Annotated in this window: 29 protein-coding genes; 14 read left to right on the plus strand and 15 right to left on the minus strand. The window is 40.5% G+C overall.

The annotated features are described in order from the left end of the window. The first annotated feature begins 26 nt into the window (after positions 1-26). From B9Y87_RS16870 to B9Y87_RS16880, 3 genes are all read left to right on the plus strand, one after another. Positions 27-1,619 carry an alpha-L-fucosidase gene (locus B9Y87_RS16870; protein WP_085500136.1) on the plus strand — a complete coding sequence of 531 codons (1,593 nt, stop codon included), beginning with the start codon at positions 27-29 and terminating at the stop codon, positions 1,617-1,619. Beyond that, positions 1,606-3,099 (plus strand): sulfatase, encoded by a 1,494-nt coding sequence (locus B9Y87_RS16875; RefSeq protein WP_085500137.1) that lies wholly within the window; start codon positions 1,606-1,608, stop codon positions 3,097-3,099. Before B9Y87_RS16870 ends, B9Y87_RS16875 begins: the two co-directional genes overlap by 14 nt. A gap of 70 nt (positions 3,100-3,169) precedes the next feature. After that, complete coding sequence (locus tag B9Y87_RS16880) at positions 3,170-4,165, plus strand: family 43 glycosylhydrolase (RefSeq protein WP_176225660.1); 996 nt, start codon at positions 3,170-3,172, stop codon at positions 4,163-4,165. 146 nt (positions 4,166-4,311) lie between these two features. Here B9Y87_RS16880 and B9Y87_RS16885 read toward each other — a convergent pair whose 3' ends face one another. Beyond that, a complete protein-coding gene (locus tag B9Y87_RS16885; RefSeq protein ID WP_085500178.1) occupies positions 4,312-6,696 on the minus strand; it encodes a TonB-dependent receptor in 2,385 nt (794 codons plus the stop codon). A 205-nt stretch (positions 6,697-6,901) separates the two neighbouring features. On the opposite strand from B9Y87_RS16885, the gene B9Y87_RS16890 reads away from it, so the two are divergent. The 7 genes from B9Y87_RS16890 to B9Y87_RS16915 all read left to right on the plus strand — a co-directional run bounded on the left by B9Y87_RS16890 (position 6,902) and on the right by B9Y87_RS16915 (position 14,134). After that, entirely contained in the window at positions 6,902-7,918 is a 1,017-nt protein-coding gene (locus B9Y87_RS16890; RefSeq protein ID WP_085500139.1) for a sensor histidine kinase, read from the plus strand. Then, on the plus strand, positions 7,915-8,622 hold the full coding sequence (locus tag B9Y87_RS16895) for a LytR/AlgR family response regulator transcription factor (RefSeq protein ID WP_085500140.1): 708 nt from the start codon (positions 7,915-7,917) through the stop codon (positions 8,620-8,622). The genes B9Y87_RS16890 and B9Y87_RS16895 overlap by 4 nt, the downstream gene beginning before the upstream one ends. Positions 8,623-8,753: 131 nt before the next feature. Then, positions 8,754-10,184 carry a glycoside hydrolase family 28 protein gene (locus B9Y87_RS16900; RefSeq protein ID WP_085500141.1) on the plus strand — a complete coding sequence of 477 codons (1,431 nt, stop codon included), beginning with the start codon at positions 8,754-8,756 and terminating at the stop codon, positions 10,182-10,184. Positions 10,185-10,211: 27 nt separating this feature from the next. After that, the gene (locus tag B9Y87_RS16905; protein WP_085500142.1) at positions 10,212-11,225 is read left to right on the plus strand and encodes a DUF4861 family protein; all 1,014 of its coding nucleotides are present in this window, start codon (positions 10,212-10,214) and stop codon (positions 11,223-11,225) included. A gap of 3 nt (positions 11,226-11,228) precedes the next feature. Then, positions 11,229-12,476: a glycoside hydrolase family 88/105 protein gene (locus tag B9Y87_RS16910; RefSeq protein ID WP_085500143.1), complete on the plus strand. Its 1,248-nt coding sequence runs from the start codon at positions 11,229-11,231 to the stop codon at positions 12,474-12,476. A gap of 392 nt (positions 12,477-12,868) precedes the next feature. Next, entirely contained in the window at positions 12,869-13,039 is a 171-nt protein-coding gene (locus tag B9Y87_RS22000; protein ID WP_176225661.1) for a hypothetical protein, read from the plus strand. 165 nt (positions 13,040-13,204) lie between these two features. Beyond that, on the plus strand, positions 13,205-14,134 hold the full coding sequence (locus B9Y87_RS16915; RefSeq protein ID WP_245808730.1) for an alpha/beta hydrolase: 930 nt from the start codon (positions 13,205-13,207) through the stop codon (positions 14,132-14,134). A gap of 17 nt (positions 14,135-14,151) precedes the next feature. On the opposite strand, the gene B9Y87_RS16920 is transcribed toward B9Y87_RS16915, so the two are convergent. From B9Y87_RS16920 to B9Y87_RS16940, 5 genes are all read right to left on the minus strand, one after another. Then, a complete protein-coding gene (locus B9Y87_RS16920; RefSeq protein ID WP_085500145.1) occupies positions 14,152-15,732 on the minus strand; it encodes an FG-GAP repeat domain-containing protein in 1,581 nt (526 codons plus the stop codon). A gap of 193 nt (positions 15,733-15,925) precedes the next feature. Further along, positions 15,926-17,488 (minus strand): RagB/SusD family nutrient uptake outer membrane protein, encoded by a 1,563-nt coding sequence (locus tag B9Y87_RS16925; RefSeq protein WP_085500146.1) that lies wholly within the window; start codon positions 17,486-17,488, stop codon positions 15,926-15,928. A gap of 16 nt (positions 17,489-17,504) precedes the next feature. Then, on the minus strand, positions 17,505-20,648 hold the full coding sequence (locus B9Y87_RS16930; protein ID WP_085500147.1) for a SusC/RagA family TonB-linked outer membrane protein: 3,144 nt from the start codon (positions 20,646-20,648) through the stop codon (positions 17,505-17,507). A gap of 779 nt (positions 20,649-21,427) precedes the next feature. Further along, positions 21,428-22,813 (minus strand): glycoside hydrolase family 88/105 protein, encoded by a 1,386-nt coding sequence (locus B9Y87_RS16935; RefSeq protein WP_245808731.1) that lies wholly within the window; start codon positions 22,811-22,813, stop codon positions 21,428-21,430. Next, positions 22,814-24,097 (minus strand): DUF4861 domain-containing protein, encoded by a 1,284-nt coding sequence (locus B9Y87_RS16940; protein WP_085500148.1) that lies wholly within the window; start codon positions 24,095-24,097, stop codon positions 22,814-22,816. A gap of 557 nt (positions 24,098-24,654) precedes the next feature. Between B9Y87_RS16940 and B9Y87_RS16945 the strand changes: the two genes are divergently transcribed. The 3 genes from B9Y87_RS16945 to B9Y87_RS16955 are packed head-to-tail and all read left to right on the plus strand — an operon-like array spanning position 24,655 to position 29,467. Next, the gene (locus B9Y87_RS16945; protein ID WP_245808732.1) at positions 24,655-27,390 is read left to right on the plus strand and encodes a glycosyl hydrolase; all 2,736 of its coding nucleotides are present in this window, start codon (positions 24,655-24,657) and stop codon (positions 27,388-27,390) included. 11 nt (positions 27,391-27,401) lie between these two features. Continuing rightward, positions 27,402-28,526 (plus strand): glycoside hydrolase family 88/105 protein, encoded by a 1,125-nt coding sequence (locus B9Y87_RS16950; RefSeq protein WP_085500149.1) that lies wholly within the window; start codon positions 27,402-27,404, stop codon positions 28,524-28,526. Next, positions 28,523-29,467 carry an alpha/beta hydrolase gene (locus B9Y87_RS16955; RefSeq protein WP_085500150.1) on the plus strand — a complete coding sequence of 315 codons (945 nt, stop codon included), beginning with the start codon at positions 28,523-28,525 and terminating at the stop codon, positions 29,465-29,467. Before B9Y87_RS16950 ends, B9Y87_RS16955 begins: the two co-directional genes overlap by 4 nt. A 43-nt stretch (positions 29,468-29,510) precedes the next feature. Here B9Y87_RS16955 and B9Y87_RS16960 read toward each other — a convergent pair whose 3' ends face one another. Both B9Y87_RS16960 and B9Y87_RS16965 read right to left on the minus strand, forming a co-directional pair. Further along, positions 29,511-30,296 (minus strand): rhamnogalacturonan acetylesterase, encoded by a 786-nt coding sequence (locus B9Y87_RS16960; protein ID WP_085500151.1) that lies wholly within the window; start codon positions 30,294-30,296, stop codon positions 29,511-29,513. A gap of 8 nt (positions 30,297-30,304) precedes the next feature. Beyond that, positions 30,305-31,324 carry a pectinesterase family protein gene (locus B9Y87_RS16965; RefSeq protein ID WP_085500152.1) on the minus strand — a complete coding sequence of 340 codons (1,020 nt, stop codon included), beginning with the start codon at positions 31,322-31,324 and terminating at the stop codon, positions 30,305-30,307. Positions 31,325-31,639: 315 nt separating this feature from the next. On the opposite strand from B9Y87_RS16965, the gene B9Y87_RS16970 reads away from it, so the two are divergent. Continuing rightward, positions 31,640-32,668, plus strand: coding sequence for a LacI family DNA-binding transcriptional regulator (locus tag B9Y87_RS16970; protein WP_085500153.1), 1,029 nt, complete (start codon positions 31,640-31,642; stop codon positions 32,666-32,668). 72 nt (positions 32,669-32,740) lie between these two features. Here B9Y87_RS16970 and B9Y87_RS16975 read toward each other — a convergent pair whose 3' ends face one another. The 7 genes from B9Y87_RS16975 to B9Y87_RS17005 form a co-directional block, all read right to left on the minus strand. After that, a complete protein-coding gene (locus B9Y87_RS16975) occupies positions 32,741-34,351 on the minus strand; it encodes a UxaA family hydrolase (RefSeq protein WP_085500154.1) in 1,611 nt (536 codons plus the stop codon). A 32-nt stretch (positions 34,352-34,383) separates the two neighbouring features. Then, on the minus strand, positions 34,384-35,829 hold the full coding sequence (locus B9Y87_RS16980) for a tagaturonate reductase (RefSeq protein ID WP_085500155.1): 1,446 nt from the start codon (positions 35,827-35,829) through the stop codon (positions 34,384-34,386). 378 nt (positions 35,830-36,207) lie between these two features. Next, positions 36,208-37,251, minus strand: coding sequence for a Gfo/Idh/MocA family oxidoreductase (locus B9Y87_RS16985; RefSeq protein ID WP_085500156.1), 1,044 nt, complete (start codon positions 37,249-37,251; stop codon positions 36,208-36,210). A gap of 90 nt (positions 37,252-37,341) precedes the next feature. Beyond that, positions 37,342-38,616 carry a TRAP transporter large permease gene (locus tag B9Y87_RS16990; RefSeq protein ID WP_085500157.1) on the minus strand — a complete coding sequence of 425 codons (1,275 nt, stop codon included), beginning with the start codon at positions 38,614-38,616 and terminating at the stop codon, positions 37,342-37,344. After that, a complete protein-coding gene (locus B9Y87_RS16995; protein ID WP_085500158.1) occupies positions 38,613-39,077 on the minus strand; it encodes a TRAP transporter small permease in 465 nt (154 codons plus the stop codon). The genes B9Y87_RS16990 and B9Y87_RS16995 overlap by 4 nt, the downstream gene beginning before the upstream one ends. 4 nt (positions 39,078-39,081) lie before the next feature. Then, on the minus strand, positions 39,082-40,080 hold the full coding sequence (locus B9Y87_RS17000) for a TRAP transporter substrate-binding protein (protein ID WP_217807533.1): 999 nt from the start codon (positions 40,078-40,080) through the stop codon (positions 39,082-39,084). 172 nt (positions 40,081-40,252) lie between these two features. After that, the gene (locus B9Y87_RS17005) at positions 40,253-40,882 is read right to left on the minus strand and encodes a phosphoribosyltransferase (RefSeq protein WP_085500160.1); all 630 of its coding nucleotides are present in this window, start codon (positions 40,880-40,882) and stop codon (positions 40,253-40,255) included. Between the last annotated feature and the right edge of the window lie 629 nt (positions 40,883-41,511).

Below are 41,511 nucleotides of genomic sequence, written 5' to 3' on the forward strand. Positions count from 1 at the left end.
TGACGTGGAATTAAATAGATAAAAAAATGGGTGTAACTAAATCAATCTTAATTTTTGCCATAGCTGTATTGTTTAGGGCCTGTAATTTAAATCAAAAGAAAGAAGCTACTGCAAAAGTACTTTATGACGGTAGTTGGGAATCCCTTCAAAAAATGCCGGTACCCGATTGGTTCAATGATGGGAAAATAGGAATCTTTATTCATTGGGGCCCTTATAGTGTTATAGGTCACCGCAAAGGGGGTAGGGGATATGCAGAACATGTTCCGAAACTGATCTATACGGATTCCTCTTATTACTATCCTTATTTGAGGGAACGTTGGGGAGCGGCCCCACCGGAATTTGGTTATAAGGACATTATCCCCGAATTCAAAGCTGAGAATTGGAATCCTGACGACTGGGCTAAACTGTTTGCTGGCGTAGGGGCAAAATATGTAGTGCTAACAGCAGAACATCATGACGGCTGGGCCAACTGGGATTCAGACCTAACTCCCTGGAATGCCATGGATAAAGGTCCTAAACGCGATTTGGTTGGTGATTTGGGCAAAGCGGTCAAAAATGAAGGTTTAAAGTATGCGCCATCATATCACAGGGAAAGACATACTAGTTTTTTTACAAAAAAGCAATATGTGGTAAATGCAGATCCTCATGATGATATTTTGGAGGAAATCAAAAGAAACCCTGAAGCAGAATCACTTTACGGACCTTTTGGGTTCAGTAAAGAAGCCGTTGATGAATTTGTAGCCCGTTGGAAGGAAATTCAAGATAAGTACCAACCAGACTTTTTATGGATAGACGATATTCCGATTTTTACAAGAGATGGTAATAATACACAGGTTGAACCAAAAGTATTTAAACCAGAAATACAATACCTGTATGATCAATGTAGACTGATGATCACCGATTTCATGAATAATGGAAAGGAAAAGGGCCAGGAAGTATATGTAAACAACAAGGGAGCCAATAGAAACTGGCCAGATGGGGTAGGCTGTTTGGAAAAGGACAACCTTAAACTAGAAGTAATTGGCCCAAAATGGCAGAGCTGTACCACCTTCGGTACCTCCTTTGGCTATTTGGAAAACGATACGTACAAATCAATAGAGGATATTATAAAGGAGATGGTAGAGGTAATCTCCAGAAATGGTAACTTTTTGGTGAATATCGGTCCCAAGGCAGATGGCGCCATTCCAGATGAGCAATTGGAGCGACTGCACGAAATGGGAAGGTGGCTGAAAATAAATGGGGAGGCCATTTATGGAACCCGCTATTGGAAAGAAAATTATCAGGAAAAGGGACATCTCGCTTTTACTACCAAGGGAACAAAGCTTTTTGCAATTGCATTGGAAAAACCAGTGAATTCTATAGTTATTGAAGCTACCAAAGGATGGGCAGAGAATGAAGTGGAGTCGGTTAAGATTCTAGGATCCGAGGCTGAGGTTAAGTGGAGCATGAAGCCTGAAGGCTTGAAAATAATCCCTCCGGCAGACTTGGGAAAAAGTGAATATGCCTGGTCCTTTGAAATAGCAACAAATAGTTTGCAACACGCTCCCAATGCCATACAAACAGATGCCAATAAAGCGTTGAAAGGGACCAAAAAGGTAGATTTGGATGGGAAACATTAAAAAGGCGATAGCGGTCGTTCTCTGTTGTTGGATGTTGTCTTCTTGTGAAAAAGAAAAGAAGCCAAACATTATTTTTATCATGGCCGATGACCTAGGGTGGCAAGATGTTGGCTTTATGGGGAGCAATTGGTTTGAAACCCCCAACCTGGATCAGCTGGCAGGGGAAAGCCTTGTCTTTAGCAATGCCTATATGTACCCCACCTGTTCCCCTTCACGAGCGGCTTTGTTAACAGGGAAACAGTCCTTTAGGACGGGAATATACAATGTGCCCGTGTTGGAAAAAGGGGATAACCAGAACAATATATTTTCGCGTTGGACGGTTGGCCTGGAACATACCATGTATGCAGAGCCATTAAAAAATGCGGGTTACCGATCCATCCACCTGGGAAAATGGCATGTGGTAGGTCCCAATCCAGAAGAGGAAACAGATTATCCGTTTCAAAATCCTTTAAAGCAACCTGCCAACGGAAACTTGGATTGGTTGGCAGACCACTTATCCATCGATATTCAAAAATACTATCCTTTGGGAAAGGGGTTTCATGAGAACGTAGGAGGCACCTGGTGGGGAGATCCTGCCCGTGGGTATACAGAAGGCTATAAATCTGAAAGCGGTGGCTATAAGGCCCCTTTCAAGAATCCTTTTATTGGGGATAAGGAAGATGATGAATGGTTAACGGACCGTTTGACGGATGATGCCATCGATTTTATTGAACGCAATAAGCAGCAACCCTTTTTGGTGAACCTTCATTATTATGCACCACATCGTCCTACAGTGCCAAGAGACAAGGATTCGTTTCAGAAATTTATGGGCAAAGCGGCTGATTCCATTACAGGTCAAGGAGAAAATAACCGTGAAGAAATTGCCGGCTATGCCACAATGATAGCCTCCATAGATGAAAATGTGAAGCGCATTTTTGATTATTTGGATCAGGAGGGGTTGAGGGAAAATACAATAGTGATATTCACTTCCGATAACGGATTTAACGGTTTGCAGAGCGGCACAAATATCTTGCGCGGGGCCAAGGGAACCATTTACGAAGGTGGCCTAAGGGTACCCGCTTTTGTAAATTGGAAGGGTCATGTTGCCCCTGGGGTTTCGGAAACGCCCATTTGCGGAATGGACTATTTCCCCACATTTTTAGAGTTGGCCCAGGTGAAGGATTATGACGGAAAACTTGATGGGAAAAGTTTGCTGCCTTTGTTCAAAAATAATGCATTTAAAGAGCGGGCGCTATTTTGGCATGTGGCAAGTACCTATAAAAATCCGCCCTGTTCCATAATTAGAAAGGACCAATGGAAGCTGATCCAGTATTTAAACGATGGTAAGGTAGAATTGTACAACTTGGAAAAAGATTTAAAAGAAGCTCATAATTTGGTGGAATATAATTCTGAAATAGCTTCCCAATTGTTGAATGAACTAATAACTTGGCGAAAAAACAATAAAGTGCCGCTTCCGCAGGCGTCCGTACTACCATTTTAAAGAAAAATTCATAGCAAGAAAGCTTATGCAAAAATCAGATAAAAAACCCCTGAATGTATTAAATGTTTGTATGGCATTATCAGTACTATTTTTGGCTTGCTGTAAGTCCAAAAGCGAGGAAAAACCGAAAGAAGTGGAGGAAGTTGCAAGTCAATCACAGGCAGCCACCACCACATTTACCTATCAAGAGATTCCAGGCATAGGAATAGATAGTCTATACAACAGGCGGGACAATAGTGATGTTATAAAAGTAGGGGACACCTATTATGTTTGGTATTCTAGAATGGATAGGCCAACAACGGCAGGGTATTGGGCAACCATTTGGTATGCCACCTCCAAAGATGAGGGGCACACTTGGGAGGAGCAGGGCATGGCCTTGGATGTAGGAAATCAGGGCGAATTTGACAGCCATTCTGTTTTCACCCCCAATATATTGGCTTATAATGGAAAATATTATTTGTACTATACGGGCGTACAACCCACTCCCGGTAATGCAAAAAAAGAGTTTGAAAATAATTCAACGAACGACTTTACCGCCATTGGTCTGGCCGTTGCCGGTAGCCCGGAAGCTCCTTTCGTTAGGGTCAAAAACAATCCGATTTTGGAAGTTAGTGAGGTACCCGAGGATTTTGATAGTTACCGAATAGATGATGCCAGTTTGTTAGTAAAGGATGATAAAATTTGGTTGTATTACAAGGGTCGCTCTATTGTTCATGGAAAAAAAGGCCCCGGGCTCACAAAAATGGGGGTCGCTTTGGCCGACCAACCAGAAGGACCATATAAAAAGCACCCAGAACCCTTGATAGATAGGGGACATGAAGTATTGATCTGGAGCCAAAATGGGGGAATTGCTTCCTTGGCGTCATTGAGCAAATCCATACATTGGTCCGAAGATGGAATTAACTTTTCCCCGGAAGAAGAAAATCTAAAGAAGATTCCAATAGCTCCTGGCCTTTATCGCCCACATTGGGAGGATGGGAACCAGGCCAAGGAAATTCCGGGATGGGGTATTTCCCTAAAGGGCAAAAAAGGAGTCGTTTACCTAGAACGTTTCGAAATGAAGTAAGAAGGCAGGGATCCTCACAAATATTGTTTGGAGCCCATTGTGACATGGAACATTATACTAAAACCGTTCTTGACGGTCCAAATAAAAAAATCCAACCTATTCCAATAGATTGGATTTTTTTGTTGGTGCAACAACTAGGACTTATATTATCTTCTACGCTGCTGCCCAGAGTACTGCATGGCCTCTCCCTTACCAAAGCCATAGCTAAAGCCGAGGGCGACAAATGTGCCTCTTTGACGGCGATTGTAAACCTCGTAATTGGCCTGGGCAATTTGACTCTCATCTATCCTGGAGGCGAATAGGTCCCTTACGCTTAAATTGAGAACGGCCTTGCCTTTCATTATATTTTTTCGTAATCCCATATCCATAAAAAGCATGTCACTAACGTCACTTTGTACTGTTTGGTAACTGGATTGATAGTTGCCAGTCATCTCCAAATCGAAATCGGATGGAAGTTTAATTTTTGTCATTAGTTTGGAAGTCCATTGCTCATTGCTAAAATCGAAAACCGTGGTCTGGAAGATGCCATCCCTTTGAAATTGATTATAATTAAAATCCCCGTTCAAGGTTAGCCATTTGGAAGGACTGTATTTTGCATTGAATTCTATTCCAGTGGCTCTATTGGTTCCAATATTGTCCGGCTTAGAGGTGCTAACATTGTTTTCGAAAGTGGTAATACGCTCTATGACGTCTGTGGTATAGCGGTAGTACACTCCAAAATTGATGCTTGCAGGGCCTAAAATATAGATACTGGTTACCTCATAGGAATCAGTAAATTCGGGCTGTAAATCGGGATTACCTTGTCGAACGCTATAATTGTTCCGGATATTAAAAAATGGGTTCAAATCCCACATTCTTGGCCTGTAAATACGCTTGGAGTAACCAGCTTGAATGGAAACCTTATCGCTAAACTTATAGGAGCTATGAAGACTGGGAAAAAAATTACTGTAGTTTTGATCGTTGGCCGAGCTTGTCGTTACAAGGAGGGTATTCTGATCGGTCTGCTCCAAGCGCAAGCCTCCCTTTATACCCCATTTTTTTCCTTCATAGGAACCGGTACCGTATAGCCCTAGCACCTTTTGATCGAATTCAAAGACATTGGTCAAACCAGGGTCGTTAACAAAGGTGCCGTTGGTGAAATTATTTACCTCGTAATCATTGCTTACGTCGTTCATGACATATTGGGCCCCTGTTTCCAACGTCCACTCGTCAGTAATAGGATTGGTATAATCCAGTTTAAAGGTGAATATAGCTTCTTTAAAATCGGTTCTAGTCTGCTGTCTGCTATCATTGTCATCCCCGGATATGGTGGTATTCAAGAATTCGGAGGATTGGTCCTTTCCAAAGAAATTTCCCAAGCCACTAAAAAGTAGGGTATGGTCCTCATGGTTCTCGAAATCCTTTTTGTATTGCAGTTCATATTGAAATTTTGGATTTTTTGCGTCTGTGACTTCGATTCGTTCCCATTCGGAACTAATGGTATTGTCGGAGTCCAAGGCCACAAAACTGGTGTTGGAGGGTTGATCCTCTATTTCCATGGCAAAGTTTCCCGAGAGGGTCAAGACGTTATTATCATTAATATGATAGTCTGTTCCCAGGACGAAATTATAGTAGGTTTCATTCCTGTACTCGGTGCCGTTACTAAGAATGGTAGTGTTGTTTATTAGATCTACGTTACGGGTTTCCAAGTCGTTGGGCATATCCCTTAGGCCTACCCCCAATTGGGTAAAAAGGTTGAAATTTTCTGTTCTTCTGTTTAAGCTCACTCCCACACTATGGCTGTCAGGAGCCCCAGTATTCACCGAGATGGAACCGTTGAGGCCTTTTCGTTCCTCCTTTTTCAGGACAATATTGATGATGCCCGATGTACCTTCGGCGTCATATTTGGCTGAAGGGTTGGTCATTACTTCAATCTTTTCAATCATATCTGCCGTAATGGTGCCCAAGGCATTTCCTTCTTCACTAGCAATGATAGATGGCTTGCCGTTGATGAGAATCTGTACTCCTTGACTCCCTCTAAGACTAATGCGCCCTTCTATGTTAACGTTAACGGACGGTACATTGTTTAAAACTTCCAAGGCACTTGCCCCAGTAGTACTTAGGTCTTTGCCTACGTTGAATACACGTTTGTCCAATTTAAACTCGGTACGTGAAACTTCTCCCTGTACCACTACCTCCTGTAGCTGTTCTGCATCTTCGGAAAGGGCAACCCTCCCTAAATCAATAGTTTGACTCTGAGTTGGAGGTGGTCCAAATGTTTTGGTCTTGAAACCTAAATAACTTACTTCTATGTAATAGTCGGAAGCATCGGTCTCCAAGCTAAAACTACCATCATCCATAGAGGTGGTCCCATCTATAGGTTTTTTGGTTTCGTTATCGCCTACCATTACCGTAGCATAAGCAATGGGTTGTCCACTGGATTCCTCTACTATAGTGCCCTTTATGGTTACCGTACCTTGTTGTCCAAAGGCAGCTGGACAATAGAGCATTATTGAACAGGCGATCAACACTTGTACCAAAATTTTTTTCATGGGTTTCATTATTAATTTTAATTGTAGGAATTACAAAGATTCATTTTTTTGTTGAGAAGGGGGGTTATTTTCTGTGAACGACAAAAGTATTCCATTGAACGACAGCCAGTAATTTTTAAGAAAGGCATGCGCTGTTTAGGGGTTTATTTATGCCGTTGGGATGCTTCTATTTTATGAAACCATGGTAATAGCTTAATTTTGAGGAATGAAAAAAGCCGTGATTTCCAGGAAGGAACTGTTCTTTCAAGTCGTACTCCATGTCTTGGTGCTGCTTTTCTATTCTTTTGACAAGTACAATCCTGGTATTACCTTCGCCCAATTGGTCTTCTTTTTGGTCTACACCGTTTTTGCTGCTTTCATAACCTACTTCCTCATGCCTAGATTACTATATCGAAAAAAATATTGGCGGTTTTTGGGAATGGTAGTTTTGGTATTATTCGGTGTTATATGGGCCGAAGAGCTTTTGGAACTGGTTTTTTATCCAGGAACCAAAAGAGCGAATATTGTCCCTGGAATCTATTACGCTGTATTCGACGTATTGCCGGTAATAGGAATTTTGTCGGGATTCAAGTTTGCATGGGATGCGATAAGTTCCCAAAGTGAAGTGGAAAAGTTGAAAATGTCCGCTCAGGAAAATGAACTACAATTTTTAAAATCACAGATCAATCCCCATTTTTTATTTAATAATTTGAATAATCTATACTCCTACGCCATAGATAATTCCCCTAAGACACCTACCATTATTTTGGAACTTTCTTCGGTATTGAGGTATATGTTGTACGACTGCAAGGAAAAGTATGTGCCACTCACCAAGGAGATAGAACACCTTAAAAACTATACCCAATTAAGTGAATTGCAGATTGAAAATAGGGGTAAGGTAGATTTTAAAGCGGATATTATAGGGTCGGGATACCGTATTGCACCCTTAATATTGACCGTATTTGTGGAAAATGCCTTTAAGCATAGTACCGCAAGCCAATCGGAGGATATATTTATTAATGTAAATATTAAGGTCTCGGAAAATGGTCTTTTACACTTTGAATGTACCAATTCCTTTCGTCGTGAAACCAATACCGACGATCTTTCCCATGGGATAGGTCTTCAGAACGTTAAAAAACGCTTAGGGTTGATTTATCCAGGGGCACATAGTTTATCTATTGAGGAATCTGAGACCACTTATTCCGTTATTTTGAACATTGATCTTAAAAGAGGTAGCACATGATTCGTTGCATCATTATAGAGGATCAGCCACCAGCACAGCGAGTACTTCAAAAGTATATTGGAGAAATGAATAGTTTGGAGCTAAAGGCTACTTTCGCGGATGCCCTTAAGGCCATGGATTATCTAAAAACCGAAGCGGTAGATTTAATTTTTTTGGATATCCACTTGCCCAAGATTTCTGGGATAGACTTTTTAAAAGCATTGAACAATAAGCCACATGTGATATTAACTACGGCTTTTTCGGAATATGCACTTGAAAGTTATGAATATCATGTAACGGACTATTTGTTAAAGCCGTTTTCCTTTGAACGATTTGTAATGGCCGTTTCCAAAGTTCCTGTTGGCAATGTACATACATCTTCAGTGGAAACGGATGTGGAAAGGAAGACAATTCCAGAGGTAATTTTTATAAAATCGGGCTATGAACACCTTAAAATAGCCGTAGCAGATATATTTTATATCCAATCCGAAGCGGACTACACCGAAATTTACACCGCTGATAAAAAGCATCTGACCTCACATTCCTTAAGGTATTGGTTGCAGCAATTGCCCTTGGGCCAGTTTGCCCAAGTGCATAAGTCCTATATTGTCAATACCCGGCAAATTGTGAAGGTATCGGGCAAGAGTATTGTTTTTAACAAGGAGACCTTTGTGCCCATTGGACGCGCCTTTAAAGAAGGATTTGTGGAAAAGTACCTTAAGTAATGGCTAACTTGTTTTGAGCCACTCGTACTTCGCACAAAATATTTCCCAAAAAGGTTAATTTGTGTATTAAATTATGTTGGAATAGATAACTTTATTATATTAGTGCAATCGATTGCACTAATCTTAATGTTATGAAATTCAGTATTCGTTTTATTGTAAGTACATCTCTCATTATGCTGCTGTTGGGACTTGTGTCCAATGCCTGCAAGGAAGCACCAAAAGAGCAAAATCAGGCCGCGGATTTATTTGCGGCGGCCGATAAGATTATTGAGGACATTGTGGTACCTCAATTTCCTGATCGTAGTTTTAGTATAATGGATTTTGGTGCGGTAGCCGATGGTGTATCAAACAGTACTGAGGCGTTTAAATTGGCTATTGATACTTGTCACAAGGAAGGTGGGGGTACGGTAATTGTTCCGATAGGAAGTTACCTAACAGGGCCTATACACTTAAAAAGTAATGTGAACTTGCATTTGGAGGAAGGCGCCGAAGTTTTTTTTACCAAAGAATTGAGTGCCTATCTCCCTGTTGTCCATACCTCTTATGAAGGTGTGGAACTCATGAATTATTCGCCCTTGATCTACGCCTATAAACAAAAAAATATCGCCGTGACCGGAAAGGGCGTTTTTAATGGACAGGCAAGTAATACTAATTGGTGGCCTTGGTGTGGAGCGGAAAGATATGGGCATATTGATGGGGAACCACAACAAAAGGATGGGCATAACTTGCCTCGTCTGCGTAAAATGAATGAAGAAGCTACGCCGGTTGCTGAACGTTTGTTTGGGGAAGGTTACCAATTGCGGCCTAGTTTTTTTCAACCTTTTGAATGCGAAAACATCCTAGTAAAAGGCGTAACCTTTACCAATGCTCCATTTTGGGTTATGCATCCCATTAAATGTAACAATGTTACCGTTGATGGGGTAACGGTAAAAAGCCATGGACCAAACAACGATGGATGTGACCCTGAGTATTCCAAAAATGTTCACATTACCAATTGTGTTTTCGATACAGGTGATGATTGTATTGCCATCAAATCTGGTAGAAACGATGAAGGAAGGAGGGTAAATATTTCAAGTGAGAATATTGTTGTGGAAAATTGTATAATGAAAGATGGTCATGGAGGTGTGGTCATGGGCAGTGAAATTTCGGCAGGGGTAAGGAATGTGTACGTTAGAAACTGTAATATGGATAGTCCTAACTTGGATAGGGCTATTCGAATAAAGACAAATACGCTAAGGGGAGGTTTTGTTGAAAATGTGTTTGTAAAAAATATTCAAGTTGGGCAGGTAAAAGAGGCAGTATTAAAAATTAATACATACTATGCAATTTATGACAATCAAGAGGGAAATTTTATTCCCACCATCAAGAATATCCATTTAGAGGATATTGAGGTGGAAAACGGGGGCGAATATGGAATATTGATAAAGGGTAGGGCCGAAAGCCCGGTTGAAAATGTAACCTTGACCAATGTGAATATAAAGGGCGCTAAAACTCCATTATCTGTTGAAAATTCGCAACCTATTATCTTCAAAAATACCACTATAAACGGAGTTGAATATTAATCTGTAAATAATCACAATGCAAAAATTATGAAAAAAGTCGCTGTACTATGTCTTACCTTTTTAGGTGTTTTGGCCTGTAGGGAGAAATCTGCCAAAAACGATAACATAACTGAAACCGGGCAAAGTGTTGGGATCACCGCCGATACACCGCTTAAAACCTATGCCGAAATATCCATAAAGGATGGCGGGGAGTGGGTTGGAAGAAAGTATGTAGGCGGAGATAGTTTTAGAAATGTACAAGAATTGGAGGTTCCTGAAAACCACACAGACCATTCTTTTTTTATTCGTTATGAGGGCCCGGGTTGGGAAAACAATCAAATTGGGTTTAGGTTATATTTGGATTGGAGGAACGCCATCGACATTTATGGTAAGAAGGTAGATTCTTTGGTCTTACCCTATGTAGGGCAGGATGGCTTTGATTCCTATCACGAACCTGCAGACTGGGGACAGGACATTTTAAAGGCGGGTAAATCCATGGGGTTGGGAGGATATGGTAGATTGGTAAATGATACGGTGGCCCATTTTAGGGATGTGGGCAATACCTTTGTTCAAATTGAAAACAAGGATAGTAACTCTACCGTGTATATTGACTACAAGGGTTGGGAAACGGGCAATGAAAGCATTGATTTGGAAGCCACTTTGACCATTTTTAAGGAAGACAGGTACACTCTTGCAACTTTGACCCCGTCCAAAGCCATTTCAGGTATATGTACTGGGATAGTGAAATTCAAGGATATCGTCCTTAGAAAAAAGGAAGGTATAAAGTGGGGATATATAGCGTCATATGGTGCCCAGACATTAGTGAGTGATACCGATAAATTAGGGATGGCTATTTTTTATAGGATTGACCAAGTGGCCGAACAAAAAGAGGGAATCAATGACCATCTTGTTGTATTTAAACCAACCACAGATAAAATTACCTACTATTTGCTTGGAGCATGGGAACAGGAACCTAATGGCATAAAAGATGAAGCATCGTTCATTTTGGATTTGGACAAAAAATTGGAAAGGCTAAACACTACTAATTCATTAAACTTATAAAACATGAAAAATTTAAGAACTTACATTTCTATTTGTGTATTGATTATTGGTTTATCCATTACTTCATGTAAGGAAGCCAAAGGGGAATCCAAAGTAGTACAAGAGGACCCTAAAGCATCAATAATAGTTCCCGAAAACTTGAAGTGGTCCGAAAGAATGCTAATGTCGGAAATTGAGCGTTTTCCGGATGCAACCAAACTGGACTTTGTGGACAAGCCTAGATGGAGCTATACCAATGGATTGGTCCTATCTGCCGCCATAAAAGTGTATGAGGAAACCAAGAAGCAAGAATATTACGATTATATCTATGCTTATGCGGATGATTTAATTGACAGCACCGGAACCATAAAAACCTATTCTTTGGAAGACCAGAATCTGGATATGATCAAGTCTGGTGATGTTTTATTATATCTATATGATAAAACCAAGGAAGAAAGGTTTTTGAAGGCCATGCAGATATTAAGTAGTCAAATGGATTCCCAGCCTAGAACATCGGACGGAGGTTTTTGGCACAAGAAGCGATATCCATATCAAATGTGGTTGGACGGATTGTATATGGCAGAGCCATTTCATGCACATTACACCAACATTTTCGAAAAAGATGCGCAGGAAGCCAAAAAAATCTATGATGACATTTTATTGCAATTCGATTTGATTCAAAAGCACAGCCATGATGAAAAAACGGGTCTTTTGTACCATGGTTGGGATGAAAGCAGGGAGCAAAAATGGGCAGATAAGAAAACGGGAACCTCACCCCATTTTTGGTCAAGGGCCATGGGCTGGTATGGCATGGCAATGGTAGATGTTTTGGATTTTTTACCAGAGGATCATCCGGGCCGTGAGAGAATTATTACCTATCTGAATCAATTCGCCGAGGCCGTAACAAAATATCAGGATTCAACGGGTTTGTGGTATCAAGTGTTGGATCAGGGTGACCGTGAAGGCAACTATTTGGAGGCTTCCGGTAGCTCCATGTTCACCTATACTTTTGCCAAGGGAGTCCATAAGGGATATTTGCCGGAAAAGTACATGGATATTGCGGAAAAGGCGTACTCTGGAATATTGGACAACTTAATATCCATTGAAGATAACGGAGTGGTGAACCTTAACAAAGTATGCGGGGTCGCCGGTTTGGGAGGTGATCCATATAGGGACGGGTCTTATGAGTATTATGTAAATGAAATTATTAGGCCCAACGACCCAAAGGGAACCGGTCCGTTTATATTGGCCAGTTTAGAGTTGAACAAATAGCCCCATACGGCAAGGAGGGACCTTCGCACGATAAAGTTCTAAGGAACTCCGTAGGCGTATCATTAAGAGGACCATAATGTGTTAATACAATATGGTCCCAACCAACACGGCCATAGAAATAGTGTTTTAGGGTAAGTGTTGGCATATAGGGAATTGAGGAGGAAATAGTCAACTTGGTTTTAGCTAGGTATGTACTTAATTGCAGTTATGGTTGGTATCTGGGAAGAATGGCTGCAAAAACCAAAGAAAGAGAGGACATATCCATTATTTTACCTCCAATCCCAGGGAATAAGAGATTGGTAGGCAAAGTTTCCTGAAATCAGGATTCCACGGATTATGGTCCATATAGATTACAGATCAGGTAAATCCGTTACATAGATTAAAATAGGGGAATGGCCCCAAATCAAGAGGTAAAGGTTGATTGGAATGCCACCGTGGCCCTAATGGGTGTTTTAGGTGGCAAACGTGTCAAAGTCCTTGGGTCCAATTTGATTGTATGGGGCTGTAACCGAATATTGGAAGCGGATTTAGAAACTTTGGAAGCGGCAATAATCTATAAATAGGCGACGGCTATGCGACACAAGGTTTTCAGCATTGTTCCTTATTTTTCAAAATGGAAATAGTTGAAAGGGGATCATACCATTTGATTTAAAGCCATCTAAATCAATAATTGCCGTTAACATTAAAACTGAAGTATTTTGATTGGGATAAAATTTTGGTCCTTTTTTGTGATATCCATAATTTTTGGTTCTTTGCTTTGGGCCCAACAACAACCTCATGGGGTTGAGCCCTATACCATTGCTTCTACCTATCAAAAGTTAAAAGCCCAATACCCCTTTGTTGAACCAATAAGACCTTTGAGATCCAATAAAGTTAAAGCAAAAAAAAATGTAGTATACAAGGTGGACGGGACCAAAAAATTAAGGGCCGATATGTATTTTCCCAAATCAGGGAAAGATAAAGTATTTCCAGCGGTTTTATTGATTCATGGTGGGGGATGGATTACCGGGAGTAAGGAAAATTTAGGAGTAATGGCTCAGCATTTGGCACTACACGGCTATGTAGCCATTACGCTATCCTATACCCTAAGCAGGGAAGCACCATATCCGGCCAGTGTTTTGGATATTAAAACGGCAATATCATGGATGCGCGCCAACGCAGAAAAGTATTATTTGGATCCTGATAAGATCGCAATTATGGGAACCTCGGCTGGAGCCCAATTGGCAACCCTTGTGGGACTTACCCCTAATTCTGCCATTTATGAAAGGAAATCGCCTTTTTCAGATGAAGTGCAGGCCATTATCAATATTGATGGCATTGTATCCTTTGTTCATCCTGAAGCACATGAGGAAGGCAAATCGGCCGGAATATGGCTTGGAGGGTCTAGAACTGAAAATTGGAAAAATTGGAATGAAGCCTCCCCCTTGGGCTATGTAAACGGGAACTCGCCCCCAATACTTTTTGTCAATAGTGCACAAGCCCGTTTTCATGCGGGAAGAGATGATTTGGTGTCACTTTATAATGGCTATGGCATTTATAGCGAGGTGCATACCATTTTGGATAGTCCACATTCATTTTGGTTACTGCATCCTTGGTTCGGATCAACGCTGGGTTACACCCTTGGGTTTTTGGAGAGGGTCTTTGGTCCAGGTCAATGAAGGACGCTTTTAATGGATCAGTCAAAATCCAACAACATTATAGTTGGGGACTTTTGGGCAAATTGCTGTGCCATTTCGCCTTTTGGGTCACCGTTGATGGCCATACCGGTAAAAGACCCTAAGAGCAATTCGGGAAAATTGTTTTGGTCAAAATCCGTTGGCTCCATGATGAGCCATCTTCCTGAAGAAGCTTGTTCAAAAGTGCGAATATTGCACGTAATGGAATCGCCAACGCTTATGTTTTCAAGGTATATAAATCCCTCCTTGGGATTGCGTAATAGATCCGGAAAGAAAGATATCATTGCAATGTCCTGGTCACCGTCTTTGTCAAAATCGTGATTAATGGCCTTGTAGGCACCATTTTGATGTTGAAAAAAAGCTTCTTTAAAATTGTTTTTGCCATCGTTGAGGTATATCCTTAGCCCATGATAGGGTTTTAAAAATCTTGAGAAATCGGCATTGTCGCCATTAACATATACAATATCGTCATGGCCATCCAGATTCCAATCTACCAGAGAAAAAGAGACTGAACCATAAGAGGGGGGGAATCTTAATAGCGTACTGGTGTTAAAATTACCTTCGCCCAAATTATAGTGTACGTCTATTCTTTCATTGCCCTGAGACATTAAAACAACAATATCCGGCTGGCCGTCTTGGTTTAAATCCCTAATCTCCACCGCAGCGGCACCGGGGTCCGAGGATAGTATTCTTTTTGAATATTCACCATTGGCTAGTTTTACAAAAAGGCTCAGTTTACCAGTGTGATTGCCATATTCACAAACAATAATATCCTCTAAATGGTCTCCTGTTAAGTCCGCAAAGGTAGTTTGAACAGGCCTTTGCAGGTTTTTTAAGATACTCATAAAGCCACGGTATTCTTTTTCTCCCGGCCTTTTAAATATCTTTACAACACTTCCGGAGGGATTGTCAGTAGGCATAAATCCACCCATTAAAGTAGCAATAATGGTGTCGGATTTACAATCCAAATATGAAATTGGGGAAGGCAGTGCCAGGGTGCTAACAGATTCTAGATTATGGTCCAAAATATTTATAGCGCTATAATCTGTTTTGGTATCCGCTACATATACCTCATTTAATTCGGGATTGTATTTAATTGCGGTGACCATTGGGGGCGAAACATGAAACTCAGGTACTTTTATTTTTAGTCCTTTGATTCCCATTCGTATTTTCTTATTTGGAACAATTAGGCTATCCGGGGCATTATTTTTATAATAATCTTGTATTAGGTTCCATTGACTTGGTGATAGGATAGGTTTTGGGGGAAATATATTTTGCCCCTCTACCAATATGCCTCCTTGATTGGTTTCAATTAGGCTTTGTCTACTTACGTCAGCATATATTCCCATTCTATGCCCCATTTGGGGCATCACCCCTAATTGCCACGTCTTTTTATCCAATAATTCCGGCTCTGGAAAAACATGACAGCCTGCGCAATGGTTCTTTGCCAAGGTTTCTGCACTAATCCCTTCTGCCCCATTATGATTTAAGACCTCATTGGGGGTAGCCTCCGGTTTTCCTTTGCAGGAGAAGAGTAGTATTTGAAGGCAGCCCAGTATAACATAGAAGGTATATCGCATAGGAGGTATCAGTGAGAATGTATTTCATATAAAAATGCAACAATTTCGGTACTTTTAAAAGATTTTTTTCAAAAGTTGAACATCTTTTTCATTAATGATGGGAGTATATTATGTTCATATATTTTACAAATAAAAAAGGGGAGAATTTTATCTCCCCTTTAACAACTTTATTATGCCATAGATTCAAAATAAGTTAATATCCAGGGTTTTGTACTAGCTTGGGATTCTTGTCCAAGGCTGTTTGCGGTAATGGGAAAATGGTATTATGGGCATCGAGCTCATAAAACGTAAGATTGGGCGAATATTGTGCAATCCTGTCCAACAAGGCCTGATCTGGTGTAAATACATCTCCATTATCGTCGTACATGGTAGGGACCGTATACGTGGCATATGCCGTTTTATTAGTGATTAATTTGCCCTGTCTTACCAATTCTTCATAGTCCTGTCCTTCAAAACATAGTTCTTTTCTAAATTCGAGATAAATAGCTTCTCTTAGTTCTTCCTTGGTCAATCCTGATAAGTCGTCCAAACCTGCCCTTTCACGTACCCTGTTTACATATTGATAGGCATTTCCAGGGCCCTCATCTTCGTTGGTAGCTTCGGCTGCGGTCAATAGAACATCTGCAAATCGCAAAACTTTTATGTTATAGGCCATTCCGTCTCCAACTTTGTTATCAGGATCCCTGTATTTGTTTATATGGGGTAGTGGGTAGGTGTTTTCCTGCCATTGTACCAGTTCCCCTCCACCGTTCAATTTAGGAAATTCGGTCAGCCAAGTAGCGGCCTTTCTTTTATCGTTTTCCTCAAATTGATTGAACCACCAAAGGCTACCGATTATAGTACCCCACTGTCCTGGGCCATAACCATTGTTATTGGGTTCATAATTGTTGCCCAAGGCATGACCTTGGGGAGCAATACCGTTGTATTGGACTTCAAATACACTTTCCACGTTGTTGTCCACGTCGCCATTGCCCATCCACCAATTGTCTTTTGGATCTTCCATAAGATCAAGACCACTGGGAGAATTTATAACCGCAATAGCATTGGTTTTGGCATTGCCCCAATCTTTTAAATAAAGTTGGACTTTGGCCAAGAGTCCCTGTGCGGCTTCTTTGGATGCCCTTCCAATGTTGTTGCCGGAATATGAAGATAGAATGGGTAAAGCGTCCATGGCCTCAGTAAGGTCTTTAACAATTTGGGCATATACTTCTGCCTCAGTATTTCTTGCAACTTGTAGCTCTGTAATGTCAGATGACTTGGTTTCTGTTAAAATTAAGGGCACGCCTCCCCATCTTCTTACCATATTAAAATAGGTCAGTGCCCGTAAAAATTTGGCCTCCCCTATAATTCTTGATTTAAGGGTTTCGTCCATTTCAATATCCGGCACGTGGTCAATTACGGCATTGGCGCGGTTAACGGCTTGCCAGACTGCTCCCCAAATCGCAATATTATAGCGTGGGCTTTTTACCATACCGGCATCATTGAGTTGAATTATTTCAGCCCTGTCCGAAGTAGTACCAAGGCGTGTAAAGACCCCATCGGAAGCCAATGCGCTCGATGTCATCCAATACCTGGAATAGTAATCGTTTACCCTCAAAGCCGCATAGGCTCCGTTTACTGCGGATTCGGCATCTTGAGCCGTTTGATAAAAGTTTACCGGCGAAATGGAATCCTTAGGAATCTCATCTAGATAATCAGAGCATGCGCCTGCAAGTATTGCAATGCCTAATAGTATTAAGAATTTTAAATTTTTCATATCGTTAATTTTTTTATTAGAAGTCGAGTTTCAGTCCCATTAAAACGGTCTTGGCCAATGGGTAAGAGCTTATATCCCATCCAAAGGATCCCCTTACATTGGCACGCCCGTTGGTGTCCGGGTTATAGCCTTTATAATCCGTTATCGTGAACAAGTTTTGACCGGTAACATATATAGAGGCATTTGCGTTGCCCAATAGGCCTTTGGGCAACTCATAATTAAGTGTAATTTCCCTCATTCTTAGATAGCTAGCGTCTTCTAGGAAAAAGTCAGAATCCCCAATACTGGCAGAACCTCCTATGGAAGGCGGAGTTTGGATGGGTGTAGGCCATAGGGCATCCGGGTTGCTAGGAGTCCAATAATCCCCAACTTCCGCCAAAACGTTTTGGCCTCGGGTAACACTAGAATTAAACCTTCTCATGGAGTTGTATACAAGTCCACCCTTCTGGCCTTGCAAAAAGAATCTTAGTTCTAGATTCTTATAGGATATGGTGGAATTGATCCCATAGGTAAAATCGGCATGTGGACTACCAAGTACAGTTCGGTCGTCTGTATTTATCTGACCGTCGTTGTTCACATCCACATATCTGGTCATCCCAGGTATAACACCTGGTCTTAGGGATTGTTCCGCGTCGGCCTCTGCCTGGGAACGATAAAGCCCATCTGTTTTGTAGCCAAAGAAAACGCCCACTGGTTCTCCAACGGTTACATAAGACCGTGGGGTAGCACCGGCAAATGTAGGTTGGGCTATTTCATAGGATTGATCTCCCTCTCCTACTTCTGAGGCGGATCCCAAGGAAGTAATCTCATTTTTGTTTTGGGAAATGTTAAATCCAAGATCCCACTTAAAGTCATCATTTTGAACAACAGCTCCATTTAGGGTGAGTTCCCAGCCAATATTTTCCATCTCCCCTAGATTCTGAACGGAAGGATCTAGGATTCCGGATGTTTCTGGAAGATTAACCTCTAGCAATAGGTCTTCGGTCTTTTTAATATAGTAATCAAATGAGGCATTAAACCTGCCGCGTAGCAGGGAGGCATCCAGACCCATATTGGTTTGGCTTGTTATTTCCCATGTTAGGCCTGGCACTGCAACACGTAAGGGAGCAAATCCACTAACAATGGTACCATCCCCAAAATTATAAGGGTCGGCTTGTAAAAGGGCCAAGGATCTATAAGTGGGCAATTCCTGATTACCAACCTGGCCCCATCCTACCCTTACTTTTAAATTATCAAAGAAATCCGATTCGGCCATGAAATTTTCGTTGGAAATCCTCCATGCCCCAGCCACAGATGGGAAAAAGGCCCATTTGTTTCCTTCTGCAAATTTAGATGACCCATCCCTACGTCCTGTTACGGTAAGTAGGTAACGGTCCTTGTAATTATAGTTTATCCTTCCTAGAAAGGACATAATACTAAATTCGGCATATTGAGAATCAACTGCGGGTGCCACCGATCCCGCACCCAAGTCATAAGGCCCTGTTATGTCCGTTGCAAATCCACTAGCCGTTATCAACCTGTATTCTTCGGTTTCCTGTTGTACCGTAAAACCAGCCAATGCCTGTAAATTGTGATCTCCAAAATCTTTATTGTAATTTAAGGTGTTCTCGTTTAATAGTGACGTTCTATTCACCGAGCTAACATTGGCAGTATTGATGGGGTTAACAGCATCGAATAGGGAAGTTCTATAGACATGTCTGTCTCGGTTCTCCAAGTCGGCCCCAATGCTAACCCTAAATTTTAAATCGTCCAATAATTCATATTCCCCAAATAAGGAGCCTAGGATTCTGGTGTTAACACTTTCATCGGAAAATTCATTGATGAATGCGAGAGGGTTTCGTGTTCCCTGTGCATCCGGAACCGTGGAGGGCATATCGTTAAGTACAGAGTAGGTGCCATCGGGCTGATAAACAGGTAGTATTGGCGCCATCTGTAAGGCAGTGGCCGTTATACTGTTGGTGGCTTCACCTTCTGTCTCGGCGGCATTATTAATAGATCGGGATACATTTAAAGAATTGCCAAATTTTAGTCGGTCACTGGCATTGATGTCCAAGTTGACCCTTAAGGAATACCGAGTAAAATCCGATCCTTTTATAATACCTTCCTGATCAAAAACAGCCCCGGATAAACTATATTGTATGGCTTCAGAACCTCCGTTTATCCCAATTTGGTGATTCTGGATCAAGGCACTCCTGAAGATTAGATCTTGCCAATCCGTATCGTTGGCCGGAGCACTGCTAAAAACAACAGGATCTGGAGTAGGACTATTGGCCGCCGCTTCATTGTATATATTTTGATATTGCTCGGCGTTCATCATATCAATTTTATTACTTATGGTCTGTATACCGGCATAACCATTATAAGAGATTCTAGGGAGGCCTTTTTTTCCTCTTTTTGTGGTGATAAGAATAACGCCATTGGCTCCCCTTACCCCATATATGGCGGCAGCAGAAGCATCCTTAAGCACTTCTATCGATTCAATGTCGGATGGATTTAGTGCTGCAAGCGGGTTTTGGTTTACCGTATAGTCCGTTCCTGTACTACTATCCAACCCCCTGCCGGCACTGGTAGCGAATTGGGATTGTCCGGTTACTGGAAAACCATCAATTACGTATAAGGGTTCGCTACCATTTAAAATAGAAGTAGTACCCCTAATCTTTACACTTATGCCACCTCCAGGGGCACCAGAATTGTTGGTAATGTTTACACCGGCTACCCTTCCTTGTAAACCTTGTTCCATGGAGGTTATGGGTGCTGCGTTTAGCTCTTCTGAGGAGAGGGATCCTACCGAACCTGTAAGATCACTTTTTTTCTGAGTACCATAACCAACAACAACAACCTCCTCGAGTTGGCTGGCATCTTCCAATAAACTTATGTTAATTTTAGATTGCCCGCCAACCGCTATTTCTTGGGTCTTGAAACCAATATACCTAAATACCAGAATGTCCGAGCTTTTGGCATCAATGGTATAGTTTCCATCGAAATCCGTTGCGGTTCCCGTCGTGGTATTTTTTATTATTACCGATACTCCTGGTAAGGGGGTGCCGGTTTCATCGGAAACGGTCCCTGTTACGGTGGTGGCGTCCTGCGCAAATATGGGCAGGCATAATATTACCCCAAATAGAAGGAAATAATATTTCATTTTCTTTTTTGTTTTCATACGAATGTGTTTAGTTGAAGTTATGTTTAAATTAATTTCCAATTGTTCTGATAGTAGTAGTTTTTAGCCGTCATTTTTTCTTTTTTTTAGTTTTGAATAATTTATACAATCGATTGTATTTTTACTGTCGTTTACTCTTTTGGGGCATAATTTCAACTATGAAAAAATATACAAATAGTCCGTCGAACTTTTGTAATCGATTACACTAAAGTAATTAAAATATGATATTATACAAAGAATTTGAAAAAAAATGAGCAATAATTTTGATGATTAGATAATAATCATCCATTAAAAATAGGATTATAGCAGGCCAGAAGCCTTGTTTTTAAAGGGATTTTACGATTTTACTAGGCTAAGCCTTTTACAAAGTCCAATATTTTTTTTGGGGGGACATATTTAAAGAAAAATTCCAATTTTTTTTACAAAAGTCATGGCAATCCATATATGGGAAACTTATAGCTCCTAGAAGCTAGTGTCTTTGCCAATGGCTTTACAAGAAGCAACATGAATGGTGAAGTAGCCTTAAAGCCAATGGAGAAAATACAAGAAAATGACTCTAGGATTTTTCATTATCAAAGTAATCCTTCAAATGCAACCATGGTAGAGGGCATTTTTTATATCCCCCTAGGAAACTAGGGTTTACTTTGATCCAATTCAATCATTTCTGCTAGGTATATTATTTAGTATTCTATTTTTTTGAGGTCGTTTTTAGATGTTTTGCATCTATTAAAACCACTGGTCCTTAAGGATAAAAAATAAAAATAGGTATTTAGTGATATTTAGTTTTTTACTTTCAATTGCAGGGAACTGTCGTTTATCTCAAAGTCATTATTTTTCAACAATTGGATTATTTCAGCTCCCGCCAACATTACTGGACCATAACCATGTGCTGCGAACACATTGATGGGTCTGAAATAATAGAATGCAGGATCAAAACCCATTCCTGTACCTACACAAGTCCCTTCAACCTGTCCTTTGGCGTTTACCTTTGTGGCAACCGCATTCCATCCCAACAATGCCACTGGGGAATAAGCCAAACTGTCAATATACCCTCTATTGATTGCCCTTGCTATGGCATAGGTGTAGATTGCCGTTGCGGAGGTTTCCAAATACGTATCGTTCCGGTCTATCAGTTGGTGCCAAAACCCTGTTCCATTTTGATAGCGGGCCAATCCTTTGATATGATCCTGCAGTTGTGTTAATACCAAGGTATAACCAGGATGGCTCTTAGGCAATACTTCCAGCAATTCAACCATGGTCATTACGGCCCAACCGTTGGCTCTTGCCCAATGATATTGTGGGTGATCTTCCATAGCCATTACCCAGCCGTGCATGTATAATCCATTCGCTTTATTAAACATTCTTTCGGAAAATTGGGCAACTTGCTTTACTGCATCATCAAAATATTTCACCTCTCCGGTAAGTTTCCCCATTTGGGCCAATGCCGGAACACTCATAAAAAGATCATCTAGCCATAAAGTGTTGGGTTGGGGTCTGTTCCTGGCTAGTGTTCCGTCGGAAAACCTAAATTCCCTATGGCTTATATAATCTATAAAATTATCGATCAACGGTCTTAGGTCGGCTTTAAGGCCTGCCCTTTCCACTTTTATCATGGCTGCACAAATTGCACCGGCATCATCCAAAGCATGGGGATCAAGAACGGATGATATGGGAGAAGGGAAATCTTTGTTTTTCCTAAGCTGTTCTTTATAAAAGGGGGCAATATCCGCTATGAGCTTAATTCTCTTGTTGGTATAGTTGGCATATTTTGGGTTGCCGGTAGCTTCCGTGGCCAAAAGCATTCCAGCATAGGTAACTCCCCATTCGTAACTGGTAAGTCGGAATGCACCAGGTGCAAAAATGGTGTTTTCGTCCAGTTTTTTTAGATTGGATATTTCTTGATTGGATTTACTGTCAACCAATTTGGCAGGGGTTGATGCATCCAGAAAATTATAGACCCTGTCTAGGGTCACTGTGATTTCCTCTATGGTTTTGGCTCCGTAGGGCGTGGGATAATCGGGCTGCAGCAAATGCAATGGGGTTGTTACATCATTGGCAGGCTCTTGTGCCATTATTGCTGTTTGAACAGTTACTGCCAATAACACTATTGCCAATTTTTTGAGATTTGTATATTTAGATATATCCATTTCTTTTTCGGGCTTCAATTAATTTTTTATTTCTATATTGATTTCAGCTGAAAGTTGACGGGCCAGCTTTTTCAAATAATCTGTAAAATAGGTTTCGTCCGCAAACCTTTCGTTACTTAGCTCCCAGCCGGCAATGGCATAGTAGCTTGTAGGCTGGTTGTTACTTATTTTAAGTTTGGCCAAATAACTGTTGGAAAGATTACCAATTTTGGGGGCTTCCGTATGCCCTATAAATTTATCCTTGGGTACAATAAGTGCCATTCCCAGCCACCATTCCTTATCGTAGGTCTGCCGGTCATGAGTGTACAAAATCACATATTTACTATTATCATCAAAAATGCCCAATTCTTTATCCGTATTAATGTTTACAAGACCAACCGCCAAATATTCGTCTCCCTTTAGGCCAGATACCGCAACCTTATTTTTAAAGCCATACATCCCTGGCCAAATAGTAGTGGTTTCGTGGACCGAATAAGTCCTGTCATTGGGCATCCAATGGTCATATGTATAAGATAGCACAGATTTTACCGGTCCTTCTGCAACAATTTGAAACGATGTTTTTTCTACATTGTTTATAGAATCTTCTACGGTTACCCCCAATCTCATAAATTCATTCTCGGTCATAAGGGCATAGCCACCCAAGCCAACAGAATTGCCAACGGCAAGAATATCCCTGCCCCAATCTTCCATTACGTGATAGTTATCCACAACGGCACCATTCGCGTCAAGGCCAACATCCTCGGGAGATATCCCTGAGGTCTTTTTTCCAAAAAGGTCTTTTGCATTTCTGCCGTCCAAATAATGCCTAAACCCCACCTTGTCATTTTCCCAAGAAGGCCCATCCGTCTGGTATTGTTGGTAGCCTAGACTTTTGGGAAGTTCATTGGCCATCATGGTTTCACTTGTGGCAGGTTCTACAGGGGTATCTGCAGAGGTCCTTTTGCCAAACCTTACACTGGTTCTCATTTTGTATAATGGTTTTTGGTCTGTCCATAAAAGCCTCACTTCCTTTGATTCTTTTGGGTTAAAATTGGTTACAAAAAAAAGCTCGTCCCACTGCCCATCATTGTCCGTATCATTTAGTTGGGACGGAAGGGTGTCCTTATTAAAAAGAACCAGGGGATATAGGGCAAGGCCGTCTTTCGGTCTCAGTAATTTTTTATCTACGGAAATGGGCTTGTCTACAAGATCCACCTCTGATGTATTGGTCAATTCAATTACTTGGCCCCTCTCCACATCCTTTTTACAGGATGTGAATGCAGTCAACAAAACAAATGATAGGGTATAAACTGATGTTTTCATATGGTTGTCTTTTTGTTATAAAAGTGCTGTTATAAGGTGGTCCCCATTATTTAAAATAGAGGACTGTTTAATTCATTATAAACATCCTAATGGTCCAACTCGGCAATTAATCTAAATTGGTTCCCATGGGAGGTAATGATATTCGATAATAGTCAAGTTTATTGTTAGCAGGGGAACTACCTTGAATGGAAAGAAAGACATAAAAAAAGAACGTAATATAGAGTTGTCAAAAAACTAAAGATAATGGATTGGTTATGTACCAGTATCCTGTACTATACTGTATCCTAAATGTAACTCAATTTAGCGCACAATCTCCATTTTCAATCCATTTTATTTTGAAGAATACAGGATGGGACAGGTTGCCAAATGGTAAATAAGTTGTTATTTTTAGTATTTAAAGCGAATTATAAATCCTAAATCCCGGCACCAAGGTAATCGATTACAACCTAAAGTTGTGACTAGTAGGGGATTTTTGGGCAAATAAAGTTAAAAAAGGGCTTAAGTTAAATGATAGTATTACCTTAAGCTTAAAATGTGAATTGAAAAGATATTTACTAGTGAATAATGTATTAACTAAAAATATTGGATTAACCCTTCTTTTATTTTACATCGCTACGGTCTTTGTCAGTGCTCAGGAAAGCAACGTCTTATTTCCCGAGAAAACAAATAAGACCCAACCATGGACGCGTTGGTGGTGGATGGGTAGTGCAGTGGATACTTTAAATTTAAAACAGAATTTGATTCACTTGCACAAGGTGGGGATTGGAGGTGTGGAAATTGCACCTATATATGGGGTGAAAGGGGAAGAAAACAATTTTTTGGATCATTTGTCCCCTAAATGGATGCAAATGCTCGATTATACTATTAGGACAGCGGATAGTTTGGGCATGCAGGTGGACTTAACACTGGGAACAGGATGGCCCTATGGTGGTCCACAGGTAACTCAGGAATTTGCGGCCACAAAATTAATAACGCAAACCTATGAGGTACCTAAGGGGGAGAAATTTTCGAGGCATATCCTTGTCATGGATGATAAAGAAAAACAAACTGCCCATTTACAATATTTGTTGGCCTATGGAAACAAGGGCACATATATTGACTTGACACCACAACTTAGTGGGAACTGGATAGATTGGAAGGCACAAAAGGAAGATTTCACTGTTTATGCAGTATTTGTTGGTAAAACCGGACAAAAAGTAAAGCGGGCCGCTCCAGGTGGAAGTGGTTTTACCCTCGATCATTATTCCACCCACGCACTAAATGCATATGTACAACCTTTTAATAAAGCATTATCTGGTTTTGAAGGTAGAATTCGCTCCGTTTTTAATGATAGTTATGAAGTTTATGGAACCGATTTCACACCTAATTTTTTTAAGGCATTTGAAAAGTATCGCGGGTATGACCTGAAACCCTTTCTACCGTTATTATTGAGTAAGGATAATAATGAGGAAGGCAATAGGGTTAAAAGTGATTACCGGGAAACCTTGTCCGACTTATTATTGCTGGATTTTGATCATCCATGGACGGATTGGGCCCACGGCAAAGGTTTTAAATCACGACTACAAGCACATGGTTCACCAGGGAATTTGATTGATCTATACGCTTCCGCGGATATTCCCGAGTGTGAAACATTTGGTTCTATGCCTTATGAAATTCCAGGGTTTCGTAGGGAAAAAGAAGATATTCGAGAAGGTGATGCAGATCCCGTAATGTTAAAATTCTCATCCTCGTCAGCGCATATTGCAGGTAAACCTCTAACATCATCGGAAACTTTTACTTGGTTGCGGGATCATTTTAAGACGGCCCTTTCCCAATGTAAACCCGAAGTTGAGGATCTTTTTTTGAGCGGGGTAAATCATGTTTTTTTACATGGCACTACCTATTCCCCCAATCGCGCCCCCTGGCCGGGATGGAAATTCTATGCTTCGGTAAATTTTAACCCCAATCTTACTTTAGGAGCGGACGCAGCACAATTATTTTCCTATATTACCAATTGTCAATCTTATTTACAAGCTGGCAAACCGGATAACGAAACTTTACTCTATTGGCCGGTACACGATGTGTGGAACAGCTACTTGGACGGTGCACTCTTTTTTCAGTTTAAAATACATTCCTTGGAGGAATGGCTTCACAATCAGCCGTTTTATGAAACGACTAGAAGTCTAATGCAAAAAGGATACGGCGTAGACTTTGTTTCGGATAATTTTATAGAAAGGGCAACCTTTGCAAATGGTGAAATACAATTGCCAGGAGGAAGTTATAAAAGTATGATCGTACCTAGTTGTAAGTATTTGCCATTGGGTACCTTAAAAAAATTGATATCACTAAAAAAACAGGGTGCAAATATCATTTTTCAAAATCTCCCAGAAACCGTACCAGGGTTTAAGGACTATAAATTGCAACATAGTAAAATGCAGCAATTGCTATTGGATAATAAATCACTGGTTAATCCGTCGGAAAATATATTCATCGATTTGGAAAATGCACAGGTTGAGCCAGAGCTATTGGTTGAAACTGGTTTAAAATATTTACGAAGGGACCATGATGGCAATAAAATTTATTATCTAGTAAATCATACTTCGAAAAGTGTGGATCAATTTATTCCAATAAATGGTAGTTACAAGGAGGTGGAAATATTTGACCCCAATACGGATAAAGTTGGGAGGGCCAAAATTGTAAATAAAGGAGATAATACACTGGTTAAAGTCCAGATTCAAGCAGGAGAAACATTATTTTTAATAACAGCTGAAAATTCAAGCAATAAGGACTGGGAATATTTTGAAGTCAAAGGCGAATCCCATGAGATCAAAGGGGATTGGAAAATATCTTTTTTACGGGGCGGGCCAAGTATACCTGAAAATATTACCATTTCAAAATTGGAATCTTGGACAGCCTTGAGCAAAGCAGCTGGGGAATTTTCCGGTACTGCCAAGTATGAATTGGAATTTCAGAATTCAGATACTAAAACAGGGGCCTGGTTGTTAAAATTGGGAGATGTAAGGGAAAGTGCAAAAGTGTGGGTAAACGAAGTCTTTGTAGGAACCTTATGGTCCAACCCTTTTCAAATTACTATTGGATCCCTAAAAAAAGGGAATAACAAAATATCCCTCGAGGTTACAAACCTGTCCGCCAACAGGATTCGGGCAAAGGAATTAAGAGGGGAAGAATGGAAAATTTTCCACGAAATAAACATGGTGGACAAAGACTACAAAAAGTTTGACGCAACGTTATGGGAGCCCATGCCCTCCGGCATTTTAGGGCCTGTTACCTTAACTCCATTGGAATTGAATTAAAAAATGAAATTATGAAAAACCAACTCTTGTTTTTATGCATTACGGCTATTTCTATGCAATCAATATTTGCCCAAATTACCGATAAGTCCAAGGTATTGGAGCAAATGCAACTGGCCAATGAATATTTTATGAACAAATGGCCAGATGTGGGCAAAACGATCATTACCAACAGGGAACGGCCGAGCAATATTTGGACTCGGGGAGTATATTATGAAGGCCTAATGGCATTACATGAAATTTACCCTAAGGAAGCGTATTATAATTATGCCTTGGATTGGGCGGAATTTCACGAGTGGGGTTTTAGAAATGGCAATGCCAATCGCAACGCAGATGATTACTGCGCCGCCCAGACCTATATAGATCTTTATAATTTGGAGCCGGACCCCAAAAAATTAAAGAATACCAAGGCCTGTATCAATATGCTGCTGAATACCCCGCAATTGGATGATTGGTCTTGGATAGATGCTATTCAAATGGGAATGCCCGTATTTGCTAAATTGGGCGTTTTGGAGAAGGACAATCGCTATTATGAGAAAATGCACGGGATGTATATGTATACGCGTAATAAACATGGCGATAATGGGTTATTTAACCCTAAAGATGGATTATGGTGGCGCGATGCCGATTTTGATCCACCATACACTGAACCCAATGGAGAGGATACCTACTGGAGTCGCGGAAACGGATGGGTAATTGCTGCCTTGGCAAAAGTTTTGAGTATTATCCCCGAAAATGCTCCCCATAGAGATCAGTATATTAAGGACCTTAAATCCATGGCGGAAGCCTTGGTTCCCATCCAGAGAAAAGACGGCTTTTGGAATGTTAGTTTGCACGACCCCAAGCATTATGGGGGAAAGGAACTATCGGGCACCGCCCTGTTTATTTATGGGATGGCCTATGGGGTGAACAATGGAATTTTAGATAAAGAGACCTACCTCCCTATAATAGAAAAGGGTTGGGTTGCCATGACCACGGAAGGCTTGCATGCCAATGGATTTTTGGGGTATTTGCAATCTACGGGTAAAGAACCAAAAGATGGTCAGCCCTTATCCTATGATAAAGTCCCAGATTTTGAGGACTTTGGACTAGGTTGTTTTTTGTTGGCAGGAAGCGAAATTTATAAAATGAAGATATGATTCCGATAAGTGGAGTAAAATTATTTACCTATTTAACAATTTTATGGTTTACTTTTTATGGAGAGGTAACATTATATGCTCAGGAAGTTCTACCCGTTTGGCCGAATGGGGTACCTAATTCAATTCAGAATAAGGAGTATAAAGAGATAGTTACTTCTGGTGATGCCAAGGAGGTTAGTGGAATTAGTAAAGTTTCCACACCTACTTTGACGGCCTATTTGGTAGATGGAAATGAATCCAGTGGAGTTGCCGTGGTTATTTGCCCAGGAGGGGGTTATTCGCATTTGGCCATCAACAAGGAAGGTTACAAGGTAGCTAAATGGTTTAATAGTATAGGGGTTTCGGCATTCGTTTTAAAATATCGATTGCCCAATGATTTGATTATGAAAGATAAATCTATAGGGCCTTTACAAGATGCACAGGAAGCCATTAGGTTGGTAAGGCGCAATGCCGTTAAATGGAAGCTAGATCCCAACAAAATAGGAATTATGGGCTTTTCAGCTGGCGGTCATCTTGCTTCCACGCTTTCCACCCATTACAATGAAAAAGTGTATGATTCCCAACCCCTAAGTGCCCGCCCGGATTTTTCCATTTTGATCTATCCGGTAATATCCATGGAGGATGGCATTACACACAATGGTTCCAGAAAAAATTTGTTGGGAGAAAATGTAAGTGCTGACTTGTTAGATACATATTCCAATGAAAAGCAAATAGATGCCAGGACACCTCCAACTTTTCTAGTACATGCTCTTGATGATAAGGCCGTTCCTGTGGAAAATAGTATTAATTACTTGCTTAAACTTAAAGGGAATAATGTTCCTGCAGAGTTACATATTTATGAAAATGGAGGGCATGGTTTTGGATTGGGCAGGGAAGGTACCAATCAGTATTGGCCAGAATCCTTGAAACATTGGTTGATAAACAATAATATGGCCAAGTAAGGGAAGGTGTTAAATATTCTAGCCCATTCTTACTTGTATTCGTTTAGAATTTTATTTGTTGCTTTTCCATTTCATCAAGGGCTAGTTGGGCAACCAAGGTTGCTCCAGTTACGGATAGATGGGTATTGTCCTCAACACCGGTTGGCCTATAGGCATTTTCTCCTGGGGCAAAATGAAGATGGAGTTTTTTGGATCCTTCAACACCATAAGATATTTCCAATTGTTCCGTTAACAATTGTAAGTCTATAAATGGCACTAATAAATCCTTTGCCACCATTCTGGTCACCAAAGGATATGCTCCATGGGTGTCCACCAAAACCCCCTGTTCGTTAAAATTTCTCCTTGTTATGGAAGTGAAAAGAATAGGGAAGGCCCCTTTACTTCTGGTTTCGTTAACAAAACGTTCAAGGTTATAACGGTATTGGGTAAATGGGTTGGTATACCGTGTTGAATCTTGGGACTTTTGGTCATTATGGCCAAATTGGATAAAAACATAGTCTTTGGGATGTAAGGAATCCAATACTTTTTGCCATCGGCCTTCCTGAATAAAACTTCGACTGCTTCTGCCGTTTACGGCGTGGTTTTTAACAACCACCGCATTGGTTAATAACTTAGGAAGCATCTGTCCCCAACCACGTTCCGGATTATGCTCTGGGTCTGGCTTGTCTGCCATAGTAGAATCACCAATTAGATAGAGGCATGTTTTCTTTTGGGACAGACCTATTGAATCGGAGGTCTGGAAATTACCAATGGTATGGTTTTGGCTATTGTTCTGACCGCTTACCGTAGATGAAAAAACAAATAGAATGAAAAGAAGGATGTTTTTCATATTTAAGTTTATTGAGCTTTAAATTGTAGATACCAATCCGTGTGTTGGCCATGGCCCTTTCCTCCCAAGATTTTTTTTGAGGTGTATTTTTTAGCCTGTTTTTTTGTTAATTGGTGGCTCCATGAAACCCTCTGGGATGGCTTGTATCCCGGTCCAATACAGTTGTACTCGGCATAGAAAGATTGTTTTTCAGCTTCTTTGTTGGACCAATTGTCCCATCCAAGGGGAAGAATATGTGCACCCATGGAACAATTAATAAAAACTGTTTTGGCGTGGGTTCTCCATGGTCTTCCTAAATAGACTTCTGTGGCATGAGTATCGGCAGTAAGCCTGCAACTAATGAAAACATACCCGAAGTCTACCCCTTTTGGCGTGGATGCAGCGGTAATAAAGGAATTGGATTTACTATGTACGGTACAATTTTCAAAAACAGCAGTGGCATTGCCAAAAATAAAATCTGTGGTCCCCGAGATAAAGCAATTTATGTAATACTGTTGAAAGCCTTCACCAGAGGTATACAGTGTATCTTGATTTCCCAATATCCTACAGGTATCCACAAGGGCCCTGTCAGCATTAACAGCAAGGGCAACTGCTTGCCCAACGGCCCCTGCCGTATTTTGGATGGTGAGGTTGGTGGCATAAAAATCATTGCCCTCCACAAGAAGGGTAGGGGTGTGAAAAGTGCTGTTCCTACCCAGATCAATCTTGTCAAAATAGTCGTCATAGGTAATTATGGTACTGGCTATATCCTGCCCGATCAGCGATATTTTTGGATTCCATGAATAAACATGTACCTTCTCATAGTACACCCCACTCTTTATATGGATGACTACCCTTTGGTCTGGATAGGCTTTGGCAGAATTAATGGCTTCCTGAATTGTAGTAAAATCTCCACTACCATCCTTGGCAACAGTTATGTTGAAGCCCTTATTGGATATAGAACCATTTTTTGATTTATTTTGAGCAGTAAGGGTTGACGCCACAAAAAACGTCAGGAGGAGCAGTGTGATTGAAAACGGTCTTTGCATGATGCCTCTGTTGGTAAGGTAGGTGTTAAGTCCTATTGGTTGTGGAATTTAAAACCTAATTGTAATCGATTACATGAATATAGATAAAATATTATATCTTGTCAAGATTATTTTTCAAAACAGGGATCGATTGGAGGCTTTAATGCGGTTATAGGTGAAGAATATACCATGTATTGATCCTATATTTGAAATGTGTTGTTTATATCCTTTAATTTTGCGCCTATTTTTAAACTGGATTCTGTTTTAAAAGCGCATGCAGTTATTAATTTTTAGTAAACAACATCGGTATTGTTATAATAAACAAGTAGATATTTCATGAAAAAGAAAACGACCATATATGACATAGCAGCAAAACTAGGTCTCACTGCTGCAACCGTCTCTAGGGCCCTAAACAACAATACCAAAATAAGTTTTAATACGCGGAAGCTGGTTCTGGAGACTGCCTTGGAAATGAATTATGAACAAAATAAGCTGGCTTTGGCCCTAAAAAGTGGCAAGAGTTATAATGTAGGGGTTATTGTTCCAAGAATAGATAGTAATTTCTTTTCTTCGGTGATACGTGGTATTGAAGAAGAATTGTATCCCAAGGGTTACCATGTAATAATCTGTCAGACCCATAACCAGGAAAATATAGAAAACGAAAAAATAAACTCGCTCGTAAATGTACAAGTTGATGGTATATTAATGTCTATTTCCAATGCCAATCTGGAGGCGAACAAGGGGTTAAATAAACTTTTAAAAAATAAAAAGACGCCATTGGTCTTTTTTGATAGGAAGAAGGATATTAAGGGGATCAGTTCTGTAACCATAGATGATTTTAAAGGGGGTTACGACGCAACCAAACATTTGTTGGACCAGGGTTGCAAGCGCATAGCACATTTGTCCAACGATAGGAATTTTGAAATATTTAGAAATAGGTATTTAGGTTACAGACAAGCCTTGTTGGATAATGGAATTGAATTTGATGAAAGCTTGGTCATTGAAACACAGAGTAACGTGCAGGATGGCAGAAGGGCAGCAAGGTTACTTTTGGACATGGAAGCACCCCCGGATGCTATTTTTTCTTCAAGCGATTTTGCTGCCTTGGGAGCTATTCAGGAAATAAAGGAAAGTGGATTTAATATTCCAGAGGATATGTGCGTTGTAGGTTTTTCCAATGAACCTTTCACTAGATTTATGGAGCTCACGACCATAAGTACGGTAGATCAATTTCCGCTTGATATGGGAAGAAAGGCTGCCCAAGTTTTTTTGGAAGAAGTGGGCCATACAGAAGATGTCAAAACAACACAGAATATAGTGCTTACCCCGGAGTTGATTGTTAGGAGATCATCTTCAAAAAAATAGAAAGGTTGAAGAAATTATTTCAATTCTTCAACCTTCCATTATTTGCTAATTAGGGCAGTTGTTTAACAATTATTATAAAGATACCCCTCTGCGCCAAGGAATAAAATCGTTTTGATTGAGTAATTTTGCCTTGGTTTGAATCTTGCCACTGGCCACATCGATAATAAAGTTCAACATTTCCTCTGCCATTTCCTCAATGGTCTTTTCACCTCTTATTACCGCTCCGGTTTCAATATCGATTATATCGGGCATTCTTTCCATAAGTTCCGTATTGGAAGAAACTTTTATAATGGGGGCAATTGGATTTCCTGTCGGGGTGCCCAAACCGGTCGTAAATAGTACCACGTTGGCTCCTGAACCAACCATGGCCGTAGTACTTTCCACATCGTTTCCGGGGGTACACAGTAGATTTAGGCCGGGTTTGGTAATGTATTCCCCATAATCCAATACATCCTGTACCGGGGAGGTGCCCCCTTTTTTTGCGGCCCCGGCCGATTTCATCGCATCGGTAATTAAGCCGTCCTTAATATTTCCAGGTGATGGATTCATGTCAAAACCTGAACCTGCATCCACCACCGATTTTTCATAGGCCTTCATTAGCTTTAAAAATTTCTGTCCCTTGTCATCATCCACACATCGGTTTACCAGTTCCTGTTCTACCCCACATAGCTCCGGAAATTCGGACAGTATGGCCGTACCATGAAGTGCCGCCAATAAATCCGAAACTGCTCCCAGAGTAGGATTCGCCGATATACCGGAAAAACCGTCCGATCCACCACATTCCAATCCAACCCGTAATTTGGATAATGGAGCTGGTTTACGCTCGGCATTATTAGCCTTTTTAATGGCTTCAAAGGACTCTTTTACAATGGCCGATAACATATCATCGACGGTACCCATTTGTTGTTGCTCAAATATGAGTACCGGTTTGTTCAGGTTGGGGTTAATGGAGTTCAAGGCTTCCTTAAAAACACTTATCTGCAGGTTCTGGCAGCCCAAGCTCAATACCGTGGCACCAGCCACATTGGGATTGTTTACGTAGCCCGCCAATAATTTGGCCAAACTTTCGGAATCTTGCCTTATACCACCACAGCCCCCAGGGTGGGTTATAAATTTTACATCAATATTATCGAAAACATTATAGGAATTGTTTTCAACCAAAGCTTCTTCCGGTGTATTGTTCACCAAGGAACGAAGCAACATTTGATGCGGATTCACTTTTTGCTTTAAAAGTTCCTTTTCAAAAACTTCCTTTAGGATTTCTATGTTCCTGTTTTCACAAAAAACCAATGGAAAAAACAGCCATACATTTTCGGTACCAACCTGTCCGTCTTCCCGATGGTACCCTAGGAATGTTCTGTCCTTCCATTTTTCCACATTGGGGGCGGTCCAACCAATGGTTTCGGTTTTTCCAAAAACTTTTTCACTTTGGTGCTTAACATTTTCGGTGGTGAGTACATCTCCTTTTTCAATAATGCCATTGGCACTTCCTACAAGTACTCCGTACATTGTGATCCTATCCCCGGATTCAAATTTTTGCAAGGCAATTTTGTGTTTGGACTTGATATCCGAAAGCACGGTGATTTCTTGGCCTTCAAAAGATATTACCTCTCCCGCCTTTAAATTCACCAAAGCAACGGCAACGTTATCCGATGAATTTACTTTTATAATTTTACTTTTCATTGTAATGAGGTATAGTTCATTTTTTTTAAAGCTTAATATATTTTGCTAAAATTGGCAAAGCCTACTTCTATGCCGTTGGTGTCAATTTCTTCAAGGGCCAATGCAACTGCATTGGCAAGGTTTTCAATATGGTTTAGATCCTCTCCCCAATAGCTAGTATTGCCCAAGGCTTTTGTAGCTATTTGCCCATAATTATTGGACTTCCATATTTCGGCAAAGTCATCTACTATTTCAGCACTGTCGTTAACGGGCAGATCACCACCCTTCCAGGTTCCTTTATAAAATCTAATTAAAGCTGCAAAGGCGAAGGTTAGGTTGGTTGGTAATTTTTTATTGCGCACTACATACTCCAATAAACTTGGCAATACCCTTACCTTAAATTTAGAAATGGAATTGAGTGCTATACTGGATAGATTATGGATAATAAACGGGTTCCTAAAGCGGTCCAAAACTTCTTCGGCAAAGCTGTCCAGCTCCTTTTTATCCATTGGAAGGGTCTGGTTTATCTCGTTGAAGATGGCGTTATTTACAAAGGCACCTGTAAAATCATTGTCTACGGTTTGTTTAACGGTTGTATTGCCGTACAATAAAGAAAATGGTACCATGGCGGTATGGGCACCGTTTAGGATTCTAACCTTTCTGGTTCTATAAGGCTGCATGTCCTCTACTATCTTTACGTCTAGATCTGTTTTGTAAAAGGGTAATTTTTCTTTTAGTTTATCATCGCCTTCAATTACCCAAAGAAAAAATGTTTCTGCCGCAACAATTAAATTATCCTTGTAGGAGAGTTGGGAATTGTATGCCTCAATTTCATCCTTGGGATAACCGGGTACAATGCGGTCTACCAATGTGTTATGGAAGGAGCAGTGTTGGTTGAGCCAAGTTTTAAAATCTTCGCCCAGTTTCCAATCATCTGAGTATTTTATAATTATTTCCTTAAGTGTATCCGAATTGTAATTGATCAATTCACAAGGAATTATGGTCAGGCCCTTATTGGCATCCCCTTTAAAATATTTAAAACGTTCATACAAAAGGACCGTTAATTTGGCAGGAAATGAAGTTGGGGGCTGCATGTCCAATGAATCGGTGTCAACATAAGCTATACCGGCTTCGGTAGTATTGGAAATAATAAACTGAAGTTGCTCCTCCTTGGCCAAACTTAAGTAGTCCTTAAAATTGCTGTAAGGGTCTATTCCTTTTACAATATTGGTAATGAGTTGTTTAAGTTGAATCTCTTTGCCCTTCTGTATACCTTTTAGGAACAGGGTGTATAGTCCATCTTGGTCGTTTAGCATTTTTACCAAACCTCGGTCTATGGGCTGTACCACCGCTATGCCCGCATCAAAATTGGCTTCCTCATTTAGTTTTTGGAAGGCATAGTCTACAAAGGCTCTTAAAAAGTTTCCTTCTCCAAATTGTACGACCTTAATTGGTGGGGTAGATTCTAAATTGGTTATTGTTCTGTTTAATAAATTCATGTGTTCAAAATTATAGGTTGATATTGGCCATTTATGGTTATTCACATCTTATTCTACTGGGTATTTTTTCCGGTATCCAATGTTTGGGAAGTGGGTTTTAAAACTTTTTGTGGTCCTCGTATTGTTACAATGTAATCGATTACACAAAAGTACTATAAATTATTTTATATCCAACTTATTTCTTTTCCGCTTCGGAAGTTTTTGTTTTAAACAATGGAGTACCGGCTGTAAATTGGAAGAGGTACACATGGTATTTTCTCACCGTATCCAAATCATGGAACATGTATAGGATAGTTGGTTCAACTAGGATGTCTTGACCACTTACAATACAATCAAAGCCAACCACCATTAACTGCTAAAGACTTTAGCCTACATCATTTATAATTGGATTACTTTCTTTTCCTTGTTACTTAGTAGGGCTGCTTCAATTACTCTAATTACATTCATTCCTTCCGTTCCTGTAACCGGTACGGACCCATTATTTCGCAAGGCTTGGTAAATACCTTCATAATATTCCATATAATCCCCATTTAGCGTAGGTATATGTTCCCTAATTATTTTACCTTCTTTCTCGGTATGCAACAATCCTTTTTCCTTATCCGGTTCGGCTCCCCAATCCTTTGACCCGGGTATTTTTCCGGCCTGGAGCTCTGCCTCCTGAATATCCGCTTTGGATTTAATGAAAGAGCCCTTGGTACCGTGTAGAATATTTCCGGGCAAGGCTTCACGAACATAGTAGCTGGATTTCAATATTACCCTATGGCTGCTGTAGAACAATTTTACATCAAAATAATCCCCAACTTTGGAATTGGGGCGAAAGGTATCCAGATCGCCGTAGACGGCCTTCGGCATACCAAACAACATCAATGCCTGATCTATTAAATGTGAACCTAGGTCATATATACTTCCAACGGCGGCCGTGGGTATTTCCTTATGAACCTTGTAACTCAGCCCCGGGTCATAACGATCATAATGGATTTCCGCTTCAACAATGTTTCCCAACCATCCCTCATCCAAGACTTTTTTCACGGTTTTAAAATCACTGTCATATCTTCTATTGTGGTATACAGAAAGTGTTACATTTTTTTCTTTGGCCAGCTGTATCAGTTCTTCTGCTTGCTTTACAGTGGCAGTAAAAGGCTTTTCCACAACTACATTTTTTCCTGAATTAATGACCTGTTTGGTAAAATCATAATGGGTAACACTAGGTGTATTCACTACTACCAGTTCAATATTTTGGTCTGCCAACATTTCTTCCAAGCTGCGGAAGGTTTTAATATTTGGATATTTGGCCTGGGCGTTGTTCTTGGTCCTCTCCCAAACCCCGTATAAATTGAACGCTGGGTGCACCTCAATGAAGGGAGCGTGAAAAACGTATCCACTCATTCCGAAGGAACATAAGGCTGTGTTTATTGGTATCATTGGTTTAGATTTTTTAATAATTACATATAAATTTTGAATACTACTGATCTATTCCGGATAAATTTAACAATGGATTCGGAACTTTCCGGGTCAATCTATAAAAAGATTGGGCAATGCCAGTGATAACGATGGAAACAAGGTGACCAAAATCAATACTAGAAAACTGACCAACAAAAATGGCAGGCCAGCTTTACTAACGGCACCTATGGAAATCTTTCCAATACTGGAAGCCACAAAAAGGCAGACCCCAACAGGTGGGGTCGTTAACCCTATAATTAAATTCAGCACGGCTATTACGGCAAAATGTATGGGGTCAACATCCACCGCAACAGCTACTTTAAGTAGTATCGGAAAAAGTATCAATAAGGCGGCGATGGTCTCCATAAAGGTGCCTACCACGATCAACAACATATTGATCAGTAGTAAAACCACATATTTATTGTCTGAGAATCCCAAGATTTCCTTGGAGATCTCTTGCGGAATTTGCTCCGTAATCAATATATATCCAAAAAGATTGGCAAAACCCACTAAGACCATCAGGGAGGCGGAAGTCTTCATACTGTCGAGCACAATAACCTGGGTATTTTTCAAATTCAATTTTTTATAAACGAACTTTCCAATAATCATAGCATAGACTACAGCAATAATCGAGGCTTCCGTTGGGGTAAATATTCCGCCTACAATGCCATATAGGATGATAAATGTCATTAAGAGCGACCAAAACGTATCTACAAAACTGCCTGCCACATCCCTTAGACTACTGCGTTTATGTTTTGGGTATTTTTTGCGTTTGGATATGAAATAGGCAGTGAACATAAGACCTACCCCCAATAACAAACCTGGGAGTGCTCCTGCCAAAAACAATTTTCCTACAGACAACCCGCTCAAGGTCGCCGCTATGATCATGGGTACACTTGGGGGGATTATGGGCCCTATGGTAGAGGAGGCTGCTGTAACGGCACATGAAAAGTCCGTATCGTAGCCTTCCTTTTTCATGGCAGGAATCATAATGGAGCCCATACTGGCCGTATCCGAAATGGCTGTACCAGAAATTCCGGCAAAAAGCATGGAAGCACCAATATTGACCAAGGAAAGTCCCCCGCGAATATGACCTAACAGGTGGTTGCAGAACTTAATAATTTTTTCAGTGAGCCCACCTTGGTTCATGAGATTTCCTGCAAGGATGAATCCAGGAACACTTAACAGTACAAAGACATCAATGCCAGAGTACATTTTCATGGGTACAATGATCAAAGGGACCCCTTTTACAACCAAATAACTTAAACAGGCAAGCCCTAATGCGAAGGCAATGGGAAAGCGAAGTACAAGACCAAGAATAAAAACGATAACCAATATCCAAATCATGGTCTAGATTTTTTAATAATTTTCATAATTTTTATGAGCAAGTAATAACCTATGGATGTGGACATGATAAATATGCTAAAGAAGGCAATACCCATATTGAAGCCCATACTCGGGGATTTTTCAGGTATTCCCAAAATGATGAATTTAATGGCGTATACGGCCATGACAACAAAAAGAATGAGGGTAATTGAGGGTACTGCCAGGTTTAATGTTTTCTTGATCCTTTCTGGAAAACGCTCGTAAAACATGTCCAAATGCACATAAAACTCATTCTTCATTGCCAGACCTGAGGCGAAAGACATAGCATAAATAAAGAATATACGAGAGGCCTCCTCTGTCCAAGCTGGGGTGTTCATGGGCGTAAAACGACAAATTATCTGAAGTAGAACAGTGAACAACAGGCCATATGTACTTAATAAGGTCCCCATTTTTAACAGGCGGCCAACGGTTTTATTTAGCATTGTCTTATTCTTTTTTTAGTTCTTTGTATATTTTTTGAATTTCCGGGGAGAGGCTTTCATAAATGGCCTTTTCACTTTTTTTTGCAAAGGCTTCTTTGTCCACTTCTATAAATTGCATACCCTCTGCCTTCAGTTCATTCTGAACATTTTTTTCGTTTTCCAGATAGAGCCGGTGTTCGTAGTGCTGCATTTCCTTACCTGCCTGTAGAAAGATTTCCTGAAGGTCCGGGGGCAGCTTTTGAAATTGCTTTTCGCCAACTACAGGGTATACCCAACTAATAACATGTCCTGTTAGGTTGAGGTATTTTTGTACCTCGGAGAAACCTGCGTTATGTATCATGGCAAACGGATTTTCCTGGGCCTCTATGGTGCCTTGTTGAAGTGAAGTAAACACTTCGGAAAATGCCATGGGAGTTGGTTTGGCACCCAGTGCGCTCCATGTGGTAACGAATGCGGGCACATTTGGAACCCTAATAATAAGACCTTTTAGGTCGTCCGGGTGCCGTATGGGTCTATTGGATGTTAAATGCCTTGGGCCCCTTTCAAAATGGCCTAGGGCGCGTAAGCCTGCCTTTTTTATCATTTCCTCTTCCATTAATTTCCCTACCGGACCATTAATATAGCGGTTCATATCGGTAGAGTCGCGCATTAGGAAAGGCAGTTCACAAAATGTGGCCACCTCGAACCAATTGGTCAAAGTAGACCCTGTGGTGGTCATATCGATAACCTCTGCCTGTATAAGTCGAATAGCCTCAATTTCCTTGGCCAATTGTTCAGAGGGGTATAATTCCACCTTGATGCGTCCTTTGGAACGTTCTTCCACAATTTCTGCAAAATGGGCAAAGGCCTTGTACCAGGTATGGCCTTCATTGACCAACAGGGCGGTCCGCATCAAAAACTCTGGTTCTTTTTTTCGTGTTTCACATTGGGTGAAGAGAAATATGAGGAAAATAGGCATTATTATTTTAGCCTGGAAACGAGCCATCCGAAGTGGATATTTCATGGTTTTGGTCCTAAATTGGTTATTCCTTATAAATATAACTATTTAGTTGTTACTGCGATCAAAGTTACTTGGGCACAGTCCGGAAAAATATGGATTACGGTGAATAGGGCAAACCTTTTGGCATGTCTCGTGTTCCAATGTTAAAATAAATCCTTGGAGCATTTCGTAAATTTTATTGAGCATAAAATTCTTCCAAAATTTTAATGGCTTCTTCATCGGACACCTGATCAAAATCCATATAAAATTGTCCTACGGCCTGAAAATTGAAGGGTGTCTCCAAGCAAACCACTTCATCAATATAGGAGGCTAAATTTAATTTTTGTACTGTTGATTTAGGGGCTACCGGTATGGCGATCACAATTTTTTCCGGCCTTCGGTCATAGACCAGTTGTGCGGTGACCCTTATGGTATTCCCTGTGGCGATACCATCGTCAATAATGACTACGATTTTATCCTTTAAGGCTATGGGCGACCTATTCCTATAATACAGGGCCAGTCTTTTTTTAAGTTTTTCGCGAAGTCGTTTCTTTTCTTTCTCGATATAACTGATTGAAATTTCAATGTCATCGTCTAGGATTATATTGTTGAGACTAACGGCCCCGATGGCAAATTCCTTGTTGAACGGATGGCCTATTTTCTTGGAAAGGGCAACATCCAATTTTGCGTTTAATGATTTGGCTACAATAGCTCCCAATGGCAGCCCACCCCTTGGGATGGCCAAAATCACTACATTCTCTTTGTCTTTATATCTCTTTAGCTTTTCAGCTAGTTGGAGTCCTGCATCTATTCTGTCCTTAAACATTTGTTGTGGTTTTTTAGTTATCGGCTATTTTTTAAACCTGGATGCGGAGAGTTCTGCCGCTTTCTCTATGTATTATCGTGCTTAGAAAGTGCACTTATTCTAGGATCGCATTAAGGTTTCCTATAGGGTCGATTTTTCTATCCTGCATCTATTGGCAGAAAGAAATGAGAACTATGGGAGCTTAAACAAGTACAATAAAATAAGCTAAATTATAGGGAATCGCTATGACATTGGTCATATGTTTATCCCTTAAGTAATCGGAAATTTCATATTTTGGGATATAGTGGGGAATAAGGCTGTAGGAAATGTAAAATAAGATTCGGTGGATTTTGGGATCAGGAACAATTGTTGTGTTTATGTAAAATTGGGATTAATTTGATCACTCATGTTTTTTGAACAATAGTTTTAATTAATAGGAGCAATCTAGAAAAACCAACGATTAAATCATTCTTTCATTTTACTCAATGGGTTGTTATTGTTTTTATCGGATTTCGTGAATCTTCGATTTCTTTGTTTTCCAATGAAACCGACGCAGGAGGTTCATGAATACCTTATTATAAAATAGAAAGGCCATGAATAAAACGAAACAAACCCGCCTTGCCGTCGGGCAGGAGAAAAGACCCTTCTTC

The organism is Arenibacter troitsensis, from assembly GCF_900177645.1.
GTDB lineage: Bacteria > Bacteroidota > Bacteroidia > Flavobacteriales > Flavobacteriaceae > Arenibacter > Arenibacter troitsensis.

What these genes read in the sequence shown, in the direction of transcription:
- B9Y87_RS16885 (WP_085500178.1), bottom strand. Translation starts at nt 6,696, where the DNA reads ATGAAAAAAATTTTGGTACAAGTGTTGATCGCCTGTTCAATAATGCTC.
- B9Y87_RS16920 (WP_085500145.1), bottom strand. Translation starts at nt 15,732, where the DNA reads ATGCGATATACCTTCTATGTTATACTGGGCTGCCTTCAAATACTACTC.
- B9Y87_RS22000 (WP_176225661.1), top strand. Translation starts at nt 12,869, where the DNA reads ATGGCCCCAAATCAAGAGGTAAAGGTTGATTGGAATGCCACCGTGGCC.
- B9Y87_RS16970 (WP_085500153.1), top strand. Translation starts at nt 31,640, where the DNA reads ATGAAAAAGAAAACGACCATATATGACATAGCAGCAAAACTAGGTCTC.
- B9Y87_RS16905 (WP_085500142.1), top strand. Translation starts at nt 10,212, where the DNA reads ATGAAAAAAGTCGCTGTACTATGTCTTACCTTTTTAGGTGTTTTGGCC.
- B9Y87_RS16985 (WP_085500156.1), bottom strand. Translation starts at nt 37,251, where the DNA reads ATGATACCAATAAACACAGCCTTATGTTCCTTCGGAATGAGTGGATAC.
- B9Y87_RS16940 (WP_085500148.1), bottom strand. Translation starts at nt 24,097, where the DNA reads ATGAAAACATCAGTTTATACCCTATCATTTGTTTTGTTGACTGCATTC.
- B9Y87_RS17005 (WP_085500160.1), bottom strand. Translation starts at nt 40,882, where the DNA reads ATGTTTAAGGACAGAATAGATGCAGGACTCCAACTAGCTGAAAAGCTA.
- B9Y87_RS16910 (WP_085500143.1), top strand. Translation starts at nt 11,229, where the DNA reads ATGAAAAATTTAAGAACTTACATTTCTATTTGTGTATTGATTATTGGT.
- B9Y87_RS16890 (WP_085500139.1), top strand. Translation starts at nt 6,902, where the DNA reads ATGAAAAAAGCCGTGATTTCCAGGAAGGAACTGTTCTTTCAAGTCGTA.
- B9Y87_RS16965 (WP_085500152.1), bottom strand. Translation starts at nt 31,324, where the DNA reads ATGCAAAGACCGTTTTCAATCACACTGCTCCTCCTGACGTTTTTTGTG.
- B9Y87_RS16975 (WP_085500154.1), bottom strand. Translation starts at nt 34,351, where the DNA reads ATGAAAAGTAAAATTATAAAAGTAAATTCATCGGATAACGTTGCCGTT.
- B9Y87_RS17000 (WP_217807533.1), bottom strand. Translation starts at nt 40,080, where the DNA reads ATGAAATATCCACTTCGGATGGCTCGTTTCCAGGCTAAAATAATAATG.
- B9Y87_RS16930 (WP_085500147.1), bottom strand. Translation starts at nt 20,648, where the DNA reads ATGAAAACAAAAAAGAAAATGAAATATTATTTCCTTCTATTTGGGGTA.
- B9Y87_RS16995 (WP_085500158.1), bottom strand. Translation starts at nt 39,077, where the DNA reads ATGCTAAATAAAACCGTTGGCCGCCTGTTAAAAATGGGGACCTTATTA.
- B9Y87_RS16950 (WP_085500149.1), top strand. Translation starts at nt 27,402, where the DNA reads ATGAAAAACCAACTCTTGTTTTTATGCATTACGGCTATTTCTATGCAA.
- B9Y87_RS16925 (WP_085500146.1), bottom strand. Translation starts at nt 17,488, where the DNA reads ATGAAAAATTTAAAATTCTTAATACTATTAGGCATTGCAATACTTGCA.
- B9Y87_RS16990 (WP_085500157.1), bottom strand. Translation starts at nt 38,616, where the DNA reads ATGATTTGGATATTGGTTATCGTTTTTATTCTTGGTCTTGTACTTCGC.
- B9Y87_RS16960 (WP_085500151.1), bottom strand. Translation starts at nt 30,296, where the DNA reads ATGAAAAACATCCTTCTTTTCATTCTATTTGTTTTTTCATCTACGGTA.
- B9Y87_RS16870 (WP_085500136.1), top strand. Translation starts at nt 27, where the DNA reads ATGGGTGTAACTAAATCAATCTTAATTTTTGCCATAGCTGTATTGTTT.
- B9Y87_RS16955 (WP_085500150.1), top strand. Translation starts at nt 28,523, where the DNA reads ATGATTCCGATAAGTGGAGTAAAATTATTTACCTATTTAACAATTTTA.
- B9Y87_RS16875 (WP_085500137.1), top strand. Translation starts at nt 1,606, where the DNA reads ATGGGAAACATTAAAAAGGCGATAGCGGTCGTTCTCTGTTGTTGGATG.
- B9Y87_RS16900 (WP_085500141.1), top strand. Translation starts at nt 8,754, where the DNA reads ATGAAATTCAGTATTCGTTTTATTGTAAGTACATCTCTCATTATGCTG.
- B9Y87_RS16980 (WP_085500155.1), bottom strand. Translation starts at nt 35,829, where the DNA reads ATGAATTTATTAAACAGAACAATAACCAATTTAGAATCTACCCCACCA.
- B9Y87_RS16880 (WP_176225660.1), top strand. Translation starts at nt 3,170, where the DNA reads ATGGCATTATCAGTACTATTTTTGGCTTGCTGTAAGTCCAAAAGCGAG.
- B9Y87_RS16895 (WP_085500140.1), top strand. Translation starts at nt 7,915, where the DNA reads ATGATTCGTTGCATCATTATAGAGGATCAGCCACCAGCACAGCGAGTA.